At 46.7% G+C, this 40858-nt stretch carries 44 protein-coding genes; 12 read left to right on the top strand and 32 right to left on the bottom strand.

Features of this window, described 5'->3' with window-relative positions; translation table 11 throughout:
- From IID12_01980 to IID12_02090, 23 genes are all read right to left on the bottom strand, one after another.
- On the bottom strand, positions 1-702 hold the full coding sequence (locus IID12_01980; GenBank protein MCH8287862.1) for a metallophosphoesterase family protein: 702 nt from the start codon (positions 700-702) through the stop codon (positions 1-3).
- Between the two features lie 8 nt (positions 703-710).
- The gene (nusB, locus tag IID12_01985) at positions 711-1181 is read right to left on the bottom strand and encodes a transcription antitermination factor NusB (protein MCH8287863.1); all 471 of its coding nucleotides are present in this window, start codon (positions 1179-1181) and stop codon (positions 711-713) included.
- A 22-nt stretch (positions 1182-1203) separates the two neighbouring features.
- Positions 1204-2316, bottom strand: coding sequence for a Glu/Leu/Phe/Val dehydrogenase (locus IID12_01990; GenBank protein MCH8287864.1), 1113 nt, complete (start codon positions 2314-2316; stop codon positions 1204-1206).
- Between the two features lie 11 nt (positions 2317-2327).
- The gene (locus IID12_01995) at positions 2328-3482 is read right to left on the bottom strand and encodes an acyl-CoA dehydrogenase (GenBank protein ID MCH8287865.1); all 1155 of its coding nucleotides are present in this window, start codon (positions 3480-3482) and stop codon (positions 2328-2330) included.
- A 26-nt stretch (positions 3483-3508) separates the two neighbouring features.
- Complete coding sequence (locus IID12_02000; GenBank protein MCH8287866.1) at positions 3509-4363, bottom strand: 3-hydroxybutyryl-CoA dehydrogenase; 855 nt, start codon at positions 4361-4363, stop codon at positions 3509-3511.
- A 6-nt stretch (positions 4364-4369) separates the two neighbouring features.
- Complete coding sequence (locus IID12_02005) at positions 4370-5593, bottom strand: thiolase family protein (GenBank protein MCH8287867.1); 1224 nt, start codon at positions 5591-5593, stop codon at positions 4370-4372.
- Positions 5541-6518, bottom strand: coding sequence for a PhoH family protein (locus tag IID12_02010; protein ID MCH8287868.1), 978 nt, complete (start codon positions 6516-6518; stop codon positions 5541-5543). The genes IID12_02005 and IID12_02010 overlap by 53 nt, the downstream gene beginning before the upstream one ends.
- Before the next feature lie 153 nt (positions 6519-6671).
- Positions 6672-7688 (bottom strand): LysM peptidoglycan-binding domain-containing protein, encoded by a 1017-nt coding sequence (locus tag IID12_02015; GenBank protein MCH8287869.1) that lies wholly within the window; start codon positions 7686-7688, stop codon positions 6672-6674.
- A complete protein-coding gene (locus tag IID12_02020) occupies positions 7675-8025 on the bottom strand; it encodes a hypothetical protein (GenBank protein MCH8287870.1) in 351 nt (116 codons plus the stop codon). Before IID12_02020 ends, IID12_02015 begins: the two co-directional genes overlap by 14 nt.
- A 128-nt stretch (positions 8026-8153) precedes the next feature.
- Complete coding sequence (aspS, locus tag IID12_02025; GenBank protein MCH8287871.1) at positions 8154-9932, bottom strand: aspartate--tRNA ligase; 1779 nt, start codon at positions 9930-9932, stop codon at positions 8154-8156.
- A gap of 266 nt (positions 9933-10198) precedes the next feature.
- A complete protein-coding gene (locus IID12_02030; protein MCH8287872.1) occupies positions 10199-10603 on the bottom strand; it encodes a F0F1 ATP synthase subunit epsilon in 405 nt (134 codons plus the stop codon).
- Positions 10604-10606: 3 nt separating this feature from the next.
- Positions 10607-12004: a F0F1 ATP synthase subunit beta gene (gene atpD / locus IID12_02035; GenBank protein ID MCH8287873.1), complete on the bottom strand. Its 1398-nt coding sequence runs from the start codon at positions 12002-12004 to the stop codon at positions 10607-10609.
- A gap of 188 nt (positions 12005-12192) precedes the next feature.
- Complete coding sequence (gene atpG, locus IID12_02040; GenBank protein ID MCH8287874.1) at positions 12193-13107, bottom strand: ATP synthase F1 subunit gamma; 915 nt, start codon at positions 13105-13107, stop codon at positions 12193-12195.
- Positions 13107-14624, bottom strand: coding sequence for a F0F1 ATP synthase subunit alpha (locus tag IID12_02045; GenBank protein MCH8287875.1), 1518 nt, complete (start codon positions 14622-14624; stop codon positions 13107-13109). The genes atpG and IID12_02045 overlap by 1 nt, the downstream gene beginning before the upstream one ends.
- Before the next feature lie 19 nt (positions 14625-14643).
- Complete coding sequence (locus IID12_02050) at positions 14644-15180, bottom strand: F0F1 ATP synthase subunit delta (protein ID MCH8287876.1); 537 nt, start codon at positions 15178-15180, stop codon at positions 14644-14646.
- Positions 15177-15677: a F0F1 ATP synthase subunit B gene (atpF, locus tag IID12_02055; GenBank protein ID MCH8287877.1), complete on the bottom strand. Its 501-nt coding sequence runs from the start codon at positions 15675-15677 to the stop codon at positions 15177-15179. Before atpF ends, IID12_02050 begins: the two co-directional genes overlap by 4 nt.
- An 11-nt stretch (positions 15678-15688) precedes the next feature.
- A complete protein-coding gene (locus IID12_02060) occupies positions 15689-15925 on the bottom strand; it encodes an ATP synthase F0 subunit C (GenBank protein MCH8287878.1) in 237 nt (78 codons plus the stop codon).
- Between the two features lie 40 nt (positions 15926-15965).
- Positions 15966-16769, bottom strand: coding sequence for a F0F1 ATP synthase subunit A (gene atpB, locus IID12_02065; GenBank protein ID MCH8287879.1), 804 nt, complete (start codon positions 16767-16769; stop codon positions 15966-15968).
- A 415-nt stretch (positions 16770-17184) separates the two neighbouring features.
- On the bottom strand, positions 17185-17400 hold the full coding sequence (locus IID12_02070) for an AtpZ/AtpI family protein (protein MCH8287880.1): 216 nt from the start codon (positions 17398-17400) through the stop codon (positions 17185-17187).
- Positions 17401-17405: 5 nt separating this feature from the next.
- Positions 17406-17822: a polymer-forming cytoskeletal protein gene (locus IID12_02075; protein ID MCH8287881.1), complete on the bottom strand. Its 417-nt coding sequence runs from the start codon at positions 17820-17822 to the stop codon at positions 17406-17408.
- A gap of 15 nt (positions 17823-17837) precedes the next feature.
- Positions 17838-18683, bottom strand: coding sequence for a M23 family metallopeptidase (locus IID12_02080; protein MCH8287882.1), 846 nt, complete (start codon positions 18681-18683; stop codon positions 17838-17840).
- A 5-nt stretch (positions 18684-18688) separates the two neighbouring features.
- A complete protein-coding gene (locus IID12_02085) occupies positions 18689-19555 on the bottom strand; it encodes a ParB/RepB/Spo0J family partition protein (protein ID MCH8287883.1) in 867 nt (288 codons plus the stop codon).
- Positions 19545-20309, bottom strand: coding sequence for a ParA family protein (locus IID12_02090; GenBank protein MCH8287884.1), 765 nt, complete (start codon positions 20307-20309; stop codon positions 19545-19547). Before IID12_02090 ends, IID12_02085 begins: the two co-directional genes overlap by 11 nt.
- A 240-nt stretch (positions 20310-20549) precedes the next feature.
- On the opposite strand from IID12_02090, the gene IID12_02095 reads away from it, so the two are divergent.
- The 5 genes from IID12_02095 (at position 20550) to IID12_02115 (ending at position 26165) form a co-directional block, all read left to right on the top strand.
- Positions 20550-21545, top strand: a complete 996-nt coding sequence (locus tag IID12_02095; GenBank protein MCH8287885.1) for a D-2-hydroxyacid dehydrogenase — start codon at positions 20550-20552, stop codon at positions 21543-21545.
- 109 nt (positions 21546-21654) lie between these two features.
- A complete protein-coding gene (gene secD, locus IID12_02100; GenBank protein ID MCH8287886.1) occupies positions 21655-23565 on the top strand; it encodes a protein translocase subunit SecD in 1911 nt (636 codons plus the stop codon).
- A gap of 1 nt (position 23566) precedes the next feature.
- Positions 23567-24484: a protein translocase subunit SecF gene (secF, locus tag IID12_02105; GenBank protein ID MCH8287887.1), complete on the top strand. Its 918-nt coding sequence runs from the start codon at positions 23567-23569 to the stop codon at positions 24482-24484.
- 12 nt (positions 24485-24496) lie between these two features.
- The gene (locus tag IID12_02110) at positions 24497-24835 is read left to right on the top strand and encodes an STAS domain-containing protein (GenBank protein ID MCH8287888.1); all 339 of its coding nucleotides are present in this window, start codon (positions 24497-24499) and stop codon (positions 24833-24835) included.
- Positions 24836-24896: 61 nt separating this feature from the next.
- Entirely contained in the window at positions 24897-26165 is a 1269-nt protein-coding gene (locus IID12_02115) for an adenylosuccinate synthase (protein ID MCH8287889.1), read from the top strand.
- A gap of 68 nt (positions 26166-26233) precedes the next feature.
- On the opposite strand, the gene IID12_02120 is transcribed toward IID12_02115, so the two are convergent.
- Positions 26234-27592 carry a tetratricopeptide repeat protein gene (locus IID12_02120; GenBank protein MCH8287890.1) on the bottom strand — a complete coding sequence of 453 codons (1359 nt, stop codon included), beginning with the start codon at positions 27590-27592 and terminating at the stop codon, positions 26234-26236.
- A gap of 330 nt (positions 27593-27922) precedes the next feature.
- Between IID12_02120 and IID12_02125 the strand changes: the two genes are divergently transcribed.
- The 6 genes from IID12_02125 to IID12_02150 are packed head-to-tail and all read left to right on the top strand — an operon-like array spanning position 27923 to position 33847.
- Positions 27923-29425, top strand: coding sequence for an acetyl-CoA carboxylase biotin carboxylase subunit (locus IID12_02125; GenBank protein ID MCH8287891.1), 1503 nt, complete (start codon positions 27923-27925; stop codon positions 29423-29425).
- Positions 29422-29925, top strand: a complete 504-nt coding sequence (locus tag IID12_02130) for an acetyl-CoA carboxylase biotin carboxyl carrier protein subunit (protein ID MCH8287892.1) — start codon at positions 29422-29424, stop codon at positions 29923-29925. The genes IID12_02125 and IID12_02130 overlap by 4 nt, the downstream gene beginning before the upstream one ends.
- A 2-nt stretch (positions 29926-29927) precedes the next feature.
- Complete coding sequence (locus IID12_02135) at positions 29928-31484, top strand: methylmalonyl-CoA mutase (GenBank protein ID MCH8287893.1); 1557 nt, start codon at positions 29928-29930, stop codon at positions 31482-31484.
- A gap of 18 nt (positions 31485-31502) precedes the next feature.
- The gene (locus tag IID12_02140; protein ID MCH8287894.1) at positions 31503-32240 is read left to right on the top strand and encodes a biotin--[acetyl-CoA-carboxylase] ligase; all 738 of its coding nucleotides are present in this window, start codon (positions 31503-31505) and stop codon (positions 32238-32240) included.
- 5 nt (positions 32241-32245) lie between these two features.
- Entirely contained in the window at positions 32246-33031 is a 786-nt protein-coding gene (locus IID12_02145; protein MCH8287895.1) for a type III pantothenate kinase, read from the top strand.
- Positions 33032-33847, top strand: a complete 816-nt coding sequence (locus tag IID12_02150; GenBank protein MCH8287896.1) for a carbon-nitrogen hydrolase family protein — start codon at positions 33032-33034, stop codon at positions 33845-33847.
- A gap of 7 nt (positions 33848-33854) precedes the next feature.
- Here IID12_02150 and IID12_02155 read toward each other — a convergent pair whose 3' ends face one another.
- The 8 genes from IID12_02155 to IID12_02190 form a co-directional block, all read right to left on the bottom strand.
- Positions 33855-34310: a DUF2914 domain-containing protein gene (locus tag IID12_02155; GenBank protein MCH8287897.1), complete on the bottom strand. Its 456-nt coding sequence runs from the start codon at positions 34308-34310 to the stop codon at positions 33855-33857.
- A 14-nt stretch (positions 34311-34324) separates the two neighbouring features.
- On the bottom strand, positions 34325-35029 hold the full coding sequence (locus IID12_02160) for an HAD family hydrolase (protein ID MCH8287898.1): 705 nt from the start codon (positions 35027-35029) through the stop codon (positions 34325-34327).
- Between the two features lie 41 nt (positions 35030-35070).
- Positions 35071-35493 (bottom strand): zinc ribbon domain-containing protein, encoded by a 423-nt coding sequence (locus IID12_02165; GenBank protein MCH8287899.1) that lies wholly within the window; start codon positions 35491-35493, stop codon positions 35071-35073.
- A gap of 8 nt (positions 35494-35501) precedes the next feature.
- On the bottom strand, positions 35502-35966 hold the full coding sequence (locus IID12_02170; protein MCH8287900.1) for a cytochrome c-type biogenesis protein CcmH: 465 nt from the start codon (positions 35964-35966) through the stop codon (positions 35502-35504).
- Positions 35967-36020: 54 nt separating this feature from the next.
- Positions 36021-36980: a zinc ribbon domain-containing protein gene (locus IID12_02175; GenBank protein ID MCH8287901.1), complete on the bottom strand. Its 960-nt coding sequence runs from the start codon at positions 36978-36980 to the stop codon at positions 36021-36023.
- A 13-nt stretch (positions 36981-36993) separates the two neighbouring features.
- Complete coding sequence (locus IID12_02180; GenBank protein ID MCH8287902.1) at positions 36994-38274, bottom strand: efflux RND transporter periplasmic adaptor subunit; 1281 nt, start codon at positions 38272-38274, stop codon at positions 36994-36996.
- Complete coding sequence (locus IID12_02185; protein ID MCH8287903.1) at positions 38267-39571, bottom strand: TolC family protein; 1305 nt, start codon at positions 39569-39571, stop codon at positions 38267-38269. Before IID12_02185 ends, IID12_02180 begins: the two co-directional genes overlap by 8 nt.
- A gap of 101 nt (positions 39572-39672) precedes the next feature.
- Positions 39673-40092: a hypothetical protein gene (locus IID12_02190; GenBank protein ID MCH8287904.1), complete on the bottom strand. Its 420-nt coding sequence runs from the start codon at positions 40090-40092 to the stop codon at positions 39673-39675.
- A 182-nt stretch (positions 40093-40274) separates the two neighbouring features.
- Between IID12_02190 and IID12_02195 the strand changes: the two genes are divergently transcribed.
- Positions 40275-40712: a GNAT family N-acetyltransferase gene (locus IID12_02195; protein ID MCH8287905.1), complete on the top strand. Its 438-nt coding sequence runs from the start codon at positions 40275-40277 to the stop codon at positions 40710-40712.
- Positions 40713-40858 lie beyond the last annotated feature (146 nt).

Raw genomic sequence — 40858 nt, forward strand, 5'->3', positions numbered from 1 at the left:
TCAAATCTCAAGTGCTAATCTGCTTCCGAGGTAATTTGGAAGTCCCACCTCCAAAATCTTTTTTGCCGCCGATTTATAGTCATATTCAACTCTTTCAATGCTGATCCTTTTTGTGTCATAATCATATACGGCATACGATGCCGCCGGGTTTCCGTCCCTCGGTTGCCCCACGCTGCCGACATTTATAATGTACCTCTTATTTTCGTCAAGACTCACTTCCGCATCAAAAGTATCGCCGTCGTGACAGTAAATCCCCACGATATGAGAATGCCCCACAAAGGCAGCGGATTTCTTAAAATATCTGAACTCTGAAATTGCGTCCTGGCGGGAGACAATATAACTCCACTGCTCCGGTTTATGGGGCGATGCGTGCACGTAAACAATCCCTTCCTCTTCATATATCAACGGCAACGATGAGAGATATACTTCCCAGCTGCCGGATATAGCGTCTTGAGTCCATGTTACGGCTTCAGCTGCATCCGGATTAAACCCGGATACGCTGTGCTTACCTCCTACGGCATAGTCATGGTTACCGGCCAGTACTATCTCACACTTCTCCGCTATCAGCTCAAGACATTCGACCGGGTCGGCTCCGTATCCGACTATATCACCGAGGCAAACTATCCTATCGATCCCCGATTCGTCCAACCGGGATAATACGGCTGTGAGAGCTTCCAAATTTGAATGCACGTCCGATATGATCCCGGATTTCAAACTTTCTCAACTTTATCTGCTTTTTCAATTTCCTTTTTCGTTACGTATTTTCTCCTCACACTGTCTAATATACCGTTTATGAAGGACACACTCTCATCGGAGCTGAAAGAGCGCGCCATCTCGAGCGCTTCATTTATGACTACCTTGGCAGGCACTTCCGGAAAATATAAAAGCTCGGCAACGGCTAAGTGAAGGAGAGACTTATCGACCTTTGAAAATCGTTCTACGTCCCAGTTATCAGCAGTTTCGGATAGAATTTTATTTATCTCAAGAGAATTTTCCTTTGTGATCGTGAATAGACTCTCCGCATATTGTACCACGCTTTTTTTGACGTTTCTATCGGAGATAAGTTCCTTTTTGAGCGCCTCAATTCTCTCCTCTTCGAGCTCGCCAATCTCTTCCTGCATAAATAAAGCGTAGAGAGTCTGGAACGCTAATTCCCTTGATTTTCTTCTATCTGTTTTCATTCCGACGAATTTTTATAAAATCTCACCTTACAGCATCCCTGCGTCGCTTGATGAATTTATCTGCGCTGCCGGAATAGGTTTTATTCTGTTCCCGCACTCTTTTGATCCTCTCTTCGGCATATTTATTTGAGGCGACCGGGGTGGGTACTCCTTCTTTTTCAGCAGCGTCAAGAACTTCCGAGAGTATATGATAGATATCCTCTGTCTGAGCTAACGCCTTCTCACGATTGTATCCCTGTATTTCATTATAAATATTTATAAGACCGCCGGCGTTTATCACATAATCGGGAGCATACAGAATCCCTTTTTCGAGAATTGCTTTACCATGTTCCTTTTCCTTCTCGAGCTGGTTGTTTGCGGCGCCGGCAACTATCTTACATTTGAACATCGATAATGTCTTATCGTTTATAATACCTCCCATGGCGCACGGCGCGAAAATGTCTACGTCAAGACCGTAAATCTTATCGTTGTCAACTACTTTCACCGGATAATTTTTTGTCATGTTTTTGATTTTATCTTCATCAATATCAGATATGAAAAGTTTCGCTCCCTCTTTGACCAATAATTCTACAAGATGTTTTCCTACATGACCCACCCCCTGTACTGCTATCTTTTTGCCTTCAAGAGAATCAGATCCGAATACCCTGTTAACGCAAGCTTTCATGCCGATGCTGGTTCCGAGCGCGGTTACCGGCGAGGGATCGCCGCTCCCCCCGAGAGCGCGGGAAATTCCCGTGACGTACCGCGTTTCCCTTCTAACCCATTCCATGTCGCTGACGCTCGTTCCCACATCCTCAGCAGCGATGTATCTACCCCCTAAGCCATCTACAATTTTGCCGAAGGAACGGAAAAGATGCTCGTTCTTCATACTCTTCGAGTCGCCGATTATTACTGATTTTCCTCCCCCTAAATCGAGACCCGCCACTGCTGCCTTATAGGTCATTCCGCGTGAAAGACGAAGAACGTCGGTAAGCGCGTCGCTCTCCTTTTCGTAATTCCACATACGGCATCCTCCGAGCGCGGGTCCCAGAGTCGTGTCGTGAATGGCGATTATCACTCTCAAGCCGGTACTTGAATCGCTCGCAAAAACCACCTGCTCGTGTTGTTTACTCTCCATAGAGTTAAATACGTCCATCGACCGATCCTCTACGAGTTGCCGTATTTCCTGAGAGTTTCCCGGGCTATTACTATCTTCTGAATTTCTGATGTCCCCTCGTAAATCTCGGTAATTTTTGCGTCCCTCATAAATCTCTCGATCTCAAATTCTCTCATGTAACCATATCCGCCGAATATCTGGACAGCCTGATTTGCGGTCTTCATTGCTGTCTGGGAGGCAAAGAGCTTTGCCATTGCAGATTCAGCGGTGAAATTCTCTCCCCTGTCCTGCATCCAGGCGGCACGGTATAAAAGTAATCTCGTTGCATCGATTTCAACAGCCATATCGGATATCTTGAACTGAATAGCCTGAAATTCATTAATCTTTTTTCCGAACTGTTCCCTCTCCAGGCTGTACGCAATCGCCCGTTCCATAGCGCCCTGCGCGATCCCAAGCGCCTGAGCGCCTATTCCCACTCTTCCGTAATCAAGAGTGGTCATGGCTATTTTAAATCCTTCTCCTTCTTCACCAAGCCGGTTCGCTGCCGGTACTCGGCACTCCTCGAAGACCAGCTCCACCGTGTCGGAAGACCTGATCCCGAGTTTTTTTTCAATCTTTCCTACCGAGACACCGGGCATCTCCTTTTCGATAATAAAAGTCGAAATTCCTTTTTTGCCCTTCTCTTTGTCCGTCTTCGCAAACAGAATAATTATATCTGCATTCCCCCCGTTAGTGACAAAATTCTTTACGCCGTTCAAAACGTAATCCTCTCCGTCCCTGACTGCCATACAGGCGAGGTTGGATGCATCCGAACCGGCTTGCGCCTCGCTGAGGGAATATGCGCCCAGCTTTTCTCCCGTAGAGAGCGGAGTAAGATATTTCTTCTTCTGTTCATCAGTCCCGAAACGTTTCAGGGGGAATCCGGCAAGAGTGTTAGTCACCGAGATTATGACGGCAACCGACGCATCGACACGGGCTAATTCTTCTATAATAATTGTGAATGAGAGATAATCAAGACCGGAACCGCCGTACTCGATTGGGCTGCAGACTCCGCTCATACCGAGCTGCGCTAATTTCTTTACTATTTCGGCGGGGAATTCCGAATTTTCGTCTCTTTCTCTTGCTCCGGGCGCTATCTCGGTTTCTGCAAATTCCCGTACAGTTTTCCTAATTGCGATATGATCTTCTGAAAGATTAAAATCCATCCTGTTTTTCTATCTGCCTTTCATGATTAATTGTATTTGTAAAATCCGGACCCTGTTTTTCTTCCAAGTTCTCCTGACTCCACTTTCTCTTTTAGCAGCGGACAGGGCGCATACTTGTCGCTGTTTAATCCGTTCTGTAGAATTTCCATGATATTCAGGCAAACGTCAAGCCCGATAAAATCGGCTAACCTTAAAGGACCCATCGGATGATTCATGCCGAGCTTCATTACCGTATCGATGTCGTCAGCCGATGAAACGCCTTCCATGAGCGCAAAAACGGCTTCGTTTATCATAGGCATTAGAACTCTGTTCGAAATAAAACCGGGTGAATCATTTACCTCTACAGGGGTTTTCCCGAGGCTTTTAACAACTTTTCTGACTGCCTGGTAAGTTTCTTCCCCTGTGGATTCTCCTTTGATAATCTCTACGAGCTCCATGACCGGAACAGGATTGAAAAAGTGCATTCCGATCACTTTATCCTTCCGGTTCGTTGCGGAAGCGATATCCGTAATGGATATTGAAGAGGTGTTAGTAGCTAAAATCGCTTCGCGGTCGGAGATCCTCTCAAGCTCCCCGAACACCTTTTTTTTGACCTCACTATTTTCGAATACAGCTTCGATCAGAAGTTGTGAGTCAGCTGCAATATCCATTTCAGTGCTCAAGTTTATACTTTTGAGCGCATTTTCTACCGCGTTCCGGCTTATAATTTCTTTTCTGACCTGCCTTCCGAGATTATCCGTAATCGAACTGAGCGCTCTTTCAAGAAGAGCGTCAGACGTATCAATAAGGTTGACCTCATAGCCGTTGACGGCAAAAACATGGGCGATTCCGGAACCCATAGTTCCCGCTCCGATTATGCTTACCTTCTCTATTTCGTCCATCTGTGATTATCTTTCCACAATCATTGCGGTTGCCTCACCGCCGCCGAGGCAGATGGCAGCGAGCCCTAATTTTGCATCCCTCTGTTTCATGGCATACAGAAGCGTTGTGGTTATCCTCGCTCCGCTCGCCCCGAGGGGGTGCCCGAGAGCTACTGCGCCTCCGTTCACGTTCAGTTTCGACATATCTATCCCGAGTTCATCGGATACGGCGAGTCCCACCACGGCGAAAGCTTCGTTCAGCTCGAAGAGCTCTATGTCGTCAAGAGTGAGTCCCGCTTTTTCGAGAACCGTTTCGATCGCCTGAACGGGAGCGGTCGTGAACCATTCGGGCGCTTTAGCTGCGGTAGAATAGGCGACTATCTTCGCCATAGGCTCCACACCGAGTTCCTCAGCTTTTTCCGCTGAAAGAACCATCATCGCCGATGCGCCGTCATTGATCTTGGATGCGTTCGCGGCGGTAACCGTCCCGCCTTCCTCGAACGCTGATTTCAGCTTTGGAATTTTCTCGAATATGACTCTTCCCGGCTCCTCGTCCGAATCAAACAACACCGATTCGCCTTTCTTTTGCTGAATTTCCACTCCGACTATCTCTTCGTCGAACAAACCTTCCTTTTGCGCTTTAAGCGCCTTTTCATAACTCGATACGGCGAATTCGTCCTGCGCCTCTCTCGGCACGTTGCATTCACGGCTGCATAATTCAGCCGCGCTCCCCATATGGAAATCGTTATAGACGTCCCAGAGACCGTCCGTAACCATGCTGTCTATGAGCTCACCATGACCCAGACGATATCCCTCACGCGCTTTTTTCAGCAGATAGGGCGCATTCGACATGCTTTCCATACCGCCGGCGACAATCACGTTTGCATCTCCGGCACGGATAGCCTGCGCGGCGAGCATCACGGCTTTCATCCCCGAACCGCATACCTTGTTTACCGTAGTACATTGCACGCTGTTAGGCAGGTCCGCATAGAGAGCCGCCTGACGCGCCGGAGCTTGCCCGACGCCCGCAGGTAAGACACATCCCATGATAACCTCTTCGACACTCTCCGGTTTTATACCCGCCCTTCTGACCGTCTCTCTCACAACGACGCTGCCGAGCTCTGGCGCCGATAGAGATGAGAGCGAACCGTTGAATGAACCTATCGGTGTTCTACATGCGGCGGCTATAACGGGATAATCATTTTTGCTCAATCTTTTTATCCTTGTGTTCCAACCCGTTATGCCTGTCATAGGCGTTGATTATCTCCTTGACCAACCGGTGCCGGACAACGTCGTTTGAATTCAAATATACGAAGTCAATACCGTCTATCCCTTTCAGTATTGATTGAATGCTGATGAGACCTGATTTTTGATTTGTTTCGAGGTCTATCTGTGTTATATCGCCGGTGATTATCGCTTTGCTCGCTGTGCCCAGACGCGTTAAAAACATCTTCATCTGTAAGGGAGTGGAATTCTGCGCCTCGTCTAATATCACGAAGGAATTGTTGAGCGTCCTGCCGCGCATATACGCCAATGGAATTATCTCTATGACCCGCCGGTCCATCAATCCACGTAGTTTATCCGACGGCATCATATCGTCTAAAGCATCATAGAGAGGAGCCAGGTAGGGCTGGATCTTCTCCCGCAGATCACCCGGCAAAAATCCAAGTTTCTCCCCCGCTTCCACAGCCGGACGTGTGAGAATGATTTTACTTATTTCTTTGTTTTTCAGCGCCGCAATCGCTATTGCCACCGCTAAATAGGTTTTACCCGTACCGGCAGGTCCGATTACCAGTACGATGTCGTTCTTCCCCGTTGATTTGTACAACCGGAGCTGGCCTTCGGAGCGCGGTTTAACATATCCACCCTTTGTGAAAACGATTACCTGGTCCAGATCAACGTCTTTTTCGGGAAATTCCCCCGCTTTGCTGTAGGTGATGATCGATTTCACGTCATCCTCATGCAGCCCGCCGGATTTGTTCAGTTCTATCATCATTTGTGTAATTATCTTCCGGATATCCTCAACTTCACTCTCATCGCCTTTGATTTTCAGAACGTTACCCCTGGCGACTATACTTGATTTGAAATAACTTTCGATAACTTTTAAATTTGAATCTTTTGTACCGAGAAATAGAAGTGGGTCAACCCCTTTTAAGGCAATTTCAGTCTCCTTGATCAATCACTTTCTCCTTTCTTTGATAGCTATATAAAATATATAAAAGAAGGGAGATAAACAAGGAAGTTGAATCGTGGAATAGTCAAACGGAAGTTAGAAATGAAACAAAATATGAGAGTATATTAAGGCTGTGATTTCCTTATTATTAAGGATCTACATATTAACCGGTGAGGTCTCTTTTTTCTCTGCTTTTTTGGGTATTATCAGTATCGTGTAAGGGTGAATCGTGTCCGCATCTTTTAAGATAGATTTGTTTGCCTCGTAAATTCGCGTCCACTCAAAGGGATTAGAGTACCTTTTTGCTGCGATTTTCGATAGACTCTCGCCGCGGCTTACCCAATGTTCGTTAATTGCCGGTTCTCTCGGAATAACAAAAATCTGATCGATCTCTATAACATCGGGGTCGACGATCTGATCGCGGTTCGCCGAATAGATTTTCAGCCATTGGAACGGATCGTTATAGATCTGCTCTCGCCCCGATATTTTCCACAGGTTGTCGCCTCTTATTACCCTGTAAGAGTCAGCCTTCCTTACGAGGGTGATTTCGCGGGGAGTCTCACCGTCACTGATTTCCTCCTCTGGTTCATCCAGAGTTTCTTCTGAGATCGTCTCCGCCATGATGGTATCTTGCGACGGCGCCGGTATCACCGTCCTGTAATTCGAGAGCATCTCATCAATATTATCCAGCAACTCCCGGTTCTGTTCCAAAATAGCGAGATCGTTTTCATTCAGGTCTTCAAGCCTGATTTCCAAATCCTCTAACAGATCGACCGCACCGAGTATTTCCTCTCTCGAAAGGGATTCCAACGCGGCTACGTCTGCGTCTAATGAGGTCAGCATATTCATGTACTCTCTGATTTCATCATCCGAGGCGCTCATCAGACCAAGTATTTCTTCCCTTTCTTCGGAGATAGTAGCGTCTATATCAGCCAACTGTTCTCTCAAAGATACTATGTCTCTGTTGATCCTTGCTAATTCGCTGCTTGCTGATGCCTCCCTGCCTTGCCATCGCGCCATCTCCGCCTGGTATTCCTCCGCTGTCATACCCGCAGCTTCTTGAGCGGCAACGGGTGAAGCAGATAACAGATACCCTGCTACAGCCATCAGTATAATGACATAACTTCTTATCCATACCATAATTTTTCCCCTACTCTCTTTACTTACCGTCATCGTTTTCAGCCGTACTCGTATCGCTTTCCGCTTCGTCTCTGTTGAGCTGTTCTAATTTCCTGAGCCGTTCCATCAAAACCGACTTATCAGCGCGAAGCTGTTTCAGCTCTGTACGCCTGGTTGCGAGATCTTCGTTTAACTCTTTTCTCGTGGCCTTTTGCTGCTGTATTTTTTCTTCGACAACGAGCGCAGCGTTTTTAGCCTCTTCTAATTCTTGCAGCTGTTCGGACGTCAAAGCTCCGCCTCCGCAGCCAACGCTGATAAAGAGTGTAACAATTAACGCAGTCCATTTTGTCCGTACCATCCATCCACCTTTTCGTATTTCGATTGTCTTCATTCCTGTGTCCTTATTATATAAATCGGTTCATAGTAGAAACACCGCCTATTTTAACAATGCATATATCTAATAAACAATAACTTATGAATCCAAGAATCTTTTTGCACACGAGATTATACGACTCTCGTTCACTTATGTTCCAACTTAATTCCTAACTCTTTCAGCTGTTCGTCGGACACTTCCGACGGCGCTCCTTCCATTAACGCAGAGGCGCTTGTTGTCTTGGGAAAGGCGATAACATCCCGTATCGAATCGACACCGAGCATAGTTGCGACGATCCTGTCGAGACCAAGCGCAATTCCGCCATGCGGTGGTGCTCCATAGGATAGCGCCTTCAGCAAAAACCCGAATTTATTCTCCGCTTCCTCAGGTCCGATTCCGAGAGAATCAAAGACTTTCGACTGAATTTCTCTGGAATGTATCCTGATGCTTCCCCCTCCGAGCTCGCTCCCGTTGATCACCATATCGTATGCACGTGCCTTCACCTTAGACGGGTCGGAATCGAGTAGATCCAAGTCTTCCGATCTCGGCGATGTGAACGGATGATGCACCGCCGTGTACCTCTTTGAATCCTCATCCCATTCAAACATCGGAAATCCTGTCACCCAGAGCGGGGAAAACTCACCCGGCTTGATTAGGTTGAGTTTCCGTCCAATCTCTAATCTGAGAGCTCCCAATCCCTTCAACGCCGAATCGTGTTCATCGGCGGCAAAAAATATCACGTCTCCCTCAGCCGCATTGACCTTTTCAATCAATTCTTTTTGGACATCTTCGGAAAAATATTTGCTGACTCCACCGCTTAGACTTTCATTCTCTACCTTTGTCCATGATAATCCCTTTAGACCCTGGTTCTTGACGTACTCTGTCAGATCGTCAATGACCTTCCTGCTGAAAGTTCCACCGGCGGGCGCGGCGATGCAGGCGACGATCCCTCCCTTTTCCACAGCATCCCTGAACACCTGAAATTCTGTTTCAGCGGTTAATTTCGAGACGTTCGAGATTTCCAACCCGAACCTCAAATCGGGTTTATCGGTGCCATACCTATTCAATGCCTCTTCATATGTCAACGATGGAAACGGCAATGATAACTCAACGTCTATGAGCTCCCTGAAGACGGTCCCCATCAGCTCTTCCACCATCTGCTGTACGTGACGCTCCTCTACAAACGACATCTCGATGTCTATCTGGGTGTGTTCCGGCTGCCTGTCCGCACGGAGGTCTTCGTCCCTGAACGCCTTTACGATCTGGAAATATTTATCGAAACCGGAGATCATCAACAGCTGTTTATATATCTGCGGCGACTGCGGCAGCGCAAAGAACTTTCCTTTACTTATCCTGCTTGGTACAAGATAATCCCGGGCGCCTTCCGGTGTGGATTTTGTCAGCACCGGTGTTTCAATCTCGATAAACCCTTTATTCGCCATGAAATTTCTTACAGATTGATAGAATTCGTGGCGCATGATTATTGCGTCCCGCAATTTTCTTCGGCGCAGGTCCAAATACCTGTATTCAAGCCGCAGGTCTTCCGATGCTTCCACCTCTTCCCGTATCTCGAAAGGAGGAGTTTCCGCTTCGCTGAGTAATTCAATTGCATCAGCGTTTACCTCTATCTCACCCGTATCGAGGTCAGGGTTCAGCGTTCCCTCCGGTCGTTCTCCGACCGTTCCGGTTATTTTTAATACGTCCTCCGCCGAGAGCTTTTCCGCTATTTTAAATCCGTCATCAGGCATTTGAGGGTTGAAAACCACCTGTGTGATACCGTATCTGTCGCGCAAATCGACAAAAATCAGCCCGCCGTGGTCGCGCCGCTTCGCTACCCATCCCATCAAAGTCACATCACCGCCGGAATCCTCCTTCCGGAGCTCCCCGCAGAAGTGTGTTCTCATCCCTTTGTAATGGTCTTTCATATTCTATTCAATAATTTACTTAAACAGAGTTTAAAGATAATCGTGAAGACGGTTTGTTGGTAGGAAATAATAATCAGTAAACTAACTAAAGATTTCTGAAAATACCTCGTCTATTTTTTTAGATAAATCAATTACAAAATTTTAACATGTTGTGGCACGCACACGGCGGATGCCGGGTGTGTGCGTTTACCGGTCATCGTCTTACGCAGTCATCCCGAATCTTCGGGATGACTGCTGCACAAAAAAATAGTTAATTAGAGAACTGTTTACTTCTTGCCGGCTATCTTCAGCCGGTTTTTCGCTCGATTCATTGCGCTGTGCGCCCTGTCCATGTCGAGTCCGGCACCTCGCTCTTTGAGTCTCTCTCTAGCTCTGTCGAGAGAGTTTTGTGCCCGTTCAACGTCTATCTCTTCCGGGAGCTCCGCTGTTTCCACGAGGAAGAGAATCTTATCCCTCTGGACTTCACAATAGCCGCCGCTGGCAGCCAAGATCTTTTTCTCACCCTCCATGTCAATCCGGAGCTCGCCCGATTTAAGTCCGATAATAGCCGGAATATGCCTTGGTAACACTCCGAACTGTCCGTCGACGCCGGCTGCACGAACATGACCTACCTCATTGAATGTCCTTATCGAAGTCGGTGTAACTACTTCTACAGTGAACGTTTCAGCCATATGCTATTCTTCGTCTCTCATCTTTTTCCCTTTTTCAACCACCTCGTCAATCGTCCCGCACATATAAAACGCCTGTTCGGGGAGTTCGTCCATCTCGCCGCTTATGATCGCCTCAAAACCCGCCACGCTGTCATCCATTTTCACGTATCGTCCATCAATTCCCGTAAATACTTCAGCAACGAAGAACGGCTGCGAGAGGAATTTTTGAATCTTCCTCGCCCTCGCCACGGAGAGTTTATCCTCATCGGAAAGCTCGTCTATTCCGAGAATGGCAATTATATCCTGAAGGTCTTTGTACCTTTGCAGTATCTCCTGCACATCCTTCGCAACCTGGTAGTGCCTCTCACCGAGAATATTCGGGTCAAGAAGTTTGGATGTGGAATCGAGGGGATTAACAGCCGGATATATAGCCAGCTCGAATATCGCTCTGTCGAGAACCGTTGTAGCGTCGAGGTGCGCGAAAGTCGTTGCAGGCGCCGGGTCGGTGATATCGTCAGCCGGAACGTAAATAGCCTGAACCGAAGTGATCGAACCCTTTTTTGTCGAGGTAATCCTCTCCTGAAGTTCGCCCATCTCCGTCGCTAATGTCGGCTGATAACCCACTGCGGACGGCATTCTGCCGAGAAGTGCGGAGACTTCCGAACCCGATTGCACGAACCGGAAGATGTTGTCGATGAACAATAGAACGTCCTTACCCTCCTCATCCCGGAAATATTCGGAAACCGTCAGCGCCGACAAGCCTACACGCATTCGCGCTCCGGGCGGTTCGTTCATTTGACCGAACACAAGCGCCGTTTTATCGATTACGCCGGACTCGTTCATCTCAAGCCAGAGATCGTTACCTTCCCTCGTCCTTTCGCCTACTCCGGCGAATACCGAATAACCGCCGTGCTCTGTTGCGATATTACGAATAAGTTCCTGTATCAGTACTGTTTTACCTACTCCCGCTCCTCCGAACAAACCCGTCTTTCCGCCCTTCATGTACGGCTCGAGGAGATCGACCACCTTGATTCCAGTCTCATAAGGTTCCGGAGTCGTCGAGAGCTCTGTAAGAGCCGGAGCCGGACGATGTATCGGAAGCCGAATCTTGCTTTTTATCGGACCCTTTTCGTCTATAGGGTTGCCGAGAAGGTCTGTCATACGACCGAGTACTTCCGGTCCCACCGGAACCATGATCGGCTCACCCGTATCTATAACTTCATCACCGCGCACAAGCCCGTCCGTCGAGTCCATCGCCACCGTACGCACGACTGATTCACCGATGTGCTGCTCTATCTCGAGCACTAATTCCGAATCCCCTCTATCTATTTTCAACGCCTGAAATATCGGTGGAATAGCTCCATCCGAAAAATCCACGTCCACGACGGGACCCATAACCTGTAGTACTTTTCCTTTATTCATTCTTTAGTCCTTGAATTATTCGATATTAAGATATCTGTAATTATCAAAACCGCTAAAGCGGTTAAAAGAAGTTGCTGTCTCACTAACCCCCGACTTAAGTCGGGGGTTAACGGCATGAAATATATAAATATGAACCGTTTTAACGGTTTCGATAAAAGGTCGGTAATAAATATTTATCACTGCTTTCATCAATCCTTCAGCGCTTCCGCTCCGCCGACTATATCAAGCAGGTCTCTCGTGATTGAACTCTGTCTCGCCTTGTTGTATGAGAGCTGCAGTTCTTCGATCATCTCCTCAGCGGCATCTGTTGCGTTTTCCATGGCGGTCATCCGAGCGCCCTGCTCGGATGCGTTGGATTCGAGAAGTATCCTCCACATCTGAACACCAAGATACTTGGGGACGATAGCGTTTACCACCGCTTCCACTGAAGGCTCAAAAAGCATATCACCGGATAACGGCGAAGCGTAATCCTTTTCGCTATCCTCATCATCTTCTTTTGCACCGGGCATAAATTCCTCCCTCGCGTCACCCGGTTTAAGCGGTAGAAAGCGTTCCGCTATCAGGTCCTGTTTTACCGCTGATTTGAACTCATGGTAAATCACGTCCACCCTGTCCAAGTCATGCGAAAGATATTGCGAACTGATGGTTTCCGTCACTTCCACTGCGTGATTGAAATTGAGCTCCTTCGAAAAATTTATGTACGACGCTATCAGATCGTAATTCCGGTTTTTGAAGAAATCACGCGCCTTCCTTCCGACAGCGATCAGTTTCGTATTTTCCCTGCCGTTTGCCGCGATTATCTCTTCGGCTTTGTGAAGAACGTTTGTGTTGAACGATCCGCAGAGACCCCGGTCCGAAGTCACAACTACCGTACAAAACTTCTTCGGTTCCCGTATCGCCAATAACGGATTCAGCTCCGACTCCACTTGTGGTATCAAATCGTTTAAAAGGTCTCTTATCCTGTAAGCGTATGGTCTGGCTTGTATTATTGCTGCCTGCGCGCGTCTGAGCTTGACGGTGGCGACCATCTTCATTGCGCGGGTAACCTGTTCGATCCCCTTTACCGACGACATGCGGGATTTTATTTCTTTGAGTGTCGCCACTATGCCTCTTTTGCTTTAAATGAGTTTACGAAACTTTCGACTGCAGCGCCCAGTTTACCCATGAGCTCATCGGAGATTTCCTTTTTGGTGTCAATTTCCTTTAGGATCTCCGGGTGTTCCTGTTCCATATAATCGTCAAACTCAACAGCGAATTGAACGATCTTTTCAGCCGGAATTACATCCAAGTGTCCTTTCGTTCCGGCGAAAATTATCGCAATCTGATTTCCGAATTTCATCGGCTTGAACTGGTTTTGTTTTAGAACCTCGACGAGCCGTTCGCCCCTTGTCAGCTGCGCCAGAGTCGCCTTGTCGAGGTCGGACCCGAACTTGGCAAATCCCTCGATTTCCCTGTACTGAGCCAGGTCTATCTTGAGGGAGCCAGCCACCTGTTTCATGGCTTTTATCTGAGCGTTTGAACCGACTCGCGACACAGATATCCCGACGTTGATTGCGGGTCTTATTCCCGCATAAAAGAGATCGTTCTCTAAGAATATCTGACCATCCGTTATAGAAATAACGTTTGTCGGGATATATGCGGACACGTCGCTCAACTGCGTTTCGATTATCGGCAGAGCGGTCAGAGATCCTCCGCCCAGTTTATTGCTCATCTTCGCAGCGCGTTCCAACAACCTTGAGTGGAGATAGAACACGTCTCCCGGATACGCCTCACGCCCCGGCGGCCGTCTCAGCAAAAGGGAAATCTGCCTGTAAGACCAGGCATGTTTTGAAAGATCGTCATAAACTATTAATGCATGCTCCCCCTTATCCCTGAAATATTCCCCGATGGCGGCTCCTGCGTACGGAGCGATAAACTGCATCGGTGCGGGGTCAGAAGCGTTAGCGGCTACTACCACTGTGTGCTCCATCGCGCCGTGATCTTCAAGCGTCTGGATGACCGCCATTACAGTGGATGCCTTCTGACCGATCGCCACGTAAATGCATTTCACGTCACCGCCCTTCTGGTTAATGATCGTGTCAATCGCTATGGCAGTTTTCCCGGTTTGCCTGTCGCCGATTATCAGCTCCCTCTGGCCTCGTCCGATAGGGATCATGGAATCTATAGATTTTATTCCGGTGGCAAGCGGTTCCTTCACAGGCTGCCTCGAGATGACGCCCGGCGCCTTTTTTTCTATAGGCAGTGTTGCTTCCGGGGTTATACTGCCTTTTCCATCGAGGGGCTGACCGATAGGATTTACCACTCTTCCCATCATCTCTTCCCCAACACCGATTTCGACTATCTTGCCGGTCCGTTTTGCAGTGTCACCTTCCTTGATCTCTCTGTCGTCACCGAAAAGAATTATACCCACATTGTCCGCTTCAAGATTCAGCGCCATACCGAATACGCCGCCGGGAAATTCTATCAGCTCGGAAGCCATCGCCTTTTCGAGCCCCACTACACGGGCAATGCCGTCACCTACCATAATAACTTCGCCTACTTCGTCAACGTCGACGGTTACCTCGAAATCCTCGATCTGTTTTTTTAGCAGTGAAGTTATTTCTTCGGTTTTAATAGCCATTCTTACTCCTGATATTCAACTAAGTTAAAAGTTCTTTACGCATCCGTGCCAATTTCCCTCTCACAGAGCCATCTATGACCGTGTTCCCGACCCTCAGTATCATCCCGCCTATAATAGACGGATCAACTTTTGAATCGAGAACCACATCTTTTTCTAATTTCTCCTCAAGACTCTCCTTGATACGCGAAACCATCTCACTTTCCAAACTCTCCGGGGTGGTGGCGATAACTAATACTTTATTCTTTGAACCGAGAGCCTTACGGTCGAACAGATCGGATATGTCGGGGATCAACTCCTGCTTTTTGTTATCGATCAACGTCTTCATGAATTTCGATAATAACGGAGTGAAACTTTCCTTCATGGCACTCTTAATAGTCTTTAACTTTTGACCGGTCTCGATCCTAAACGAGAATATGAAAGCCCTGAACTCCGGTAAAGTCCTGAATACATGCTTTAACAGTCCCAAGCCCTCGGAAATCTGATCGATTTCCGAATTCTTTTTTGACAGATCAAACAGCGCTGAGGTATATTTTCGGGCTGCGGTTAAATCTTTCATCCCTCTTTTGCCATACTCTTCATCGTATCCTCGATCAATTTCATCTGGTCGTCGGCTGACAGGTTCTTCTTTATCATCTTTTCCGCAGCTAAAATTGAGATATCAACCACAACCTTTTTTATCTCGTTTAAAGCTTCTGCTTTCTCGGCGCTTATTTCTTTTTTAGCCTTCTCTACCAAAGAAGCAGACCTCTTGTTCGCCTCTTCGATTATCTCGGCTTTGGTCCGCTCCGCCGATTCTTTTCCTGAAGCTATGATCTTCCGAACTTCATCCCGTGCCTCAGCAAGTTTGGAGTTGTATTCTTCGAGAGTTTTCTCCGACTTTTGCTGAGCCTCTTCCGCCTTTTTCATGGCATCGTGGATCGTCGATTCCCGTCGGTCAAGATTGTCTAAAAGCGGACCCCACAGATACTTTTTCAAGACAACCAGCAGGAGTAAAAAAGTGATCGTAGACCAGAATACTAGTCCGAAACTTACGTCTAATAGGGTAAATTCCATCTGTTGTTCGCCTATTCTCCTGTGAGGACTATCAACAATATGGTAACGATTATCGAGAAAAATGCCACACCCTCGATAAGCGCTGCCGCTACTATCATGGCGCCTCTTATTTCGCCGGCTGCTTCGGGTTGTCTCCCGATACTCTCCATGGCAGCTCTACCGATATTTCCGATACCGATAGCGGTTCCTATGGTGATCAATCCTGCTCCGATTCCCGCAGCGAGCCACGCTAATCCCTGTGAACCCATCTAATTATCTCCTTAATTTATTTATTTTCTATTCTATTTATCAATGGTCGGGGTTTAAACTCATCCCGACAAAAATAGCCGAAAGATATGTGAATACATAGGTCTGAATGAGGATAATAAGTACTTCGAGGATGCTCATAGCAAGGTTGATTGCTATGCTGAACGGCGCTAACAGCCAGCTTTTCAATATGTAGATCAATCCGAATAAGGTTAATATCACTATATGACCGGCGATCATATTGGCAAACAGCCGGATACATAACGCAAATGATTTTGTGAACAACCCTATAATTTCTGCCACAACTAATATCGGGAGAATAAAAGCGGGAACGCCGGGCGGTACAAAGGATTTTAAGAACCCGCCGACTCCGTTCTTATGGATGCTTCCGAAAATTATGGTGAGAAACGTTATGCTCGCCAGCATTCCCGTAACGCTCAGGCTTCCGGTGGGATTAGCGAAGTATGGTATCATTCCTATAGTGTTATTTATCAACACAAAGAAAAAGAACGTGATAAACAGCGGCATAAAACGTTTCCAGTCATCGTGCAGGTTCGGCTTTACTATGTCATCACGAATAAATTGTACTATCGCTTCCAACGCCTGCGCCAATCTTCCCTTCGGAACAAGCTCTAAATTATTTCTGACAATGAACGCTACGCCAAAAAGCATAGCCGCGGCAATCCACATAAATACCGTAAGTTTGGTTATCGACAGGTCCAATCCGAACACTTCTATAGGTATCCAGACCTGGTCGCTCACTTCATGAAAAATATCCCTCACAACATGTACCGGATCAATATCATCTAAGCTGTGGATTTGCTTTGATCCTTCAGATAACAACATCTATACCTTCTTCAAGCTCCTAAAATCAAACCTCATTATGTACAGAACCTCAAAGATAAATAAGAGAAAGTAAATAGCAACCAGAAATATCATAAAATCTTTCGCATTTAAGTCCGTAAAATATTTTACGATGATATACGCCGAGACAATCACTGAAAATTTGCCTGCGAAGCTAAAAAAAACACCTTTAAGAATCCTCTTATAGTCCCCTTTGGAACTCCATTCTCTAACGAGGCTGCTTAGCTCCATTATTAAAAATGCGGTTAAAATGGATAACCCAAACGTAATAGTGTCGACTTGAACAAAGCTGTTAAATATCAAATATACGATACTTGATGATATCAGTGTTACAGCCGCCCCGAGAATATGGAAGTTACTTAGCATTCATCCTCGATTTGCAACCGGCAGATGAGAGTTATTCCTGCCGATATAGTTTTCTCATAAAGTATATAAAGGATATTGCGCCAAAGATGATTCCGATTATCAAGAACAGCGGAAGAGTGGAAAATTTGATGTCCAGCCAATATCCGCCGAGGAGATAAAAAGCGAATGAGCCAGCCACCTGAATGCCGAATGAGAAATACCTGTTACTGAGTTTAAGCTTTCCGTTATCCTCACCAGTTTCCGGCAACAGTTTCAGCTCATTTTTATTTTGAAATTCGGTTCCCCTTTGTCGAGTTCCTTCTCATCGGAGTCCGAGTCACCGTTCTTGGAAAGCATTACGCTTCTGCCTTCAAAAGTTGCACCCTCTTCGATCTTGAGCCGGGCAGTTTTCAGGTCTCCCATTAACCGCGATTTCGGACCGAGGACGGCGCTCTCCTGCGCGTCCAGATCCCCCTCGATCACCCCGCCGATCAGAGCCGAATTTGCCTTTACGTTTCCTTTTATTATACCGGTAGTCCCTACTCGAATAGTCATTTCAGTAGATACGTTTCCTGTGATCGTCCCGTTAATCAGCAAACTGTTTATCCCTTTTACGTTTCCCTCGATCAGGGTACCCTGTCCGATCATAGTCTCGATCCTCTCGGCTTGCTTCCTTTCAAACTTCTTCATATTCTCTTTTTATCCTTAATCAATAGAAATATCCTTTTCCCTGTATATCGGCATCAGATCTCGCGGGTCTATCGGGACTCCCTTTTTCCAGATCTCAAAGTGGAGATGCGGGCCCCTGCTCATACCCGTATTCCCCGACAGAGCTATCGGGTCACCACGGTGGACTACATCGTGTTCCTTTACGAGGTTGCGGGCATTGTGTCCATATACCGTAAAATAATCATTTCCGTGATAAATTATTACGCTGTTTCCGGAACGGTACGTCCAGTTGGAAAAGACGACCAAACCCTCTGCTGCTGCCATTACAGCCTCTCCCACGCTTATAGCAATATCTATCCCGAGGTGTTGATCTTCCTTGAATATAGTGGAACGCGCAAAACCCGCGGTAACTACTCCTTCGAGCGGAGGCGTAGTGGGCACATTTTCGATGAAGTTAATATTCTTGAACTTTGGAATACTTGACGGGTTTATGTTGCGGAGCGGGATCGTTAACAATGAGTCGAGATTTTTTATCGGCGAATCCGAGTCGGTTCCGGCATAACCAATAGGTGAATTGAGGTTCAATCCGAGCCCGAGATATTTCCTGATCGCAAGATCTCTCTGCCTTATTCTGGAGTAATCATCGATCAACCCCAAAACCTTGAAACGCTCCTTGATCAGTTTTTCATTCTCAGTTTTCAATTGGTTGTATCTCATCGCTCTCGGCATTACAAGCGCCAGTGAAACCGCTATGGATAGTATCAGTAGAATTGCGATCACTATCGATGACCTGAGCAGATTCCGGTTGAGCCGAAATGTTTTGGGGGTATCCGATTCGTCGGGGATCACGACTAAAGTCAAATATTTATTATCGTCTGCCATATCGCCTAATCCTCTATCTGTCCGATGAGCTCTATCAACCTGTCGAGGTCCTCGTTCGAGTAATATTCGACGACTATTTCACCGCCTGAGCCTTTCGGGCGTATCCGCACTTTAGTTCCGAGTTTCATCATCAGATCGCTTTCGATGGCTTTTATCTGAGGGGATTTAGAAGATTTTATTTTTATCTTCGTCGTTTTTACCAGCTCCAGCGTTCCGCGTTTGATAATATCTTCTACCTGGCGGACGCTCAAGGCGTCTTTTATCAGCTTCCTGAAAAGGATTCTGATTTTCTTGTTATCCTTCAGCGCCAACAGCGCCCGGGCATGACCCTGTGATATCTCACCGGCACGCAACGAGTCTTTTACTTCTTTCGGCAATACCAGGAGACGAAGGAAGTTTGCTACTGTTGACCTGTCCTTCCCGACACGGTCTGCGATTTCACTGTGGCTCAATCTGTAATGTTCGACTAATTCGCTGTATGCTTCAGCCAGGTCAATCGGGTTCAGGTCCTCCCTCTGGATATTTTCTATTAAAGAAAGTTGCAGGAGACTCTCATCTCCATCCACTTTGATAACGTAAACGGGAATCGTTCTCAGGTTTATCAGTTTGGCGGCGCGGAGACGTCTCTCACCGGCAACCAGTTCGTATTTACCGTCTTTCTTCGTTACAGTTATCGGCTGGACTATCCCGTTCTCATTTATCGAAGCGGCAAGCTCTTCGAGAGCCACGGGATCGAACTCCTGTCTCGGCTGCATAGGGTTGTGGGTAATCTGATCGACAAGGAGCTCGGCAACTCCCAATGACTCGCCCGGCAGTTCCCTTATTTCGGGGATCAGCGCTCCCAGCCCTCTGCCAAGTGATTTAGCCGGCATTTTCCAGCATCTCCCGCACGAGATTCATGTAGTTGCTTGCGCCGGTAGAAACGGCATCGTAAAGAATGATCGGCTTGCCGTAACTCGGCGCTTCTCCCAATTTTACGTTCCTGTTGATCACAGTGTTGAAAACTTTCTCCTTAAAATATTCTCTTATCTCATCCGCAACCTGCCGGCTGAGGTTCAACCTGCTGTCGAACATTGTTATAAGAAACCCCTCGATCTCAAGGCTGCTGTTTAAACTTTTTTGAACCAGCCTGATAGTGTTGAGCAGCTGGCTCAACCCCTCAAGAGCAAAGTATTCACACTGAACGGTAACGAGAACGGAATCTGCCGCAGTCAGACTGTTAAGCGTCAGCAGCCCTAAGGAAGGCGGACAATCTATGAACACATATTCGTATTCACCGTTGACTGTAGCAAGCGCGCCCTTGAGTATCGTCTCACGGGCAAGTGCAGGAACGAGTTCTATCTCTGCTCCCACCAACTTAGCCGATGAGGGAAGTATGTCGAGAAGGGGAAGTTCTGATTTCCGTATAACCTCGTTTACTTCGGTATCATTTATCAGCACGTCATAAATCGATGCCTCGCTGTCTGAGAGTTCTATTCCCAATCCGCTTGTGGCGTTCGACTGTGGGTCCATGTCGATTATCAAAGTCGGCACTTCTGTAACCGCCATGCATGCGGCAAGGTTAACAGCGGTAGTGGTCTTTCCCACGCCGCCTTTCTGGTTTGCTACGACGATTATTTTGCTCAAACTTGAATACTCAAATATTTTATGAACGTCTTACCGCGTAATGTAGCAGGAGATTCACGGAAATGCAAGAGCGCAGTGGGCGCGCCCCCGAATTCTATTCGACTACATAAATTATGCGGTAGTCAGGATAAATCCAGACTCGCGCGCTAAAATTTATCGTTCAGTTCGCTCTGTTTTACAGATCGATCATTATATCATTAGAGTTGAATTCCGATAGCATCAGCGATAGATTGAAGCGCCTTGACAGACAATATTATCAAGATAGCCGTCCGGATGACGAACCGCAGGGAGATGTTCGACAAAATAGTCGAGAACGTCCATCGGGAATTAGAATCTCCCGGGGAAGTCGAGCTCCTTTTCTGCTCCTCAGACGATGAGTTCGCCTCGGCGGGGGGCGACGTGGAAGTCAGCGCCTGCTATAATCTGACGCCGGAGATATTCTCTTCGCTCAGCGGACTGAAGTGGCTTCACTTCGGCGCTACAGGTGTTGACGGCATACTCTTTCCTAAACTAATAGAGAGTAAGGTGATCCTCACGAGAGCGGTCGGGTTTCACTCCAAGGTCACCGCCGAGCACGCGTTCGCGATGATGATCTACTTCGAGCGAAGGTTCGCCGAATCAGTTAAGTTCATGGAGACAAGGAAGTGGAGCCAGTCGGAGATAGTCAGGCAAAACGGGACGCTCTCAGGTAAAACACTTGGAATATTGGGGTACGGCGGTGTCGGCAAAGCGCTCGCGGAAATGGCTAAGAGTTTCGGAATGAGGGTAATCGTCACTTCAAGGAGCGCAACAGAGGAAACGGAACTTTTGAACGCGGACAGTGTGTATCCATTGGAAAAAGTTGAGGAGCTGATCTCCGAATCAGATTACTTCGCCGTATGCGCACCTCTTACGAACGAGACTCAAGGATTGATCGACGCCGGCAAACTATCCCATATGAAAGAATCTGCAGTACTTATTAATGTTGCCCGCGGGGCGATAGTCGATGAGACCGCGCTCATCGATGCACTCGCTCAGAAGAAAATTGCGGGAGCGGGGCTCGATGTGTTCGAGACCGAACCGCTGCCCGAAGAAAGCCCGCTCTTCGAGCTCGACAATGTCTTCCTCTCCCCGCACGTTGCGGGGAACTTCGCCGGCTACACACTGTTAGCCGCATCGGATTTCGGCAAAAACCTCCGCAGATATATCGAAGGAGAGAACCTGATGAACATAGTTGACAAATCTCGCGGGTATTAACCTATCTCTAAAATAAAACTCTATTACAATCCGAAATTTCATTTGACAAAAGAAGCGGAGTGAGCTAAATTCCGTGTTTTGCTGAAGCGTAAGAATTAATGAGGTTTTATTGAGAACACGACTGGCACCGAGATTCGTATTGATAGCTGCCGCTATCACACTTGCCGCATACATGTTGTCGCCGACGGTAGAATATTATCTAACCGACCCTGAACAAACAGAAAAACGCGAAGCGCTTCAGGATCGCGTGCTGAAGCTCGGGCTCGACCTTCAGGGTGGAATACACGTCGTTATGGAAGTGGATATCCCGAAACTCGTAGAGAATTTGGCGTCCAACAAGTCATTACTTTATGAGGCTTTTGCGGCGTCAAAGCTCAGAGCGAAGGATGAGGGGATAGATTATCTCGATGCTCTTCTTTTAGAAGCGAATGAGCGAAACATCAAGCTGGCAAGGCATTTCATCGAGTACGGCATCGAGAATTCCGAGATCATCTCGGCCCTGAAAGACGAGTCGGAGGATGCCGTTAACCGCGCCCTCGAGGTCATCCGCAACCGGATAGACCAATTCGGAGTTTCCGAACCAACCATTCAGAAACAGGGTCGAAACCGTATAATAGTTGAATTGGCAGGTGTTCAGGATCCGGAACGCGCTCGTAACCTGATACGTCAAACGGCTTTGCTCGAATTCAGTTTACTCAAAGATCCGGACGTCGTGCAGTCGGCTCTCACGCGCATAGACAACGTTCTCAAGAGTATGAGAACAGGCATTTCGCTTGACAGTCTGCTTGCTATTACAGAGGCCAAAGTTGAAAGCGCGGATACGGCTGCGGCGCCTCCCGCTGAAAGTCAGGATAAGGCTATAAGCGTCGAGGAGATATTCGGGCGAACAACGACGGATTCCCGTACGAAGAGTTCGGACTCCTCCGTACTCGTGGACGAACAGATATTCGAAGACCGTCCGTTCTCGGCTCTGCTCAGGAACGTGCAGGGAGATATCGGTGTACCCCGTGAAAACGTGAAGGCGGTTAAGAGAATCCTCGCTATGGAAGAGGTGAAGGCGGCATTACCGGCGGATATGAAAATCGTCTGGTCGAACAAAGCGAGAGATTTTGGCGGAAGGGGTCTCCCATCTGAAACGTTCTTTACTCTCTTCGCAATAAACAGAGAACCGGGTTTGACAGGCGAGGTAGTCACTTCCGCCTCGGCAAATTTCGGGGGTGGAGCCAGCTCTATCGCCGGTCAGCCGGTGGTTTACCTGAACATGAACGATCAGGGAGCCCGGGACTGGGCACGGCTAACCGGTGCGAACATCAACAAGAGGATCGCTATAATACTCGACGATAAGGTACATTCGGCTCCGGTCATCAGGGATAAGATCTCAGGGGGCAACACGGTCATCGAGGGAATGTCTTCTATAAACGAAGCGAAAGATCTCTCTATAATCTTACGGGCGGGCGCTCTTCCCGCACCGATGGAGATAATCGAAGAACGCACAATAGGTCCGTCGCTCGGCAGAGATTCCATCGAGAAGGGCACAAAGGCCATCATTATCGGATTTATTCTTGTCGTAATCTTTATGGCTGTCTACTACAGGATGTCAGGATTGATCGCCGACTTCGCTATCGTACTTAACCTGTCTTTTGTTCTCGCAATAATGGCAACGCTTCGTGCAACATTGACACTTCCCGGAATTGCAGGTCTGATCTTGACTGTGGGAATGACGGTTGACGCCAACGTTTTGATTTTCGAAAGAATCAAAGAGGAATTGAGCAAGGGTAAGACGGTACGCTCCGCAATCGATGCGGGGTATTCGAGGGCATTGAAGACGATTATCGATGCAAATGTTACCACGATTATCGCCGCGCTCGTCCTGTTCCAGTTCGGCACGGGACCGATTAAGGGATTTGCAATCACGCTGTTCTGGGGTATATTGACGAGTATGCTTACGGCAATTTTCATCACCCGCACTGTGTTCACATATTTCACCGACCGGTTTGCGGTCACAAAATTAAGTATCTAACATGAGAATTATCAAAGACACTAATATCGATTTTACGGGAAAACGCAAGATAGGCATATCCTTCTCTCTCCTCTTAATTCTCATTGGTTTTATCTCACTCATAGCTCACGGCGGACCCCGGTTGGGAATAGATTTTATAGGTGGAACCCTCGTTCAGGTCAGATTTGCAAACCCTGTTTCGAGCATTGACGTTCGCTCAGCTGTTTCAAGCGCGGGTTACGCAGGCGCCGTGATACAGCAATTCGGCGGGGACCGGGAGGTTCTTATCAGGATTCTCGAAGAAGAGGGTGCCGCCGAAGCATCCGGCAATCTCTCTCAAACACTCGCGGAGGGATTCGTGGACAATCCGTTTGAAATCCGTAAGGTAGTGCGCGTAGGACCTAAAATCGGCGAGGAATTAAGGGGTAAGGCGGTACTTGCGATCCTCGCAGCGATGTTCGGTATTGTCATTTACATTACTTTCAGATTCGAGTTCAAATTTGCGGTCGGGGCACTGATAGCTCTCGCTCATGACGTTATCATCACTCTCGGTATATTCAGTATCCTGGACATCGAGATTAACCTTTCTGTTATCGCCGCATTCCTTACCATAGTGGGCTATTCCCTCAACGACACCATAGTCGTTTACGATAGAATTAGGGAAAACGTCAAAAGCATGCGCCGCGAATCTTATGAAATTATTGTTAACACGAGTATAAATAACTCTCTTTCCAGAACCATTGTGACTTCGATTACTACTTTCATGGTAGTCTTTACGCTATACCTCATCGGAGGTGAAGTAATATCCGGATTTTCGTTCGCTATGATGGTAGGAGTTGTAGTCGGGACATATTCTTCCATCTTCATCGCAAGTCCTATTCTGATAGAATGGCAGGCAAGAGCTGCCGCCAAAAAACGAGCAAGCCTCACTTCAAGCTGATAGAGGTAAATTATGGAATTAAAACAGATCGACAAAGAGGGAGTGACGGTACTTCAGGTAACCGGGAAGCTGATGGGGGGACCCGATGCCACGCAGCTGCATGAACTCATCCATAAACTCATTGACGAAGGTGTGAAAAACTTCGTTCTTGATTTAGAAGGAGTTAATTGGGTAAACAGTTCGGGATTAGGAATTCTGATCAGCGGTCTCACCACTGTCCGTAACAGTGGAGGGGATCTCTGCCTTGCCAATCTCGGCGAAAGGATAAATAACATTCTTAATATCACCAAGTTGTCATCAGTGTTCACATCATACGACAGCCTGGATAAAGCAGTCAGTAGTTTCAAATAATTGACCGACTAAACTTACAATACGAAGAGGCCGAAATTAACGCTTCGATTTTAATTCCTTCATGCCTGTAACCATTGTCGTCGGAGGACAGTGGGGCGATGAAGGTAAAGGAAAGATAGTTGATATTCTTTCCGAAAACTCGGACGTGATCGCCAGGTATCAGGGGGGCGCTAATGCCGGTCACACAATTATTTTCGGTGGAAAAGAATACATTCTCCATCTGATCCCCTCGGGGATTCTCAGAGAAAAAACCGTCTGTTATATCGGAAACGGCGTTGTCATAGATCCGAACGCGTTTATTTCTGAAGTCGACTTTTTGAAATCCGAAGGGATAACGGTCGACGGCAGGCTGTTTATAAGTCATAACGCACACCTCGTTACACCGCTGCATTTGCTGATTGATAAAGCTGCTGAAGACGGTTCAGGCGCAATAGGTACGACACTGAGAGGAATTGGACCTGCGTACACCGATAAGATATCCCGTGTGGGAATCAGAGCCGGTGATATATTAAAACCCGCTGCATTCAGGAAAAAACTGAGCCGTAATTACGATGCTTTTATAGCGCGTAATTCCGAAGCCGGTGCCGCTGTTCCAACCTTCGAGGCTATCTACGAGCCTTACTACGAAGCAGCCGGGAAGCTCGAAAATTACATATCGGACGTTACTGCATTGCTGAACTCTGACATCAAGAGCGGCAAAAACATACTGCTCGAAGGAGCTCAGGGTACATTTCTGGACGTAGATCACGGGACTTATCCCTTCGTTACCTCCTCGAACTCGTCGGCGGGGGGCGCATGTTCGGGTACCGGAATAGGTCCGACAAAAATCGACCGCGTGATTACCGTATTCAAGGCTTATACTACAAGGGTTGGATTGGGTCCGTTTCCGACTGAACTGACCGGAACAATCGGTGAGCTTATCCGTGAGATAGGATATGAGTTCGGCGCGACCACCGGTAGAGAAAGAAGATGCGGATGGTTTGACGTTCCCCTTGCAAAGCGTTCCGTTGCAGTCAACGGCGCAAGCGAGATAGCTCTTACCAAATTAGACGTGTTGAGTGATCTTGAAAAAATCGACCTGTGCACCGGTTATTCGATCAACGGAAATAGGCTCGACTATTTTCCGCTGGACATTGAAGAATTTGAGTCAGCGAAACCTATATATAAATCATTCGAAGGCTGGAACGTCAAGCTTGGCGGCATATCAGAATATTCCGGTCTGCCGGAGCAGGCAAAAAGTTACATCTCGGCGATAGAAGAATATCTTGAAATTCCGATCAGCATGGTCTCGATAAATCCTGACAGGGAAAGCCTTTTGATTAAGAAATAGGTATTGCCGATTTTAATCCGGCGGTATATTAAGGATAGATAAGATTAATACTCTCTTTTAAATCTGAGTTACTTATTCATTCCGAGCGTTTCAAGATGATGGTATAGATTACTCAGCGTGACGCCAAGTTCGTCGGCTACTTTATTTTTATTCCAGTTATTGATCGCAAGTCTTTCAGTCAGGAATTCCTTTTTAAACACTTTTATCGCCTCTTTCAATGAGAGGTTTTCATAGTCACTCGCTATGTTTTTAGGTCTGTCGATAACGTGATGCATCATCTCGATCAGGCGTCTTACCTCGGCTGCTATTTTGCCCGATAATACTACTTTATCACTCTGTTCATCTACCTTGGTCCGATCCTCTTCATCTACCTGCTTTTCCATCAATGTCGAATAGACCTTATAAACCATCTGCGCGAATTCCCATCCCCCTGTCTGTTCTTCTCCCTGTTCTGAAAGCAATTCCATTCTTAGTTGATAGTTTTTGTCGAGGAGAACCTTAGCCTCGTCATATTTACCGATTGAGATTAGATGTTTAGTATAAATATCCCTGCTGAGAGCCGTTTCCCTGTCATCCGCGAGAGAAACAGCATGAGATACGGATTCTTCAAATAACTTTTCAGCCTCATCATCCCCGCCGATTATTGCGTAGCATAAAGCTAAATTTCTCAGACTTCGTATTGTTAACAGCGGATCGGATTTGTCTTTTAAGCAATCTTCGAAATAGGTGATAGCCGGTGTGATCTTATTCGACAACATATTGAGCTCACCCAACTTGAATGACAATTCAGATAAAGAAAGCTCGCCCTTCGTCTTTTGAGCAAACCGGTAAGCTTCCCGGTAAGAAACAAGCGCTGAATCGACATCTCTCATCTCGAAGTAGGCATCGCCCACAGCCTGGTGTATCTCCGATATTTCCTTATTCGCTTTTTTGCTTTTATAAATAGTCGCTGCTTTATCAAACAGGCTTATGGCGCCCTCATAATCACCGCGATTATAGTTGATAGCGGCTTTAGCTCCTAACACACCTGCTTTTAACACTTTTGTATCAGCGCCTTTCATGGCGTCATCAATTGTTTCAGTCGCTTTTGAATATTGCTTTAACCCTGTATGATAATTCGCGAGTTCAATTCCAACCTTAGTTCTGATATTAGCCGATTTAGCTGATTTCCCCGCACGAATCAGGAATTCGCCGGCTAATTTCGGTCCTTCCACTCCCATCGCTATATTTGCCAGAGCCCTGAATATTTCGGCTTTCTGGTCGTCATCTATTGAACTGTCGAACGCTTTGTAAAATTCCTCTAATCCATCGTCTTTATTTATTAATTTACACTCGACGGCTGTTTTAAGCAGAAATTCAACTTCGTGATCGGTGAGCATTTCCATATACGAGATGAGGGTTTTCAGGTCTTCTTTTGTGGTGGTCAATCTTGCACCTATATGACAATTTTAACGTTCAATACTGACTCCCTTCCGGAACTATTACTAATTCAATCCATATTTTAATAATGCTTTGATTTCTTTGCAACGTTTATTTTCATTGTAACTGACGCAAATTTCCCTAACCGAATTCGGGTAAGTTCTCATCCTTCATCATTGCGCCCGAAAATTTACGGAGAATCCGATACTCCATCTATTGTGGTGCCAATGATCACTTTTAATCGGAAGATCATAACACTGTCGTAAATTCAAACAACTTGACTATTGAGCGGTAATGATGGTATAATTTTCATGATAAGTGGAACACAACACTGTTATATGAAAATAAATAAAATCCTTATAGCGAACAGAGGTGAAATTGCCCTTAGAATTATCAGGGCATGTAAGGAGCTCCGGATCAGAACCGTAGCGGTTTACTCCGATGCGGACAGATTTTCGCCTCACGTATTTCACGCCGACGAGGCTTACCGGTTAGGCGCGCCTCCAGCTTCCGAGAGCTATCTGAAAATCGAAAAAATAATTGAAATAGCCGACCGGTCCGGATCGGACGCTATCCATCCGGGATACGGTTTTCTTTCGGAAAATCCTGAATTCGCGAAAGAAGTAGAGGACAGAAATTTGATTTTTATCGGACCCTCCCCGGAAACTATTACGACATTAGGCGATAAAACCAGGGCAAAATCGCTGGCATCAAAATGCGGAGTCGATCCGATACCCGGGTCTCCTGAATCCCTTTCGTCTGTCGAATCGGCTGTCGTAGCGGCAAAGGAAATCGGTTTTCCCGTTCTGCTGAAAGCCGCTTCGGGGGGAGGAGGAAAAGGGATAAGGATAGTTCGGTCCGCTAAAGAGCTGCCCGAGATGTTTGAGACAGCAAGCTCCGAAGCGTACTCGTCTTTCAACGATCCTGCTTTATTCATCGAGAGGTACATCGAGTCTCCCCATCACGTTGAATTCCAGATCCTTGGAGATAAAGACGGCAACGTTGTCCATCTCGGAGATCGTGAGTGTTCTGTCCAGCGTCGATATCAAAAGGTTATTGAGGAGTCCCCCTCACCTTTTGTCCCGGATAAGATTAGAGAAGAGATCGGTTCTTATGCCGTCGAAATAGCAAAATCTGCCGGCTATTACAGCGCCGGAACGGTCGAATTCATTGTCGATAACAATCTGAATTTCTACTTCCTCGAAATGAACACGAGGCTTCAGGTGGAACACCCGGTTACCGAAATGAGGACAGGCGTGGATATCGTCAAGGAGCAGATAAACATCGCCGAAGGAAATAAACTTCCGTTTGGACAGCATGAAATAACTTATTCCGGGCACGCGATCGAGTGCCGGATCACGGCTGAAGATGCCCTGAACGACTTCCTTCCGGACTCGGGCACTATAGACAACTATATTGAACCGGGAGGTCCCGGAATACGCATAGACAGCGGCGTACAAAATGATTCGGAAATCTCTCCGTACTATGACCCCTTGATCTCAAAGTTGATAGCATGGGGTAACGACCGTGTCGAATCGATCGCCAGATGCAGGAGAGCCCTCTCAGAGTACATCATAACAGGCATATCAACCTCGATTCCATTTTGTGTCAGCGCCTTAATGAACGATAAATTCGTGAAAGGTGATTACGACACCAACATCGCAGGCGAAATTATAAAGGAGATGCCTTCGCGATTTGAGGAGAAGGATGTGGACGCAGCCGCAATCGGTGCAGCCGCTTATACCGTTATGAACTTTCAGAATGGGAATGTGAATGAATCCGCCGGTCAATCAATCTTCAAATCGTGGAAGATGCACGGAAGAAAGTCCGCTCTGAGATGAAATATTTCTGTACTATTAATGGAACGGAGCTGACATTATCAGTTGACGAAGCGGGCGGTAAAATTCGATTCGTGTCATCCGAGAGGACTGATAAAGTTGACATAGTAAGAATCGGCGGCGGCATATTTCATCTTTTACTAAATGAACAATCACATTTAATAACCGTCAACGACACAGCGGAAGGGCTCAGGGTATCTATTGATGGAAATAACTATCCGGTAAAGATCGAAGATGAAAAAAGCAGAATCAGGGGGAAATATCAACTTACAAATTCTCCTCCGAAACATTTGGGCAGGATCTATGCTCCAATGGGAGGCTTGGTAGTACGGATAAACGTGGCGGAGGGAGACACTATAGAAAAAGAGGCGCCGCTTCTCACTCTCGAGGCTATGAAAACGGAGAACACGATTAAATCACCGATTGACGGAAACATTACGAGCGTAAACGTGACCGAAGGCGAAAGCATCCCAGTCGGGTCATTGCTGATGGTAGTAGACTGATTATGTCACGCTCGGATCGGAAAAAAACGCCGCTTCACAGACCGAAAACCGTTAATTCCGATTACGAGAAAAAATTGGGAGATCCGGGATCCCCTCCCTTTACCCGCGGAATTTATGAAGAGATGTACGGTAAAAGGCTCTGGACTATGCGGCAGTATGCGGGGTACGCATCGGCTGAGGAGTCCAATCGGCGTTATAAATACCTTCTCGAACAGGGTATTACCGGTCTATCCGTAGCGTTCGACCTTCCCACTCAAATCGGCTACGACTCGGATAATGATCTGGCAAAAGGTGAAGTAGGCAGGGTCGGAGTTGCCGTTGACAGCATCCTTGATATGGAAAGCCTTTTTGACGGGATCGATCTCGGAAGCGTATCGACATCGATGACGATAAACGCCACCGCTCCGACAGTACTGGCTTTATATATCGCCGTTGCGGAATCTAAAGGTGTAGAAACAGCAAGCCTTTCAGGAACAATTCAAAATGATATTTTAAAAGAATATATCGCCCGCGGCACTTATATATATCCACCGCGTCAGAGCATGCGGTTAATTACGGACGTATTCGCGTATTGTGCCGGGCAGATGCCGAACTGGAACACTATTTCTATATCAGGTTATCATATAAGGGAAGCCGGAGCCACTGCAGTGCAGGAACTCGCCTTCACTTTCGCCAATGCAATCGCTTACTGTGATGCCGCTGTAGATGCCGGTCTCGAATTTGACTCATTTGCACCGCGTCTCTCTTTCTTTTTCAACTGTCATAACGATTTTTTCGAAGAGGCTGCAAAGTTCAGAGCAGCAAGGCGAATCTGGACGAATATAGCTAAGGAACGGTTCAAGTCAAAAAATCCTAAGAGCATGGCGCTGCGGTTTCATACACAGACAGCGGGTTCTTCACTAACCGCCCAGCAGCCGAATGTGAACGTAGTTCGAACAACCCTTCAAGCGCTTGCCGCAGTCCTCGGCGGAACGCAATCTCTGCATACGAATTCTTTCGATGAGGCTCTCTCCCTTCCGACGGAGGAAGCAGCACTTCTTGCACTCAGAACCCAGCAGGTGATAGCCCACGAAATAGGGATAGAAAACGCAGCTGATCCGCTTGGCGGTTCGTGGTATGTGGAAAATCTTACCGACGAGCTTGAAACGGAAACATTCGATTATATTAAGAAAATAGATGACCTCGGAGGCGCTCTGAATGCCATAGAAAGCGGATTCATCCAGAACGAAATAGCCCGCAGCGCTTACGAATATCAAAAGGCGGTCGAAGAGGGCGCCAGACTAATTGTCGGTGTGAATGTTTTTGAGTCAGAGCAGGAGATTGAACCGGAAACATTTGAGATAGACCCCGATGTTTTAGAAAAGCAGATGGAAAATTTGGGTCTCCTGAAAAAAGAAAGGGATTCCGCAGCCGTGGAGAGATCATTATCGGAACTGTCACGCGCTGCTGAAACCGCGGAAAATACGATGCCGAAAATTTTAAATTGCGTAAAGACGAAAGCTACACTCGGCGAAATATCCGATGCCTTAAGAAAAGTTTTCGGCGAATACAAGCCGTAACTGATCGCCCTGCCGCTTATGTTCGGAACGCCACGCATCCACTTCGACTCCATCGATTCGACAAACAAAGCGGGACTTCTCGCCGCGGCGGAGGGGGCAGCCGAGGGGACGGTTTTTTCCGCTGACGCCCAAACCGAAGGGAGAGGCAGAATGTCCCGTGAATGGTATTCGCCGGCGGGTCTCGGGCTTTATTTTTCCATCCTGCTTCGGCCCGACATTCCTGCGGTCAAGGCAAATCAGATAGTATTGCAGTCCGCCGTTGCCGTTTGCGAGGCTATTGAAGAGAGTGTAGATTGTAACGTCGGGATCAAATGGCCGAACGACATATACGTTGAGCGGAAAAAGATCGGAGGAATTCTCGTGGAGAGTGTCATAGCCGGCAGGATGATTGAATACGCAGTGGTCGGGGTTGGAATCAATCTCCTGAACGAACCGGAAAGTTTCCCTTCGGAGCTCGGGAAAACGGCAGCCTCCCTGAAGAGCATCACGGGAGCAGTAGTAAAAAAAGACGAATTGTTAGATCGAATATTGTCTATTTATGAGGCATATTATTCCGGTGAAATTGAATGCGGCATCGATAAGTGGATGAAAAGGTGCATTCATTTGGATGAGCCGGTAAAAATTGAACATAACGGAGAGAAGCTGAAAGGAATGTTCACCGACATCGGTGCAGACCTCTCTTTTCAGCTGAAAGATAGTTCAGGGCGTAAGCGTAAAATCGAATATGGAGAAATTTCTCTGAATTTGGAGGTTTGATTTTTATGATATTGACCGTTGATATCGGGAATACCCATACAACTATGGGGTTATTCAGCGACCATAAACTCGAATATGATTGGCGGACAACAAGCGGTCCGCCTAAAACCTCTGACGAATATGGCGTTCTTGTCAACCAGTTCTTAGCGAATGCCGGCTCAGATTCCGGTGACCTGAAAGGCGTTATAATTTCATCAGTCGTCCCTCCGCTCACTGACGTATTTTCCCACATGTCGGATAAGTATCTGAATCAAACTGCTTTGATAGTCTCAAATGAGCTGGAGGTCGGTGTGCCATTATCGATTGATAGTCCCGAACAGCTCGGCGCTGACAGAATTTGTAACGCGGTAGCGGGAATACGGAAGTATAAACTACCGCTTGTTGTTGTTGACTTCGGGACTGCGACGACCTTTGACGTCATTTCATCTCAAGGAGAATACGTCGGAGGTGTAATTGCTCCGGGGGTGGAAACGTCGGCAAACGATCTGTTTGCGAGAGCTGCTAAATTACCGAGAATTGATTTTCGTTTTCCTGAAAAGATTATCGGAAAGAACAGCGTCAATTCGATGCAGTCGGGGATAATGCGGGGAGCGGTAGCCGTCGTAGACTATATGGTAACGGCGATTGAGGAAGAGTTGGGAGAATCTGTCGAAACGGTTTCCACAGGAGGATTCGCACATTTGATTACCCCCTATTGCGAAAAAGTTGATAAGATAAATACACATCTCACGCTCGAGGGTCTGAATTATATCTGGCATATCGTTAACGAAAAGACTGATGGAGAGGACTGATTGAAAATCGCACTTGTACAGCATTTCGTTACGGAAAATATTGAAGATAATTTGAACAGGGGACTCGCCGCCCTCGAAGAAGCCGCCTCCAACGGCGCGGAGCTGGTTGCTTACGCGGAACTCGCCTTTGAACCGTTCTATCCTCAGCGGCATACGGATGGCAATAATTTGGAGCTTGCCGACACTATTCCCGGTAATTTTACGGAGAAATTCTCTCTCAGAGCGAAAGAACTCGGCGTCGTAGTCGTGCTGAACCTATTCGAACGTGACGGGGAGAAGACGTACGATTCTTCCCCTGTTATAGATAGTGACGGCTCAATCCTCGGGGTCACAAGGATGATGCACATCACCGATTACGAACATTTCCACGAAAAGGATTATTATTCTCCTGCCGCCGAACTGCCGAAGGTCTTCGATACAGCCGCCGGAAAGATCGGGGTAGCGATATGTTACGACAGACACTATCCCGAGGTCATGCGGTCGCTGCGGCTTAAGGGCGCCGAGCTGGTAGTGATTCCTCAAGCGGGAACGGTCGGTGAATGGCCGGACGGATTGTATGAAGCTGAGGTAAGAGTCGCCTCATTTCAGAACGGATACTATGCCGCGCTTGTAAACAGAGTCGGAACTGAACGGAATCTCAACTTCGCCGGAGAATCTTTCGTTTGTGCGCCGGACGGAAGCGTGATTGCTTCCGCGCCGGGTGGAGTTGAGGCAATGCTTTACGCCGATCTCGATTTCGAGCTGCTTGACAAGTCTCATGCCTCAAAATATTTTTTAAAGGACAGACGTCCCGGAAGTTACAGCGATATAAGCTGAGGTTATTTCAGTTAGATACAGTGTCCGGATTTGCTCCGGAATCATTCGTTTTCACGATGCGGAACCGTTTGGATTTGAGTATTTTCCCATCAGCCGAAACGACGTCCACCCGCCATTCTCCCGTCCAGTCTTTTTGAATAGACTTGGTTGACCATGTCCTCCACCTGTAACCTCGCACGTTCAACTTTACTTCGGCGCGCCGGTTTTCACCATGATACCAGACATGGCTGATGGTCGTGAAATCACCCATCCCCCTTATCTCAGTGAAACAGTAGAGCGTTCCGACGCTGTCGGCGAAGACGTCAGATTCACCAACCGGCTGACGGTTTTCCACCGATGTGCTGACTGTGATTCGTTCAATTTTTAAGATGCTTTGCGCTTTGATCTCACCCAGGAAAAGAAAAATGAAAGACGACGGCAAAAAGATATATTTAGTTAAAATAATTCCCAACATGGTCTTCATAATAATCTAACATCTTAATTCAGATTTGCAATAAGCTTGAGCTCTTCCGCCTCCGGAATCTTCTCGAATATCCACGAAGCCCCGGCGGACTTAAGTTTCTTCCTTTCTTCTTCACCGTTTTTGCGTGCAACTCCAATCGCCATGTAATTGTTGTGCACCGCACACCGCATGTCATGGATGGTATCTCCCACCACGAACACTTCGTTTTGATCGAATTTTTGCCGCCACATCTCCTCCGCTCTTGATACCGCGATTGGAGGAAGCGCGTTCCGGTCGGAGTTGTCGCTCGCATATGCACCAATCCGGAAATAACCGTAAAGACCGAACGGAATTAATTTTATCATCGCCGATTGTTCCATGTTCCCTGTCAATAAACCGATGTGAACGTTCTTCATCTTGTGAAGAGCCTTCAAAATCCCGGGAACTTCCTCAAATACTTTTTTATCGACAGAATCTTCGAATCTTTCCTTCAGTCGCTTGTAATAAATGGGGAAGAATTCATCTGCGACACTCCCGATCCTGTTCTCCGGTATTCCTGCTCTGGACAACATATCCTCGAGAATTTTCGGATCTGTGAGTCCTGCCACATGTCTAATTTCAAGCGACACTTCAATTCCGGTAAGTTCGTTGACGATTTCGGTAAAAAGTGCACGGGGGGCAGTGCCCGAAGAAATTAAAGTGCCGTCAATATCGAATAAAAATAGAGCTTTGGAATTGATGAAAGAATTACCTCTGGCTTCCGGCTAAACCGGATACCGATTCAGATTTTATGCCCGCAGACACCGCAAAAAGCAGCTCCGTTATAGAGAGGAGTGCCGCACTCGATGCAGAAACCGGATATCTCAATTTCGGGAACAACGAACTCAGGATTTATTAATTTCTTTTTTCTTTTGTTTTGCCCCCCATTTTTGGAATCTATCTCCTTAATGACGAGCATCGCCTGCTGTCTGTAGCTTTTTGTCAGGTCTTCAAAATCGCTCTTATCGATTTTGCCCATCTCGTAATCAAGTTCTATATCTTTTATCTCTCGGATAAGAGCGCGTTTTTTACTCAGGAGTTCGTCGACCGCCCGATTGTTTTCTCGCCTTCCCTGCGCTGCCTGTTCTTTACCGCTGATTATCGGTTGAATCAATGCCGCTAAAACCAGAACTATTAAAATCCCCATGACAAGAAAAGTCAACATTCCCCCTTTTAACTCTCTTTTAGTTCTTCATCCAGACGTTTTGCATAATCACCGCCGTCGGTTTCAAGATTTTTAGGAGTGATTTCGGAAGCGGCAGCTGTTTTTTGCGACCAACGCCTTAACGTTATCACTATCAGAACTCCGAACGCCAGTACCGCTAATATCGGCATGACCCAGGCCGTAAGATAGAAACCCTCCTTTCTGGGCGCTGCTAATACTTGCTCTCCGTATTTTTCTACAAAACTTTCGACTACCGCATCTGAATCCAAACCCTTTCCGATCAACTCCCCAATCTCCGTACGCATTCGTTCAGCCGTTCCGCAATAACAAGAATAGAGCGCTAAGTTAGGACAGGTGCCGCATTGACACGCAAGCTCATGGGCAATTTTGTTTACCGATTCCTTTGTCTGAGAAAACGCTGATGTTGAAAGAGCAATTCCGATGATCAATGCGAAGATTTTAATTCTAATCATATAGTTCCTTTCAACGGTGAATTTACCTGTCCGGCTCTCCTTAATCAACGCCTATTAATCTTCCTGAGCATTCCCGCAATTGCCGCAAAATTTTGCTTCAGGATTTACTCTCTCGCCGCAATTGGTGCAAAATCTCGGAACCTTTCCGGAAATGAAATCTATCTTCTCCGATTGTGGTCGAGTTCCTTCATTTGATGTTATTTTCTCTTTCTTCCGGACATTTTTCATCCTTTTTGCGCCGGCTCGTTGTACCTTTCCGCGCCCCCTTGTAGTTTTGCCTATGTACGCATAAATAAGAAGGCCGACGAGCACGATAAGAACTGTTATTGATATTATTCCGTACACACCTATTCCATCCTCTTTATGCTCACTTTTCTGCAGCGACGTCTCGTTATCAGGTTTAAAATAACTTACCGACACCGCTTTTGTCTCGCCCGCTGCCATACTCCCAGCTAAAACCTGATGATGGATTATGCCCTTATCATCAGTGTTGCTCCGGAAGCTTGCAGGCGACGTCGTGAAGCTCGAAGAACCCAACGGCTGCTGTACTTCATAAGAAAAATTCGCTATGGCGTAGTAGGATTTGTAGCTGTAGTTAAATGACTTCTGTTTGGCTTTAGGCGCAAACGGGTTGAAATAATATTCTAATTGAAACTCCCTTTCCCTTAATGTGAATTCGGCGTAACTGTCTCCGTCTGCGCTTTTCACCTCGAACGGGTCGTGAATATGCGCCCCTGTGGGCGTTACCGAAGCGACGTGAGGTTCTACACCCGGAAAGATGTTGAACTTGATCAATGCCGGAAGCTCAACCTCCGGGGAGACTCTGCCTCTGTAGATGACCAGTACCTCAGGTTTATCGTACTCCGGCATAAGAGATATTTTCATCGTCGAAATTTTAATTTCGTTCTCCTGAGCATTAGCCGGATGCTGATTCTGAAGTGACAATAACAGAACAACGGTCATTAAGAATAGTCTTTTCATATTAAACCTCAAAATCGAATTTTTAATTTTCAAATTTACAATCGCCTTATTCTTTCATCTTTGAGGAATTCATACTCGCCTTTCTTGCTCTGAGCCTTTTTCTGACAGCTTCTCTCAGGCTGCTCTCGGAGTCAAGCATAAATTGCCCCGAGGTTACGACCAACTCCGAACCGGTTAACCCTTCCAACACCTCATAATATCCTCCCTCTCCTTCCGCCCCAAGCGTTACTTCCCTTGGCTCGTACTTGCCTTCACCTATATCTATGAATACGATATCACGTTCCCCTGAGTGAATTACCGATTCCTTTGGAATCACAACGGCTTTCTTCCTATCCCTCGTTTTGATAACAATGTTGGCGTACATTCCCGGTCGTAACTTACCATCTTCGTTATCAAACTCTAATCTTACTCTTACAGTTCTCGTTTTGGAATCGAGATAAGGATAAACGTAGGCAATGCTTCCTTCGAATTTTTTGCCGGGTATATAGGTCAGACTCATTACCGCGTCCAATCCTTCTTCAAGCCAGGGCAGTTCGTACTCATAAATATCGGCATAGACCCAGACCTTCGACAGGTCGGCGATGGCATACAAATTCATACCCTCTCCGACGTTCATACCTTCAAGAGCCATCTTCTCCACTACGACGCCGTTAAAAGGTGAATAAAGTGTCATTACCTTACTGACCTTACCCGACCTTTCCAACTCTCGTATCTGTTCGGGCGTTATGTCCCAGTTAGATAGCCTCTCTCTCGTTGATTTCAAAAGCGGGTCCTCTTCCGCGCTCCTTCTGCTTCGATTTTTCAGCACGGTTAGATACTCCTCCTGTGTTGATACGAGTTCGGGACTGTAAATATCGAGCAGCGGCTGGTTTTTATAGACTTTCTGACCTGTATAATCGACGTATAGCTTCTCTATCCATCCCTTTACCTTCGTATGTATGTGCGTAAACCGGGTTTCATCATAATCCACAAGACCTATCGTCCTTATCTCTTTTCGAAGGTCGCGCACTTCAACCGGAATTGACATTATCCCGGTGTTTTGTACAACGACCGGATCGATTATTATTACCAAACCCGATCCCCCTTGATCAGCATCTTCGTAAACAGGCACAAGGTCCATCCCCATGGGCGATTTCCCCGGTTTATCGCTGATGAAGTTAGGATCCATCGGCGCTACCCAATATTTTATTTTACGCTCCTTCTTCTCACCCTGAGGAGATTCGGATGCTAAATCGGTCGAATCAGCGCCGTAAAATAGAGAAAACAGCGCGTATATGCCGATAACGACAATAATTCCTGATATCACATATTTTTTTCTATTATTCATTTTTACTGTCCCCCCGTGTTAGATTTACTCCGACTGCAGCTTCTATGCCTGCAATCGATTTTTCATGCTCGCTTATTATCCTATAATAATTTATACGGAAATTGAAAAGCGTAATCTGATTATTCAACAGAGTAATGAAATCAACTTTATTTACCTGATAACCGGAAAGAGCGGAATTCAAGCTCTGTTCCGCCTGCGGAAGTATCTGATTTTCATATAGTACGATGAGTTCTTTTGCCTTCGCAATGTCTGCAAACATTATCCTTATATCCCTTTTGACATTATTCAGAATATTGTTGTATGACTCTTGTGCCATACGAACCGCCGCTTTAGATTCCTCCACCCTGCTCGATTGTCTGTTTCCCGGTTTTATCGGTAAGCTGAAAGCCACTGACATTGATAAAAAGTCTGCTCCTTCGCCCATCATAGGGCCGGTGAGCTCGTTTCTTTGAGTATATGCCATAGCCACTCCCAGGTCGGGCAGTTTTAGTTTTTTTGAGAAGTCCATCATCCGTTCATTCCTGTCTATCCTGTGACGAGCCGCCTTCAATGCCGGTCTTAATTCCTTTGCCTTTTCCATCAATTCTTCTTCCGTTAGGTCAATCTTCGTCGGCAGCAGTTCATCCGATACCAAGATCGGCGTATCCGGAGCTCTGTTCATAAGAGCGTTCAACACGGCAGTGGCTTTTTCTCGTTTAAATCCGAGATTTATTAACTGCTCCTCGAATTTGGACTTCTCCACCTGAGCTTTTAAAACATCTTGCTGCAGCCCCGTTCCAACGGAGTACCTCCTCTCGGCGATCTCTACGAACCTCGTCGTCAGGTCAATATTTTCACTGATAATCCCGATTGACTTGTCTATTGTGTACAGATCAAAATAGCTGTTTTTGACCTGGTGAATCAGCATCCTTTCCAATTCGAGCCTGTCGGCGGATACGGCATGCCACTCCTGTTCGGCTGCTTTCTTCTTCGCGCCCAGCTTACCGGGGAACGGTATATGCTGGGTTAAAGCAATCTGTTTTCCCGTCATCGGTTCCAGGTCAAATTCGAACGACTCAGCCGGAACGTTTAAAAGTCCAAACTTAAGCACCGGATCCATCCATGACCCGGATTGAACCATTTTTTCCTTTGCCGACTTTTCTTTCCATTCCGCTGCTTTTAGGAAGGGATTCGACCTGACGGCTTTTGTGACCGCATCTTCAAGAGATAACACTTCTATATCTCCGTTTAATTCCTGAGAAAACGACTCAGTCGTCAACAATCCTGCAACTATGTATACTACTATAAAATATTTCACGATATTATATACTCCATCCACTTTAATCAATTCACGGCATACGTGAATAAAACGTTTATTCCGAACTATCGGAACCGGGAATAATTATTGAAAAAGGGGGTCTAAGTCAGAAAGACTGAATCGAGAATAAATAAAGGTACAGATTTTTGACTCCGGCTCTGATCATAAAATACAGAGAGTGAGCTAAAATATAACGGCGACAGATCGGTCAAAGAGCGGACAACAGGATCAGACTGGCCTAATTTTAATGAAACCGGTCTCGAAGAATGAAGCTTCAGAGCCTGTTGTTCTATCGTCAAGTTTGCAGAATAATCGCAATATTGACCTGATCGTATCGAGATGTCTTCATTGAACATATGGCAGCAGACTTTTTCAACGTTCATCGAGTGACCGCTTTCGCCGCACAGCTTTCCGCACTCATGCGACATTACCGCCTTTGCAACAGGCGTTAGTGTGAGGAGGAGCAGAACTAAAAATCCTGTCGTGATGCGGAATTTATTATATTTTTTTAACCAGCGCATATCGTACTCAATTTATCTTTTATGCCGCTTTTTGCAAGCTTTTTCATTCAAATCACTACTTTGTTATGTCTACAGAATAAAAAATTTGTAACTTTTTCTCAAAACCTGTATACTGATTTGAAAGTTATGGCATTATCAAAACAGGAACTCGAATACTCAGGGCTGATAAACGTGGAATGAAAATGAGCGCCGAAATCATAAAAGCGACAATTAATGATATTAAGGATATCAGGGAACTTCTCGAAGCCGAAAACCTTCCTCCCGACGACCTCGAGAGGTGGATTGATAATTTCTTTGTGCTCAGGATCGACGGTATTACCGTAGGCGCTGCCGGCATCGAAGTATGGGGTAACATAGGGCTATTCCGGTCGTTCGTGGTAGCACCTGAACAGAGGTCGAAAGGGTTCGGACAGCAGCTCTACGATTCGATTATATCTTTATCCGGAGAAATTGGTTTAACTGCAATCGTACTACTGTCGAAAGGGGCATCAGGATTCTTTGAAAAAGAGGGTTTCAGGTTCATACGAAGGAGTGAGGTTCCTTCGGAGGCGAAAAAATCAGTGCAGTTCAACCTCGACGAATGCAGAATCTATGATGTGATGATAAGAGAGTTGATTTGAATAAAAGGGTATATCGGTCAGGCTCTTATCATGTTATCAGTTATCACTTATCAATATAAAACATATAATCCGTAAGTGCGTTTAGCTCTTGCGGAGAAAGTTTGTCAAACTTCGGCATAATACTCAACGGCTCGAACTTTTGCGGA

The sequence above is a fragment of the Candidatus Neomarinimicrobiota bacterium genome, assembly GCA_022567655.1.
GTDB lineage: Bacteria > Fidelibacterota > SORT01 > SORT01 > SORT01 > JADFGO01.

Bases quoted from the DNA above. Each gene is read 5' to 3' on its own strand.
- IID12_02050 (MCH8287876.1), bottom strand. From the start codon at position 15,180: ATGAAAGATTTAACCGCAGCCCGAAAATATACCTCAGCGCTGTTTGAT.
- atpB (MCH8287879.1), bottom strand. From the start codon at position 16,769: ATGTTGTTATCTGAAGGATCAAAGCAAATCCACAGCTTAGATGATATT.
- IID12_02030 (MCH8287872.1), bottom strand. From the start codon at position 10,603: ATGGCTGAAACGTTCACTGTAGAAGTAGTTACACCGACTTCGATAAGG.
- IID12_01990 (MCH8287864.1), bottom strand. From the start codon at position 2,316: ATGGACGTATTTAACTCTATGGAGAGTAAACAACACGAGCAGGTGGTT.
- IID12_02110 (MCH8287888.1), top strand. From the start codon at position 24,497: ATGGAATTAAAACAGATCGACAAAGAGGGAGTGACGGTACTTCAGGTA.
- IID12_02115 (MCH8287889.1), top strand. From the start codon at position 24,897: ATGCCTGTAACCATTGTCGTCGGAGGACAGTGGGGCGATGAAGGTAAA.
- IID12_02005 (MCH8287867.1), bottom strand. From the start codon at position 5,593: ATGACAGGCATAACGGGTTGGAACACAAGGATAAAAAGATTGAGCAAA.
- IID12_02190 (MCH8287904.1), bottom strand. From the start codon at position 40,092: ATGCGCTGGTTAAAAAAATATAATAAATTCCGCATCACGACAGGATTT.
- IID12_02015 (MCH8287869.1), bottom strand. From the start codon at position 7,688: ATGACGGTAAGTAAAGAGAGTAGGGGAAAAATTATGGTATGGATAAGA.
- IID12_02195 (MCH8287905.1), top strand. From the start codon at position 40,275: ATGAGCGCCGAAATCATAAAAGCGACAATTAATGATATTAAGGATATC.
- IID12_02180 (MCH8287902.1), bottom strand. From the start codon at position 38,274: ATGAATAATAGAAAAAAATATGTGATATCAGGAATTATTGTCGTTATC.
- aspS (MCH8287871.1), bottom strand. From the start codon at position 9,932: ATGAAAGACCATTACAAAGGGATGAGAACACACTTCTGCGGGGAGCTC.
- IID12_02130 (MCH8287892.1), top strand. From the start codon at position 29,422: ATGAAATATTTCTGTACTATTAATGGAACGGAGCTGACATTATCAGTT.
- atpF (MCH8287877.1), bottom strand. From the start codon at position 15,677: ATGGAATTTACCCTATTAGACGTAAGTTTCGGACTAGTATTCTGGTCT.
- IID12_02075 (MCH8287881.1), bottom strand. From the start codon at position 17,822: ATGAAGAAGTTTGAAAGGAAGCAAGCCGAGAGGATCGAGACTATGATC.
- IID12_02155 (MCH8287897.1), bottom strand. From the start codon at position 34,310: ATGAAGACCATGTTGGGAATTATTTTAACTAAATATATCTTTTTGCCG.
- atpD (MCH8287873.1), bottom strand. From the start codon at position 12,004: ATGAATAAAGGAAAAGTACTACAGGTTATGGGTCCCGTCGTGGACGTG.
- IID12_02140 (MCH8287894.1), top strand. From the start codon at position 31,503: ATGTTCGGAACGCCACGCATCCACTTCGACTCCATCGATTCGACAAAC.
- IID12_02045 (MCH8287875.1), bottom strand. From the start codon at position 14,624: ATGGCTATTAAAACCGAAGAAATAACTTCACTGCTAAAAAAACAGATC.
- IID12_02060 (MCH8287878.1), bottom strand. From the start codon at position 15,925: ATGGGTTCACAGGGATTAGCGTGGCTCGCTGCGGGAATCGGAGCAGGA.
- IID12_02080 (MCH8287882.1), bottom strand. From the start codon at position 18,683: ATGGCAGACGATAATAAATATTTGACTTTAGTCGTGATCCCCGACGAA.
- IID12_02165 (MCH8287899.1), bottom strand. From the start codon at position 35,493: ATGTTGACTTTTCTTGTCATGGGGATTTTAATAGTTCTGGTTTTAGCG.
- IID12_02085 (MCH8287883.1), bottom strand. From the start codon at position 19,555: ATGCCGGCTAAATCACTTGGCAGAGGGCTGGGAGCGCTGATCCCCGAA.
- IID12_02020 (MCH8287870.1), bottom strand. From the start codon at position 8,025: ATGAAGACAATCGAAATACGAAAAGGTGGATGGATGGTACGGACAAAA.
- IID12_02000 (MCH8287866.1), bottom strand. From the start codon at position 4,363: ATGGACGAAATAGAGAAGGTAAGCATAATCGGAGCGGGAACTATGGGT.
- IID12_01995 (MCH8287865.1), bottom strand. From the start codon at position 3,482: ATGGATTTTAATCTTTCAGAAGATCATATCGCAATTAGGAAAACTGTA.
- IID12_02145 (MCH8287895.1), top strand. From the start codon at position 32,246: ATGATATTGACCGTTGATATCGGGAATACCCATACAACTATGGGGTTA.
- nusB (MCH8287863.1), bottom strand. From the start codon at position 1,181: ATGAAAACAGATAGAAGAAAATCAAGGGAATTAGCGTTCCAGACTCTC.
- secF (MCH8287887.1), top strand. From the start codon at position 23,567: ATGAGAATTATCAAAGACACTAATATCGATTTTACGGGAAAACGCAAG.
- IID12_02135 (MCH8287893.1), top strand. From the start codon at position 29,928: ATGTCACGCTCGGATCGGAAAAAAACGCCGCTTCACAGACCGAAAACC.
- IID12_02170 (MCH8287900.1), bottom strand. From the start codon at position 35,966: ATGATTAGAATTAAAATCTTCGCATTGATCATCGGAATTGCTCTTTCA.
- IID12_02125 (MCH8287891.1), top strand. From the start codon at position 27,923: ATGAAAATAAATAAAATCCTTATAGCGAACAGAGGTGAAATTGCCCTT.